This is a genomic window from Vibrio sp. 1069, assembly GCF_033340555.1.
Genome location: NZ_JAWOWP010000018.1, coordinates 1 through 57,671 on the forward strand (window position 1 = coordinate 1; position 57,671 = coordinate 57,671).

Below are 57,671 nucleotides of genomic sequence, written 5' to 3' on the forward strand. Positions count from 1 at the left end.
GAACTAGCAGTAGAAGCAGCAGCACAGCTAACTGCTGAAGGTAAGAAAGTACGCGTTGTTTCAATGCCATCAACAGACGCATTCGACAAACAAGACGCCGCTTACCGTGAAGCTGTACTGCCATCAGACGTAACAGCGCGTATCGCAATTGAAGCAGGTATTGCTGACTTCTGGTACAAGTACGTAGGCTTCGACGGTCGCATCATTGGTATGACTTCATTCGGTGAATCTGCACCAGCCGGCGAACTATTCAAAATGTTTGGTTTCACGACTGAAAACGTAGTGAACACAGCAAAAGAGCTACTCGCGTAATTGCAGTAAAAAGATAATCAGTTTTCTCTATTGCGAATGTGAAAACTGAAAAGCCCCACCAGCAATGGCGGGGCTTTCTTTTATCTGGCTCCTATTCGCATAAACGCAGCCAGGACATAAACATCACAACTTTCGTTACGACTATTTGTCTTCAAATCGAAGTGCGAGCTGATAGAAATCTTGTACTTGGTCTTTCAACTGTCGGCTATTTTGCTCAACTGAATGTGTTGCTGCCAAGTTTTGTTCTGCGGTCGAAGCGATAGAATGAATGTGCTGGTTTACATCACTAGATAGCTTTAACTGGTTATTCGCCGCTTCTGCTACATCAACCATCAGCCCACTCATGGTTTGCATCATCTGTTCAACTTCAGACAAACGTAACGCACTTTGTTCTGCTACTTGAGAACAGGCATCGGTTTGCTCTTTGTTTGCCAGAATATCTTTCTGCCAACTTTGAATCGTTGCCAACATAGTGGAGATAGAGGCTTGGATTTGTTCAGTTGCATTGGATGTTCGCCCAGAAAGCGCGCGGACCTCATCAGCTACAACAGCAAAACCACGACCTTGCTCCCCTGCTCTTGCCGCTTCAATCGCCGCGTTGAGTGCCAGTAAATTGGTTTGCTCTGCGATCCCACCAATCTCTTCCATCAAATGGTTCACCTTCTGCGCCTGATCACTCAGTTGATACGTCGTTTCCGTCGCTTTTTCAGCTTGAAGGCTTAACTTCGCTAGATTGGTGTGCGTTTGATCGATGGTCTCCTTCGCCATCAAGCATGACTTCAATGTATCATCAATCAACATATGGGCATCATTGGTACTCGAAGAAACCGAATTTGCCGACGACTCCACCTCTTGGGTAGCATCTCGCACACGATGAATATCGGTATTTTGCTGATTTAATGCAGCTGAGACTTCTGCCGTTGTTTGACTAAGCTCTTCGGCGCAATGCTGCAAAGGCAATGCGGAGTCAGTCATTCTTCCTAACACGGTTCGAATTCTTGCGGATAGCATTTTGATATGGAAATCGGCAATCGAAAATGCCGTGTTACCGGAATAGATCAAGCGACTTACGCTGTCATATTGCTTTTGTAACTTTTTAAGTTGCTGAGGTGTATCAATTAACTCTTGGCGGAATAACAGAGCCAGAACACTTGCAGGTAACGCACTTGCAAGCCAAGCCAACGGCCCTTCAACAGACAACGCATATGCGGTTGCAGGTGCGGTTAGTGCACCAAGTAGAATCGCATAGCGAATGGTTTCATTGATTTTCAACGACCAAGTTCGACCAGACTTCTCTGCAGCACGCATGCTTTTGTAGGCTTTTGTCGCAATATCAACCCACTCTCGCTTTGGTTTCACGCGCACTGATTGATACCCAACAACATGGTTGTCTTCGTAGATAGGGGTGACATAAGCATCAACCCAATAGTAACCGCCAGACTTAGTGGCATTCTTAACCATTCCACGCCAGGCTTTACCTTGTTTAAGGCGTGCCCACATATCACCGAAAGCGGCTTTAGGCATATCATTATGACGAACTATATTATGGTTCTGACCGACAAGTTCTTCGTGAGTGTATTCAGCAACGCGGCAAAAGGCTTCATTACAATATGTAATAACACCTTGTAAGTTCGTTGTTGAGACGAGTTCCTCAGACTCCCTCACGAGAGTTTCTTGAGCTTTATGAGAAATATTGGCTGACATAGACGAAACTTCTTTAGTTTTTATTGATTTTCGGCAAGATATATACAGGATTTTTATTTTTATTACAAAAAGTTAGATAAAAAGTCTTATCAAATCGACATTTTTATTGTGGGAATTCACATTATCGATAAAAACATAAAGAAGAGATTGTTGATTTGAGCTAATAAACAAACCCGACACGATCGGCCGGGTTATATATTAAGCCTCAATTAAGCGGTTTGTGATTCTGGCTTTTTATTCGTTTTTAACGCAAACATCGCGATAACGAGTAACACAAATGGAAGAACATACAAATTAAGATTCTGCCAACCTACGGTAGACTCAAGCCAACCAGATAGTAATGCGGTGATGGTGACACAACTGAACACGAAGAATTCATTAAACGCTTGAGCCTTGCTTCTGTTTTTCGCTTCATAACTTTGACTAAACAGCCCGGTTGCTGCGATAAACATAAAGTTCCACCCTATTCCTAACAGGATTAAAGCAAGACTAAAATGCCAGATAGACACTCCATGTATATTAATTCCAATACAAGCAACAAATAGCAATCCACCCGCCAAAATCATATTCTTAGCGCCAAACCGCTCTATCAGACGGCCCGTGACAAACGCAGGTGCAAACATACCCAACACGTGCCATTCGATCACTCCCGCCGCTTTATCAAAATCAAAGCCACAACCAATCATCGCTAAAGGAGTTGCTGTCATTAAAATGTTCATCACCGCGTACGCAACCATTGCCGCGATAACTGCCAGCATGAAATTAGGTCGACGAATAATCAGTCTCAGCTTATCCGCCTTAGCGTGTAGCGCCTGCGTGTGTGCAGGTGGAAAACGAATGGTTTGTAGCACAACCAACGCGGTTATATAAAGCACGACAAGCACAGCAAATGCACTAATGTATAAGCCATCATCTGACCACTGCTGCGAGTACACGGCCAGATTAGGCCCAAGGATCGCCGCTAACACCCCACCCGCCATAGATATCGAAATCGCCCTATGCCTTGCCGACTCTTCACACACTTCAATGGCAGCAAACCTGTATAGAGTACCGAAACCTATACCAACACCAAGCAAAAACGTAGACATGCAGAACAGATAGAAGTTTTGTTGACTTAATGCATACGTCGCTAGACTAGCACCCAAAATGCCAATGACATTACCAAGGCTAAAACCAAGGCGACGCCCTAACTTGCCCATAATTAGCGACGCAGGAATTGTCGCGGCCATCAGTCCCAAAAACTGCAGTGCAACTGGTAATGTGATAAAACTTGATGACGGCGCAAGTGTTTTGCCAATAAGGGCAATAACAGATATGAGTAAAATATTCCCTGTCATTAATAAGGCTTGGCAGAGGGATAGAAGCCATACATTACGATTCAATTCCAAATTCCTTTTGGTTACAACGTATACAGATAACATATAGGAAAGCAGAAACAATAGAAAGATATGAGAGTAATTCTCAACAAAAAGAGCCAGAGGCATAGTACCTCTGGCTCTTCACTATTCACTTTTCGCTTTTAAAAAGTTTTTCTGTTGAGCTTACTTGTTGCGGCGCGCTTTTACTGCATCAGAAAGCTGACGAAGTACCGTTTCCGTATCTTCCCAACCAATACATGCATCAGTAATCGACTGACCATAAGTGGCTGCTTTGCCATCCACTAAGTCTTGGCGACCTTCAACTAAATGAGACTCGATCATCACACCAAAAATGGCTTCTTCGCCAGCAGAGATTTGTTCGGATACATCATCAGACACCAGCATTTGACGCTTGAACTGCTTCGAGCTGTTAGCATGGCTAAAATCAATCATCACTTTTTTCGGCAGACCTGCGGTGTCCAGCTCATCTTTAATTTGAGCTACATGTGCTGCACTGTAGTTTGGTTCTTTACCGCCACGTAGAATAATATGGCAGTCTGGATTACCAGCGGTTTCTACGATCGCGGAATGACCGTATTTTGTTACTGAAAGGAAGTGATGGGAAGCGCTTGCAGAACGAATCGCGTCGCTCGCTATTTTAATATTCCCGTCTGTACCGTTTTTGAAACCTACAGGACAAGAAAGACCAGAAGCTAGCTCGCGGTGAACCTGAGATTCTGTCGTACGAGCACCGATAGCGCCCCAACTGATCAAATCCGCCACGTACTGAGGTGTGATCATATCTAAGAATTCACTTGCCGTTGGCAAGCCCATATCGGTTAGATCAAGAAGAAGTTTACGTCCGATACGTAGACCATCATTTAGCTTATAGGTGTCATTTAAGTAAGGGTCATTGATAAGGCCTTTCCAACCAACGGTCGTACGCGGCTTTTCAAAATAAACTCGCATAACAACCTCAAGCTGCTCGCCCAGTTCATCACGTAATACTTTTAGCTTTTTACCGTACTCAACCGCGGCAGCCGGATCGTGAATAGAACACGGGCCAACGATCACGAGTAATCGATCGTCTTTTCCTTCAAGAATATTGTGAATGGCGTTACGGCAATCAAAAGTGGTCGAAGAAGCGGTTTCAGTCGCTGGGAACTTCTCTAATACTGCAACAGGTGGCAATAACTCTTTTACTCTATTTATTCTTACATCATCAGTTTGAAACATTACTTCTACTTCCTGGTTTTATTTCCGACCCCATTTTTACCAACTGAACTCATTGCAACATTGTTCACAAAGCGAGCAGCATCAAGGGCTGTGGTCATTTTCTGTCTAGCGTTTAAGTAACTTATCGGCTTAGGCGTAGACTTGCAATCAGTTTTTGCAAATAAATGCAAATAAAAGCCACCTGTTAACTACTGCGCACAATGTAAAGTAAAGTTTACGAAAAAAGTTCAAAATAATCATCAATTTTCTTATGCACCAAAAAATCTTTACTACAATGTAAGAAATATCAGAAGTTTGTGAGGTATTTTTGGGTAGTAAATGTTGATCAAGTTCAAATATATTGTTGCTTGATATGAAATGATTAGAATATTAAACTAATTTCTTATAAACGCTGGTTTTTTCTAATTTTTTGATAAAACGAAGTAGAAGTTAATATGCAATCAATACAAGGAAATATTATGAACAAAGTAGCAATTGCAGTAGCAGCAGTGGTAGCTGGTAGTAGCGCGCTTTTAAACTCTGCTCAAGCTGAAATGTACATCGGGGGCAAAGTGGGCATGACTACACTTGACGACGCTTGCTATCTAAATAGCCCTTGTGATGATGAAGCGTTTGGTGCAGGACTACATATCGGTTATGACTTTACCGATATCATTGGGCTAGAGTACGGCGTAGACTTCTTAGGCGACTACAAAGCTAACTCGATGTCAGGGGCTAACACGGTTAATACGATTGACGGCAATCTAACGGCTTTAACACTTGCACCTAAATTCAACTGGCACTTAAACGACTCTTGGAATCTGTTTGCTAAGATCGGTGGTGCTTACATGATGTCTGATGACGAAACAGACTTTGTCCCAACAGGTTCTTTGGGTGCTGAATACTCGATCGATAGAAACTGGAGTGTTCGCGCTGAATACCAACGTTACCAAGACATGTCTGACGACGTGTGGGACGACATGGATGCTAACTTCTTTGGTATCGGTGTTAACTACAAATTCGCAGCAGCTCCAGTTGTTGCAGCAGTTGTAACGGAAGAAGTGATCGAGCCAGATCCAGAACCAGTGATGATGAGCAAGGTGCACAAAGAAGAGTACGGTACAGGTACGTTTGAATTCGATAGTGCTAAGTTAACAGAGTCCGTTTCTGAACGTCTGGACAACTTTGTTTCATTCTTGAACGAATATCCTCAAGCTCAAGTAGAGATTACTGGTTACACGGATAGCTCAGGCCCTGCGGCATACAACCAAAAACTGTCTGAGCGTCGTGCTCAATCTGTTGCTGATTACCTAACCGCAGCTGGCATTGGTTCAGATCGTTTGACAGTTAAAGGTATGGGTGAAGAAAACCCAGTTGCTGACAACAGCACTCGCGAAGGTCGTGAGAAAAACCGTCGCGTAGAAGTTGTGGTACCTTCATTTGAATACCAAGAGCTAGTTCAACCAGAATAAGCATCTATGATTCATGATCGATGATGTGGTAAAAATTAATGGGGTGCATTTGCACCCCATTTTGATCTCATATTAAGGGATATTGCCACTATGGTTTTGGGAAAAAGATCAACTCATTATCTTGCACCATAACGCAATCCATACCAGCTGCATGCGCCGCTCGCTTCCCCAACTCAGTATCCTCGAACACAAGACACTGTGACGCCTCCAAGTCGAGTTGTTCCGCGGCCACCAAAAAGGTATCTGGAAAGGGTTTATGGTTCTCTACATCACTCGCGGTTACTACAACATCTAACTTGTCTAATAAACCTGCATGACTTAATAAGCGCATGGCACTTTCTCGTTGGCTGCCAGTCCCGACTGCAATTTTCTTATGGCCTAAATATTCCTCTAACACGATGTTCGTGCAAGGAATAACGTCACCATGAAGCTCCATAGCAGCGAATGTTTCCATTTTAAATGTCGCGACAGTTTTAGGATCTAACGAAAGCTCATGCACACGATTTAGTTCCTCAACAATTTTAAAGCTCGGCATCCCTCCCAAACTGTGAAACCATTCCTGGCAAAACGGAAAATCAAAACGCTCAGCAGTTGCTTGCCAAGCTGCCAAGTGGGCTGGCATGGTATCGATTAGAGTACCATCCATATCAAATATGAATCCCTCATAGGGTCTAAAATCAATCGTGCTCATGTCTTTTCTTCTATTTGTGCATCTGTAATGTTAATTTATCAGCTCTTTCAATCGTCCTTACCGGCATTTACTTATCATGCTCAAAATTTCGAACTCCGTCACAATTCAAGAGTGGGAAATTCAATTATCCCCAATTAGAGCTCAAGGAAATGGTGGCCAGAACGTTAACAAGGTAGCGTCCGCTATACACCTGCGCTTTGATATCCGGCATTCAAGCTTACCTGACTTTTACAAAGAGCGATTACTTGCACTTTCTGATAGTCGTATAAGTAAAGATGGCGTGATCATCATCAAAGCGCAACAATTTCGGACACAAGAACAAAATAAGGAAGACGCCCTAAATCGGCTTCAAGCATTGATAAAAGCTGCCGCTTTACAGGAGAAGAAGCGTATTAAAACGAAACCAACCCGCGCTTCTCAACGCCGACGACTTGATACAAAAAACAAGCACGGAGCGAAAAAACAGCAACGTAAAAAAGTGCTGTATTAGTGAATGTCGTTTTCTCGACATGTTAGTTGAACAACGTTTGCTAGCCCTTGGAAATCTCATTGGATTTCTCTTTTTAGTTACTTATTCAGGAAACAACAATATGACTATTAGGCAAAAACTCTACTTCCTCGGAGTTATCGCCATTTTAGGCATCGTGGCCCTTTTGGGTACGTCATCCCATTTTGAAAACAAGAGCAATGATCTAAATCACGCGATCAAACTCGTTGGTGATCTAGAAATACGCTTACTCAACTTACGCAGAAATGAAAAAGATTTCCTACTACGTAGTAATGACAAATATCTAAATAAGTTTGACGCCAATGTTGACAAGTTTATAGACACAGAAAAAGAGCTTGCGAACATACTCAAGAGTAATGAATTACCTTCCAGTCAACAATTTAAGCAAGACTTGCTCGCATACCAAAGGGGCTTTCAGAATCTGGTCAGCGCTTACCAACTATACGGGCTTGATTCAAAGAGTGGGCTTCTCGCTGGTTACGAACAAGCACTATTAGAAGCAAAACAACGTTCAGACCACCAGCAGTTATTGGCATTAGTCCGTTTTGACTCTGCGGTAAAAGCAGGACTATTCAATAGTGACTTGCTTGAGGGGCAATATGCTCCGGAGCTTATCAAAACAGGTAAGCAATTGGCGGCCCAAAAGCAAGTTGTTGGGGTTGCTTATGACAAAGGCCTACTCGGTGAAACTCGCGCATTATCCCATGCCGTAGAAGAGCAATTTGAAACCTTTTCCACAGCCCTTAGCTCTGCTGCCGCACAACGTGATGAACAAATGTCGACCATCAAGCAGGTCATTACAGCTCTGATCTTAGTCGTTATTTTCGCATTGATTTGGCAAATTTCACGTTCAATCAATACGCGAGTGAATAGCTTACTTGGCACCATTCGAAGTATCAGCGAAACGAACAACATGGGACTTCGATCTGATTTGAAAGGTCAAGACGAGCTATTTGATATCAGTCATCACCTCAATGACCTATTGGATAAGCTTGAGCATCTAATTAGTAGTACCCAAGAAAAATCGGCGCAACTCACTGCAAGTACCGATAATATGCATCGTGAGTTAGAAGGCGTTATGGAGCAATTCCACACTCAAACTGACCACACTGCATCAATGGCGACGGCAGTTCAGCAAATGGTTGCCACAATAGGTGAAATCTCAGAAAGCACATCAGTTGCGGTAGAAGGCGTACATCAGGCAGCGAATAATGCCGAACAAGGTCGAGGAGTTGTTGAGGCGACGGTAACCAACATCGGTCAACTAACCACGATTTTATCAAACAGCCAGCAGTCGATTGGCTCGCTGAATCAGCATGTAGATAAAATTGGTGGTGCCGTGAACATCATCCAAGAGATTGCAGAGCAAACCAACCTACTAGCTCTCAACGCAGCAATTGAAGCCGCGCGAGCAGGCGAACAAGGCCGCGGGTTTGCAGTTGTTGCCGATGAAGTACGCGCCCTAGCTAGCCGAACTCATCAATCCACAGAGGAAATCACGCGGGTAGTTGCAGATATTCAAACTCAAATGTCTACAGTTGTTGCTGATATTGATCAATGTAACGATCAAGGGCAACAAACACTTAATGCTTCTGAAAAACTGGATTCTAGCCTGCAACAGATCATCACTGACATGCATTCAATTCAAGGTAATTCGGAGCGCATAGCTTCAGCAATTGAAGAACAAGGTATCGTGATGAACCAAGTTAGCGGTTCAATCACCGAGCTAAACGCAATATCTGAGAATAACATGCAATCCGCTCAGGAATGCTTGCATGAAGTCAACTCTGTCTCTGCTCAAGCTCATGATATGGATGAAGCTGTTGCACAATTCAAAACTGCGCTAAAATAACCCTTTTCAAAATAGAAAGCCCGAGGCAATCATTGCTTCGGGCTTTTTTTCAATTGTCACTTCGTGCTTACTGCGCACTTCGGATGTGATTATTCATCATCAAGAGGAACCAGCTTGGTGTTGCCGCCATGAACTTTCTCACGCTGTCTTTGCACCAGGGCGTAGAAGCCTGGGATCAAGAATGTACCTGCTAGAAGCACACACAATAGACCACCAATCAGCGACACGCCGAGTGAGTTTTGACTGACGTGCCCCGCACCAGCGGCAAAGATAAGCGGGAAGATACCCAGGATAAATGACCAGGATGTCATATTCACAGCGCGGAAACGTAACGTGCCTCCTTTAACCGCTGCACTATCGATATCAGCATCTTTTTCTTCTCGCTCTTGCTTGGCGAACTCCACAATCAAAATTGCGTTTTTCGCCGCCAAGGCTATGAGCAAGACAAGACCAATTTGGGCATACAAGTTAAGCGGCGTGCCAGTTAGATTCAACGCAAGGAAGGAACCTAACGTTGCTACTGGGACCACCAAAATAATAGCCAGTGGAATACTCCAACTCTCATACTGAGCCACCATAAACAAGTAAATGAAGATCAAAGCCAGCGCAAACGCATAAATGGCTTGGTTACCCGCGAGCACTTCCTGATAAGCCATACCTGTCCATTCATACGTGTACCCTTGTGGAAGAACTTCAGCAGCAACGCGTTCCATTGCGGCAATCGCATCACCACTAGAGTAACCCGGTGCTGGTTGGCCTTGAATGATAGCACTGCGGTACATGTTGTAACGCCACGCCACATCAGGCTCAAACACTTGCTCGTAGCTCACTAGCGTACTTAACGGGACCATATCACCGTTCGAAGAACGAACATGGAAACGCTCTAGATCTTCCATGCTGCTACGGTGCTGGCTATCAGCTTGCATGGTTACGCGGAAGTTCTTACCAAACATGGTGAAGTCATTCACATAAAGCGAACCTAAGTTGCCTTGCAAGGTTTGGAAAATAGACGACAGCGAAATACCTAATTGCTGCGCTTTCTCACGATCGATATCAACGTAGTAGTGCGGAACATTCGCGCGGAACGTGCTAAACGTGTAGGCAATTTCAGGCGCTTGGTTAGCCGCTTGGATCATTTCTCCCATGACCATCGACAAGTCGGTACGACTTCGCCCTAGCGTGTCTTCAAGCACAAACTCAAAACCAGACGCAGCGCCCATACCTGGAACCGCCGGTGGTCCCATCGCAAAAACAACCGCTTGAGGTAACTCTGTCGCCGCTCGCCCGTTAATACGTGCCGCGATAGCATTAGCAGAGTGCTCTCCTTGCAGCGAGTTACGAGTATCCCAATCATGCAATTTGATAAATACAGAAGCACCGTTTGATGCTGCTGCGCCTGTCATAAACGAGTAACCGTTCGCAACCGTCACACCATCCACACCAGGTTCTTCACCGATCATTTTCATTAAATCATTGGTGACTTCTTCAGTGCGTGATAAAGAGGCTGAATCTGGTAGCTGTACGTTAACCAGCAAAATGCCTTTATCTTCTTGAGGAACAAACGCTGTAGAGGTGGTTTTCGCAAAGAAAGTGACCGCTGCGATAGCAACTATAAAGAACGTCACGAGCAGTAAAGACTTCTTCACCAAGAAACCAGCGATCTGGCCATAACGCGTAGTGATGCGCTCTAAGCCTCGGTTGAAAGCCTGGAACCAGTTAGCGGTATTGCCCCCACCCTGCTTCAATACCAGAGAACAAAGTGCTGGAGACAGCGTCAATGCATTGATGGATGAAATCACAACCGAAATACAGATGGTCAAAGCGAACTGGCGATACATGATACCGGTGATACCTGGCAGCATGGCGACGGGTATGAATACCGCAAGTAGAACCAAGGTCGACGTGATGATTGGTCCCGTTACTTCTTTCATCGCTAGCAACGTCGCTTTACGCGGTGAAATGGTTGGGTCTTTCGCCATGGTAGTATCGACGTTTTCGATAACCAGAATCGCATCGTCCACCACGATACCAATCGCAAGGATCAGGCCAAACAAAGTAACCGTATTAATGGTGAAGCCCGTTGCCTGCATGATGGCAAACGTACCAATCAGAGAAACGGGGATCGCGACAACAGGAATCAACGTTGCACGCGCACTACCCAAGAACAAGTAAGTTACAGCGATCACCAATAGAATCGCTTCAATCAGTGTTTTTACTACCCCTTTGATCGATTCAGATACGAACACGGTTGTATCGTAGCTGGTCTCGTATTCCATTCCCTCTGGGAAGTTTTTGCTCAAGCCCTCAAGGAGCTCCATGACGGCCTGACCACTTTCTAACGCATTCGCATCCGATTGAAGAGACAACGCAACGATTGACGCGTCCTGGCCACGGAACTTACCGTTACCATCGTAGAACTTTTTGCCTAGTTCAACGCGAGCAACATCTTTCAGATAAACCGTAGAGCCATTGGGATTAGCTCGAAGGACTACGTTCTCAAACTCACTCACGCTTTCCAAGCGACCTTTGGTCACAAGGTTAAACTGAACTTCTTGCGGATTGTTGTATGGTGCTGCACCTACACGCCCTGCCGCAACTTGAACGTTCTGTTCAGCCAAAGCGGCGTATACGTCTGACGTGGTTAGCTTAAGGTTGGCCATTTTTTCAGGATCTAACCAAACACGCATTGCGTATTCGCCACCACCAATCACGTTAACTTCACTGATACCTTTCGCACGAGCCAACTGATCTTTTACATTCAAGTTAATGTAGTTAATCAAGAACTGATCATCGTATTTGCCATCAGGTGAATAGAAGTTAAGTACCATCAGCAAGTCAGGTGAACGCTTTTTCACCGTCACACCAACCATGCGAACTTCTTGAGGCAGTTTTGACTCAATCTGTGACACGCGGTTTTGCACGTTAACTTGCGCCATATCTGGATCGGTGCCAACATCGAACGTGACGTTTAGGCTGTAAGAGCCATCGTTCGCGCTCTTTGAAGACATGTATATCATATCCTCAACGCCGTTGACTGAGGTCTCTATGGGGTCCGCAATGGCCTGCTCGACAACTTCCGCACTCGCGCCAGTGTAGTAAGCCGAAACGCTTACTGATGGCGGGCTTATCTGTGGGTACTCAGCCACTGGCAAAATCGCCAGTGAGATCGCGCCGGCTAGCGTTAATATGATCGAAATAACCAGCGCGAATTTAGGTCTCTGAATAAAGAAACGACTTAACATAGTGCCCCCTACTGCTTATCTTCAGCAGGTGCTTGAAGGCGCACTTCTACACCATTACGCACACGTTGTAGGCCTTGTGTAATAACCGTATCTTCCTGATCGAGCCCTTCTCGAATGATAATGCCTTGTTCAACCTGAGGGCCAAGCTCGACGTTACGACGCTCTGCCACACTTCCCTCAGCCATCACCATCACAAAGTCACCTTCTAAGTCAGTCTGTACGGCACGTCGTGGGATAACAATAACGTCTTTCGTGTTCTTATCTCTCAAGTTCACTTTGATGTGTTGACCCGGAAGTAACTTCTGCTCTGGGTTTGGCACTAGCGCGCGCATAGCAATCGTACCCGTTTTGGTGTCAATACGATTACCTAAGAAATCAAGCTTACCTAGATGCTCAAAAAACTGTCCATTTTCCAGTTCAAGCTGAACTTCAACGCGGTTTGATTCAGCCGAGCCATCACCTTTTACTTGATCCATACCCATAGCTAAACGCTCACGCTCACTCACACTAAATGAGGTATGAACTGGATCTAAACTCACCAGAGTTGTCAGCACGCCAGATGATGGAGAAACCAGATCACCCGTACTAACTTTGGTATCACTAATACGTCCGCTAAAAGGTGCTCGGATTTGAGTATAGGAAAGGTTAACTTCAGCAAGTTTAAGTTGAGCATTTGCCGCTTCTAGCTCTGCTCTCGCACCAAGAAGTGCCGCAGTTAAAGCATCAAACTCAGATTGAGAGATACTACCGCGAGGCAACAAGTTTTTACCTCGAGTATGATCTAATTCGGCTTTTTTTAGCGCCGCTTTAGCTTGTGCAAGTGCGGCTTTAGCACTCGCGACTTGGGCTTCAAAAGAAGATGGCTCGATAGAGTAAAGGAGCTGCCCTTTTTCTACCATTTGCCCCTCTTCAAAGTGACGAGCTTTTAAGTAGCCAGAAATCTGCGCGGTAATATTGGTATCTTCTACTGCTTCAATGCGACCGATATAAGACTTGCTCGGTTGGTAGTCGATAACCGTGACATCCTGAGTCACTACGAGAGGCGCTTGACCTTTCGTTTGGGCATTATTAGCTTCCCCGCATCCTGCGAGGATTGCTGTAGCCGCCATTAGTGCGACAAGTGGTTTCTTTTGCATGTATTTACCGTCTTTATAGAACAGGATATTGTTGAATTCCTATCAACCTTACTCCTTGCTGCCACTGAAAACTTCACTGAAAAGCGCCCAAGGTGTTTCTAAATGTAAACATGAGAAACAAAAGGAAAATAAAGTAATTTAGTTAACAGTGGTATTCAATGAGCAATATACATACAACTCAATCATAACTATTTAATATACGCCTTAGGAGATCGCGAATTTTAGCGTGTGCTTGGAAACACTAACGGGAGTATTGTATTCGGGCGTAAAGTGAGATTCAGTGCTCAAGATAAGAACGTTTTGTGGCTAAAAAGGTAAAAAGTGACGCCTTCATACTCAAGACCCCGATTTTGACTATTTTTTTAATATAAATGGGTTATCATTCAATTAATTCAACGCCTTCGACAGAGAGGATGACTATGATTTCTAAATGGGCGAAACGCTTTTACCAGATGGCAGAACTAGTGGCGTCTTGGAGTAAGGACCCATCAACACAAGTCGGTGCCGTTATTACTAAACAGAATCGCATTGTATCTGTTGGATTTAATGGCTATCCGCATGGTGTTTCTGACAGTGTCGACACCGATGAGCGCGAGTTGAAATACCTTAAAACACTGCACGCGGAAGAGAACGCAATTTTGTTCTCAAAACGTGACTTAGACGGATGTGATATTTGGGTAACGCATTTTCCTTGCCCTAACTGCGCGGCAAAGATCATTCAAACAGGGATCTCACACGTACACTGCCCTGAGCAGTCTGAAGACTTTTTATCTCGCTGGGGAGATAAAATCCAAGTCAGTCAAGATATGTTCGATCAAGCGGGTGTGAAAGTCGACTGGTTACCACTAGAAGACATTGAAATTGAAGACAAAGACGTGCGCTAGTATTCCATCTTAATATTTAAATAGCCCAGGAAGATCTGGGCTATTTTGTTATTAAATCTGCAAGAGGTCTCGACGTAGTCTTTTAACTGTGTTTTTTCGCTGTGAGCTCAGCAATTTTGACAATAACGAGTACTGATTTTTCCATCATTTCAACAGAAATAAACTCATGAATTCCGTGGAAGTTAAAACCACCGGTGAAGATATTCGGGCACGGCAAACCCATAAAAGATAAACGAGCACCATCTGTACCACCACGAATAGGTTTTATAATCGGTTCCACATCACACGCTTCCATCGCTTGCTTTGCCAGCTCAATGATATGAGGGTAAGGCTCAACCATTTCTCTCATATTGTAATAGCTGTCTTTTATTTTTAGCTCTACAGAACCATGGCGTAAACCCGTGTTCATTTCATCGACGAGTTTCTGCATAAAGGCTTTTCGATCCTCAAGTCTTTGACGGTCAAAGTCTCTAATAATGTAACCTAGCTCGCTTCGTGCAACGCCCATTTCTGCCGATTTTAGATGGAAGAACCCTTCGTAACCTTCGGTTGTTTCCGGAGTTTGATCTTGGGGCATTTGAACTTGAAATTTCGCAGCCAAGTTCATCGCATTGACCATTTTGCCTTTTGCAGTACCTGGATGAACGCTAACACCATGAAAAATTACATCAGCGTTTGCTGCATTAAAGTTTTCGTATTCCAATTCACCTTGCGGGCCACCATCTATAGTGTATGCCCATTTCGCGCCAAATTTTTTAACATCAAACAAATCTGCACCACGACCGATTTCTTCATCCGGAGTAAAGCCGATACAAATGTCGCCGTGTGGAATGTCTGGGTTTTCCAGTAGCAGAGCTACCGCGGAAAGAATCTCTGCGATACCGGCTTTGTTATCCGCGCCAAGTAATGTAGTGCCATCGGTAGTAATAAGATTGTGGCCATGTAGGTGATGTAAATCTGGGTATTGCACGGGAGATAACACTTCATCCCCCAACCCTAATGCAATATCGCCACCCTGGTAATCTTCGATGAATTGCGGCTTTACGTTTTTGCCAGATGCATCCGGCGCGGTATCCATATGGGCAATGAAGCCGATAGGAGGAACCGCATAATCAACATTGGCTGGCAGTTTAGCCATCAAGTAGCCATTTTTATCCAAAGTCACGTCACTTAAGCCAAGTTCGAGCATCTCTTTTTTAAGTAACTCAGCAAACACAAGCTGGCCAGGTGAACTTGGGCAAAGCGTCACATGTGGATTGGATTGGGTATCAAACGTGACGTATCGAAGAAATCTTTCAACTAAATGTTTCATATTTATTCTCATTGTTTTGTACGATGAGGCCTTATCACGCATTGATAATCTGACGTTGCCTCATCAAACCTCACGCTATGTTACGCTCTTAGCTCAATAAGAATTTGCTTTGAATCATTTTTTGATAAGAAAGGCTTTTGCGCTTTGCTTTCGCTCATTGAGGTATGAATTTAATCTAAAAGTTCCTCAGCCAGTACTCGCCACTCTTTAACCTTTTCACGAAAATGACGCCATTGCTTATCGGTCATCGAACGAGAAACATCTAATGTCAGTTGATCAACCAATGCAAAGTTAGAGTCAATATTCAGAGAAAGCTGCTCACTATAATAACTCTCTGGTTCGAACAAGAGTCGCATAAATATATCTTGATAAGTCACAACATTAGATTTGTTGTCGAACAAGTATTCGAGCTCTTGATATACCGTGGCTCGATAATCTCTCCATAAAGGGCTGTTTAAAATAACTTGCTGAGAAAATGTTTGAGCTAATTGACGCTGATTTCCTGATAGATTCCCTAGCCATTCTTCCATCCACTCTTCAGTGTTATCCAGAATAATTTCACGCACTTCATCTTCTGTCTTATCGGCATATTTTGCGTTTCGCTCTTGATAATGTTCTTGTACATTACTCAAAAACTCGCGTTCTTGCTCTTTCGTTAATTGCAAACTTAACGCAAAAAGATCTGGTGCTGCTTTGCTGACCACTCTATCGTAATGCGCTCGCATTCTATCTCGATTTTGTTGTAAGTAATTTAAGGTGATATCGCTCGCTTTTAATCTCTCAAGGTCTTTTAGATGTTCGATATATAATGGTAACTCCTCTTTCTTGTGCCAGTCTGCCAACAGTAATAAGCGCTCTTCCACTAGGACTTCTTGTTCCCCTTGCAACGAGACATAGTCCTCTAAGTAATCGAGCACGAACCAATCGATATTGCTGTATAAAAACTTTTTCGCACAACCGGCAAGCAGAAATACGAAACAAAATAGAAGGCCATAACGAAGCGCCTTATTAGATACATCCTTTAATTTAGTCACTTATTCGTATTCCCTTTTCTGTTGATTAAGTTCTATACTCAACCTGTATCACTTAGTATTGCGGCAAACTTACACCAGTGTGACAAATATTGATTGCCACCTTAATAATATATAGAGTTTGAAATTAACTTTTTGATCACAGCTATCCGCAAAAAAGTGAGTTAGAGCGCAATTATCGGCTAAAAAACGTACCGAACGACGCTCCCTATAACGGCATATAATTTGCATGGATGTTTTTTGGATGGTTTATGGAGGCGAAGTATGGCAGCCGCTGAGCAACTTGATACCAGTGTAGAATATGAGATTCGATATTTTGAACAGGGGAAAATGCACTGCATGAGAGTCATTGCTGAAAGCAAAAAAGTGGCTTATCAGTACTATTTGGAGTGTGGTAAGCACAACAGTGACTTGTACTCTATTCGCCCAGACAAGTAAAAAAACCGCCTAAAAGGCGGTTTTTTTATTCGTCAGAATCCATATAAATATTTGATTTTATTTATTATTATAGATTAAAATCCAACAATGTTATTTGATGTCGCCAAAGCGCTCAAGATAAAGGACGGTTGCTGCAGTACGAGAAGGAACTTGAAGCTTTTTAAGTAAACTCTTCATATGTACTTTAACCGTAGACTCAGAGATAAAAAGACGATCGGCAATTTGCTTGTTGCGGAAACCTCTTGCCACCTCTCTTAAGATCTGCAATTCACGATCGGTCAGTGTATCAAACACGTCCTCTTGCTCTGAACGTTCACTCAAATACTTAGAAACTTCTTGGCTGTATGCCTTGTCCCCTTGGTGCGCTTGTTTTAGCAACTCAACCAACTCATCAGGCTCAGTGTCTTTCAATAAATAGCCATCGGCACCACTTCGAACTATTGCTTCTATATCTGCTGGGCTATCTGAAACGGTTAGAATGACAATTCTGGCTTCACAGCCATCTGCACGCAGTGCTTGCAAAGTATCAAGGCCAGACATGCCTTTCATATTAAGATCAAGAAGTACAAGATCCAGTTCTAGCTCATGCGCTTTCGCTACTGCATCCGCGCCATTACTTGCTTCTGCAATGACCTCAAACTCAGGCTCAAAGCTTAAAAGCTGGTGGATACCTCTTCGCATGAGTGGATGATCATCCACCAGCATTACTTTACACACTGTCACTGTTTACTTCCTTACTATGTTGGAATTCTAATTTTACGGTACAACCTTTGTTTATCGATGCTTCGATGTGCAGATCGGCATGCAGTCTAGCGGCCCGCTCTTGCATGATACTCATACCGTAATGATTTAATTTTTCGTCTTGATGTTCAAAGCCTATTCCATCGTCGCTAACGGTTACTGTGACTTTTCCATCATTATCGAGACATTGAATGTGAATATTATCTGCTTGCGCATGTTTGATTGCATTAATTGCCGCTTCTCTTATCAACTGTAGTAAATGAACCTGCTGATGTGCATCCAGTTCAGTTGATGAAAGTCTATTTTTTAGCGTAATGTCCGCAGCAGTTTGTTCACTGAGCGTTTCAACCATGTCTTGCAATGCTTGGCCAAAACTGCCCTCTTTAATCGTAAGACGAAACGTCGTCAGTAACTCGCGTAACTGCGTATACGCGGCAGATAAGCCCGTATCTAGCTCAGCAATAACTTGATTAGCCTGCGCGATCGCCTTTTCGTCAGGCAAGTTCTTTACGCTTCTCTTTAACAAAGCGACCTGAATTTTTAAGTAAGAGAGTGCTTGAGCCAATGAATCATGCAACTCCCGAGCAATAGTGGCTCGCTCTTCCATCAGCAGAATTTGTTCTGCTTGGCGCTGCGCCCGATTGTAATACACGGCGCGTGATAAAATCTGCACGAAGTTGTCAATAAGAGCCTCGTTCGGACAAGGTAACCCTGCTTTCCAATATAAATAGCCCAAGTGCTCACCATCTAGCATCAGGGCTTTACCGTGGCAATCTTCATCACAATCTTGGCAGCATTCTTCTCCTTCCATCAATATCCAGCTCGGTTCTCCCAGCTGCTCGATTTCAAGTTTGACCGCTTTAATGCCCTCAAGACTGACGATATGCTGCAAAATCGCCTGGAAATTGTCTTGATTAATACGCGACGCCGTGAGTTCTTTTGACGAGTCATACAGCACTTCTAAAGACTGGTTGGCATGCTGCAATTTACGTGTTTTCTCATCAACCGCTTGTTCTAATCCTCGGTACAACTTACCAAGGTCTGTCGCCATCCGGTTAAAGGTTCGAGTCAGTATTCCCATTTCATTATCGCTGGATACATTGAGCGATATATTGAATGAGCGATTTTTAATTTGCTCGCTAGCAAAAACTAAGGCACGCAGAGGCCGAACAACTTCGAGGCGCACAAAATGAACGACAAACATACTGACACAAAGGATGCCACCCAACCCTAACCCGCCGATCCAGGCTAAGTTAATCAGTTTTTGCTCCGAAAAGCTTTGCAGCTTAAATACAAACTCATCGATTTGTTCAACAAAACCGGCCACTAGGAGTTGATATTCTGCCGGGTTGTCTCCTCTCAGCACCGCCTTGAGTTCATGCCATCTGATAATAAGACGGTAGTAATCGTGAGTGATGTCTTCAGGCACAGACCAATGCTGAAGCGCTTTCATTGAAGGTGAATATATCGAATGTTCAAATGCGTCAATATGTGAAGAATAGTCAACAGATTTAACCTGAATATCATTCGCCAGACGGTAGCTTTGCATTCGCATCGAGCCAGCAACATTGACGGCTTCAGCATCGTTCAAACTGGACGCTAACGTAAAAATCGCAAAACCAGTCGTAGCGACTGAGAGCAGCAAAATAAGAAGCATCGCGGACGCAATCGTGCGCGTCACCGACTTTTTCACATTTTTAAACAATCTGAGTTCCTCGCCCATTAACAATCCTATTTTTACGTGCAATGAACCCATTACCTTTCAACTTTATCAATATGTGATCACCTGCGACGGAATTTATTGATCCAAAACAATATTGCATACCATTTACCCCCTAAGAGGTATTTATACAAATATGTCAAAAACTACAATTTCGTTAGTTTAAATGACAGTTTATTAATGAAAATTGTGGACTATGCTTAGTTTGGGTTCCAAGTTTCGAGGTGACTAAGTGGTAGACCTTTCCAGAAGAAGACTCTTTGCAAGAAAAGCGCACCCCGACAACGCCGTACGTTTGCCTTGGTTAACTAAACCGCAACAGTTTACGGACGATTGCACTCGCTGCGGTAAATGCATTGAGGCCTGTGAAACAAAGATTATAACCAAAAGTGATGGCGGATTCCCCTCGGTCGATTTTTCCATCGATGAATGCACATTTTGCTATCAATGTGCAAACGCCTGTCCTGAGCCCCTTTTCTTGCCAGAAACAGAACAACCTTGGCAAGCAAAAGCAAGTATCAACGATAACTGCTTAGCAAAACAAAATGTCGAATGCCGAAGTTGTGGGGATATGTGCGACCCGATGGCAATTCAGTTCAAATTAGAACTGGGGAAAGTAGCACAACCCAATTTAGACCTTGATGAGTGTAACGGCTGCGGCGCCTGTGTTTCAGTGTGCCCGACTTCATCCATCAATGTGAGCAATACAACAGCCTAAGCCGAATGTCGTCGGCCAAAGGCAATAAAAATAAATGAGAGAGCTATATGTCACTAAATGAAGTGCATATTTCAAGTTTGGTAGTACATGTGCTGCCGGAACATTTGGACGAAATCAAACAAAAGATAGAAGCACACGAAAATGCGGAAATCTATGGTGACAGTCCTGAAGGCAAGATTATCGTCGTACTTGAAACTGAGAACCAAGGTTTCATCACAGACACTATCGATGCCATTAACAATTTACCGAACGTCTTAAGCACGGTATTGGTTTATCACCAAATCGAAACTGGGCTTGAAGAAACGGATGAAGAAGACACTGGAACACAACATTCCCAAATCGAGGGTGAAGTATGAAAATGACAAGACGTGCGTTTGTGAAAGCAAACGCGGCTGCATCAGCTGCTGCTGTCGCAGGTGTGACACTACCAGCATCTGCAGCCAACCTGATTGCAAGCTCTGATCAAACCAAAATCACATGGGACAAAGCACCTTGTCGTTTCTGTGGTACAGGCTGTTCTGTTCTTGTTGGCACTCAAAACGGCAAAGTGGTAGCAACACAGGGTGACCCAGAAGCACCAGTAAACAAAGGTCTGAACTGTATCAAAGGTTACTTCCTTTCTAAGATCATGTACGGTCAAGACCGTCTAACTCAACCGATGCTACGAATGAAAGATGGCAAATTCCACAAAGATGGTGAATTTACACCTATCTCTTGGGATGACGCTTTCGACATCATGGCTGAGAAATGGAAAGCTTCCCTCGAGAAAAAAGGCCCAACAAGCGTAGGTATGTTTGGCTCAGGCCAATGGACAGTAATGGAAGGCTACGCTGCGTCAAAGTTAATGAAAGCAGGCTTCCGATCAAACAACATTGATCCAAACGCTCGTCACTGTATGGCTTCTGCCGTTGTAGGTTTCATGCGCGCATTCGGTATCGATGAGCCAATGGGTTGTTACGATGACTTCGAGAACGCAGACGCTTTCGTTCTTTGGGGCTCAAACATGGCAGAGATGCACCCGGTTCTATGGACTCGCATTACTGACCGCCGCCTAAGCCACCCTCACGTTAAAGTGAACGTGCTTTCTACTTACTACCATCGTTCATTTGAGTTGGCTGACCACGGCTACATTTTCAATCCTCAGTCTGACCTTGCAATTGCTAACTTCATCGCAAACTACATCATCGAAAACGATGCAGTAAACTGGGACTTCGTGAACAAACACACGAACTTCACTCAAGCAGACACTGACATCGGCTACGGTCTACGTGACGACGATCCGCTACAAAAAGCAGCGAAGAACCCGAACTCTGGCAAACTCACTTCTATCTCATTCGAAGAGTACAAGAAATCAGTAGCGCCATACACAGTAGAGAAAGCATCTGAAATCTCTGGTGTTGAGAAAGAGAAGCTTATCGAGCTTGCGAAGCAATACGCGGATCCAAACACGAAAGTGATGTCTCTATGGACGATGGGTATGAACCAGCATACTCGTGGTGTATGGATGAATAACTTGGTTTACAACATCCACCTACTAACCGGTAAGATCTCGACTCCGGGGAACAGCCCATTCTCACTAACGGGCCAACCATCAGCATGTGGTACCGCTCGTGAGGTTGGTACGTTTGCTCACCGCCTACCAGCGGATATGGTGGTTGCTAACCCTAAACACCGTAAGATTGCAGAAGACATCTGGAAACTGCCAGAAGGTACGATTCCACCAAAACCTGGCTTCCACGCCGTATTGCAAGACCGTATGCTGAATGACGGCGTTCTGAACTGTTACTGGGTTCAATGTAACAACAACATGCAAGCCGGTCCAAACATCAATACAGAACGTCTTCCAGGTTACCGCAACCCAGAAAACTTCATCGTTGTGTCTGACCCATACCCGACAGCAACAGCACAAGCAGCAGACCTTATTCTTCCTACCGCAATGTGGATTGAAAAAGAAGGTGCTTACGGTAACGCAGAGCGTCGTACCCAAGCTTGGTACCAACAAGTGGGCACAGTCGGTCAAGCAAAATCGGACCTTTGGCAACTAATGGAGTTCTCGAAACGCTTCAAAATGGAAGAAGTGTGGCCTGAAGAGCTTCTAGCGAAAGCGCCTCAATACCGTGGTAAAACAATGTACGACGTACTTTACCGCAATGGTAACGTCGACAAATTCCCTATCGAAGAAGCTCGTGAACTGAATGACGATGCTCACCACTTCGGTTTCTATGTTCAAAAAGGTCTGTTTGAGGAATACGCAACATTTGGCCGTGGTCACGGGCATGATTTGGCTCCATACGACCGCTACCACCAAGTACGTGGTCTACGTTGGCCTGTTGTTGATGGTAAGGAAACACAGTGGCGCTTTAAAGAAGGTTCAGACCCATACGCGAAAGAAGGTTCTGGTTGGGACTTCTACGGCAATGCTGACGGCAAAGCGAAGATCATTTCCGCGCCATACGAAGCGCCACCAGAAGTACCGAACGATGAATTTGATATGTGGTTATGTACTGGTCGTGTTCTTGAACATTGGCACACAGGCACCATGACTCGTCGTGTACCTGAATTATACAAAGCAGTACCAGACGCAGTGTGTTACATGCACCCAGAAGACGCAAAAGCACGCAATGTTCGTCGTGGTGAAGAAGTACTCATGGCAAACAAACGCGGTGAAGTACGCGTTCGTGTTGAAACTCGCGGTCGTAACCGTCCGCCAAAAGGCTTGGTATTCGTACCGTTCTTTGATGCACGTATTTTGATTAACAAGCTTATCCTAGATGCGACTGATCCACTGTCTAAACAGACAGACTTTAAGAAGTGCCCAGTCAAAATCACTAAGATTGCTTAACCTTCAGATACTGAATGCTACGGCCGTCATTATGGCGGCCTAATAAAGAATTTAAGCCATAAAGGCGGAGATGAAATGATGAAAAAATTACTTGTCGCAGTTTTATCTGTAGGTGCGTTAGTGACAGGCATTGCGCAAGCTGAGTTGGATAATCCAGGTGGTATTGGTGGTCTAGAATCTTTACGTGGAATGTCTCAATTGGAAGATACGCGTCCAGCAGACGAGTTCAAAGACTTCCCTAAAGATCAAATTGTTGAAGACAGCTATGTTTATCAACCACCGTTGATCCCACACAGCATTCGTCACTACGAAATTTCGTTAAATGCTAACAAGTGTCTTGCATGCCATAGTTGGAAAAATGCAAAAGAGTCAGGTGCGACTAAAATTAGCGTAACGCACTATGTAAACAGAGAAGATGCGGTACTGGCAGATATGTCTCCTCGTCGTTACTTCTGTTTGCAATGTCACGTTCCACAAACGGATGCAAAACCACTAGTGGAAAACGAGTTTAAGGCAGTCGATTCGCTTCAGTAATTGAAACGCGAGTACTAAGAGGTTACTTATGAAAATACTTAAAGCGTTTTGGAAGAGACTGTCGAGCCCGAGTAAAGCTGCCGCTGGTGTGGTTTTATTTCTAGGCTTCGCTGGTGGCCTTCTATTTTGGGGCGCATTCAACACAGGTATGGAAGCAACCAACACAGAAGAATTCTGTTCTGGCTGTCACGCGCCGATCGTTGCTGAAATTCAAGAAACAATTCACTACTCCAACCGCTCTGGTGTTCGTGCGATTTGTTCAGACTGTCACGTTCCTCATGAATGGACGGATAAGATCGTTCGTAAAGTACAGGCATCTAAAGAGCTATTTGCACACTTCGTAACGAAGACGATCGATACGCCAGAGAAGTTCCAAGAGCGTCGTGGACACCTCGCAGAGCGAGAGTGGGCACGTATGAAGAAGAATGACTCTCTTGAATGTCGTAACTGTCATGAGTTTGATTTCATGGATTACTCTCAGCAAGGATCACGTGCGGCAGAACAACACTCCACCGCTCTAGCTTCAGGCGAGAAAACATGTGTAGACTGTCACAAAGGTATTGCGCACAAACTACCAGACATGAGCGGCGTTGAAGGCTGGCACTAAGGAGACTTACCATGAGTACATTAGAATCTGTAATTTGGCATATCCTTGGCTACAGTGCTATGCCAGTGATTATTCTTTCCGGCTTTGTGGCGGTAGCAGCAATCTCTCTCTGGCTGCTGTCATTTGGTAAGGATAAAGAGGTGTAACGTAACGCATCTCTACTCGTCAACTAGCCTATTTGTTGACACTGAGCGCCGAGCAAATGCTCGGCGCTTTTTATTTATTGCTCAATGGTACTGCCAACAATAAATAAACAAGCAATCATACATAAAAAAAGCGACCATAAAGGCCGCTAAGATTTACTGCTATAGGGAGTTGTTTAAGATTCTTTTACTGGCAGAACCTGTTTGACGTATTGTCCTGGCGCTTCATCAATAACCGGATGGTTTTCTGAGCCAATAGGGAAAGGCTCAACTTGCTCTTTAGGGTTGAATTGGAGTAACCACTCGTTCCAGTGTGTCCACCACGATCCCTCTTTGTGTTCCGCGTTATTCAACCACTCATCAGCAGAGTCATCCAAATTATCGTTCAACCAATAACCATACTTATTTTTAGCTGGAGGGTTCACGATGCCCGCAATATGACCAGACTCACCGAGGACAAACGTTTTGTTACCACCCGTGTTCAGCGCACCACGGTAAGTTCCCTGCCATAACGCAATGTGGTCTTCTTTCGTTGACACAAAATAGCTAGGAATTTTGATCTTATTTAGATCAATCCATACTCCACCAATTTTGACGCCTTTATCTTGCACCAGCTTGTTCTCTAAATAGAGCTCGCGAAGCAAGAAATTGTGAGATGCAGCGCTGACGTTGGTGCTATCGCTATTCCAGTACAACAAGTCGAAATCAACCGGACTGTTACCCTTCAAGTAATTGTCGACGTAGTAGTTCCAGTACAAGCTGTTTTCACGCAGTAAACTAAACGTCACGCTTAAGGAACGGCCGTCCATATACCCTTTTGCGTTATTTTGCGCTTCAATTGCACTAACAATGGTGTCATTGATATACGCGCCGACTTCACCTGGTTGAGAGAAGTCGAGCAACGTGGTGAAGAAAGTAGCAGACTTAATGCGCTTCTTCATACGTTTTGCAGCGTAGTACGCAACCGTGCTTGCTAAAACAGTACCACCAATACAATAACCAGCAGCATTGATTTGCTCTTGTCCTGTTATGTCTTCAATTGCAGCGACGGCTTTCACTGCGCCTTCTGTCACGTAGTCACCAAACTCTATGTGCGCTTGTGCCTTGCCTGGATTGCGCCAAGACATCATAAATACACTGTGCCCCTGCTCTAACAACCATCGAACCATTGAGTTCTTTGCCGTTAAATCAAGGATGTAGTATTTGTTGATGAAAGGTGGGACGATGAGCAGCGGCGTCGCATTCACTTTCTCTGTTAGAGGTCGATATTGAATCAACTCAAACAATTCGTTTTGAAAAACCACATTACCCTGTGTCGTCGCAACGTCATCGCCCACGCGGAATGCATTGTTATTCGTCATACGAATTTTTAAAATGTCTGCGCTCGACTCAACGTCTTCTTTCAACTGCTCTAAGCCTGCCAGTAAGTTTTGACCGTTTTGCTCAAGTGTCAGCTTCAAAAGCTCTGGGTTAGTGGCGATGAAGTTGGAAGGAGAAAGGGCGTTAATGGCTTGGCGAGAGAAAAAAATAATACGTTCTTTCGTCTTTTCATCTAAGCCTTCCAAGGACTCGATGGTGTCCAGATAGGTCTTACTAAATAAAAGGTAGGATTGTTTGATGAAGCTATACATGGCTTCATTTTGCCACGCTTCGTTTGAGAAACGCTTATCCCCTTTTTCAGCTTCGACGATTTGTGCTTGGTTCCCTGCCAATGCAACATTCTGCCAAATTTGCAGCTGCTGTTCCCACCACTGTGCTTGCAGCTTTAAAATCGCAGCAGGCTGATTCGCAGCTTGTTCGAACAGTTTGGCAGTATCCTCAAAGTTCACTTCTTGCATGGCCTTGTTTAAAGGAGAGTTCACGACTGCCTTGTTCACTTCGAAATCATGCCACCACTGATGATTGGTTTCCTGAAGCTTCACAAGATAGTCCGAAAAGAAGTGTTGAAACATAGTCTTACTCCTATATTCGGAAAAAACAACGCCGCCCAAATCTAGGGGCGGCGAGAATCGGACAAATTACGCTGGAGTAACAGTCTTTAGATTTTCCGAAGTCATTTTCTCAACGTCTTCTTTGAACTCTTTTGCAATCGCTTGAAGCTTGTTGCTGTCATCCATCATTTGTTGAGAAAGTTTAGTAAGTACGCTTAGTTGCTGACTGTTGAAAGCAGTCAATGACGTTACGTCTTTGATTTCTGTCGCTGCTTTCATCTGGTTTAGACCCACTTCACTGTATGTGCGAATGGCGTTCAATTGAAGCTCGGTCAACACTTCTACGTTTTTTGTCACTAGCTTGTTGAACTTCAAGTAAGGTTCTAGATTTTTTTCAGTTTGATCGCTAAATGTTTTGAAGAAATCTGTGTACATGGTTTGTCTCCTAGAGAAAGAATTAAAAATGTCCGTTTAAATAATTACTTAACTGTCTTTACAACCACAGCCGTGCCCATGCCGCCGCCCACACAAAGTGAAGCAACGCCATATTGACCATTTTGCTTATGAAGCTCGTGAACCAGCGTGACTAAGATTCGGTTGCCAGAAGCACCAAGCGGGTGTCCTAGCGCGATAGCACCACCGTTAAAGTTCGCTTTATCTTGAATCGCGTTAACTGGAACTTGGTTTGTTTCCGCCAACTGATGAATCACGCCAAGTGCTTGCGCTGCAAATGCTTCGTTTAACTCGTAAACGTCGATGTCGTGTACACTGAGTTCCGCTTTTGCGAGTGCTTTATTGACGGACTCAACAGGACCTAGGCCCATGATCTTCGGATCAAGACCCGATTGCGCATAGCTTACGATCTCAGAAAGCGGCGTTAATCCATGCGCTTTAACTGCGCTTTCAGACGCCACGATAATCGCACTCGCGCCATCGTTAATGCCTGATGCATTACCCGCAGTCACAGTGCCTTCGCGGTCAAAAGCAGGACGTAGCTTGCTTAAGGCTTCCATTGTCGCGTTCGCTTTTGGGTATTCATCCGTATCAAACATCACGGTTTCACGGCGTTGCTTTACTTCCACTGGCACAATTTCGTCTTGAAATTTGCCAGCTTCGATAGCGGCTACCGCTTTCTGTTGGCTAGACAGCGCGTATTCGTCTTGCTGCTGGCGAGTTAAGCCGATTTGTTTTGCTACGTTTTCTGCCGTCACACCCATGTGATATTGGTTGTAAACATCGGTTAAACCGTCCGCTACGAGCAGATCTTTTAGCTCCAGATTGCCCATTTTGTTGCCATCACGAATGCTGCTTGGTGCAGCAAACGGAATCTGCGACATGACTTCAACACCCGCTGCAACAACGATCTCAGCATCGCCACTACGGATATGGGACACGGCATCCATGACCGTTTTCATGCCACTACCGCAAACCATGTTTACGCCATATGCAGGAACAGATTCAGGAATCCCCGCAAACAGTGCCGCTTGGCGGCCAACACCCATTCCTTGACCTGCACCAACAACGTTGCCAACAATCACTTCGTCAACCTTGTCGCCAGGTAACTTTGCCGCTTCCAACGCGCCTTTAATCGCTACTGCTGCCAGATCGCCAGCAGAAGTATTTTTCAGGCTGCCACCAAAAGCACCAATTGGAGTACGCTTCGCCGCTACGATAAATACTTTTTCCATCATCTTCTCTCCTTAGTGCATGTATAGGCCGCCGTTCACCGACAAAGTCTCTCCGGTGATGTAGGCGCCTGCATCGCTGACCAAGAAGCTCACTGATGCTGCAATTTCTTCTGGTGTCGCAAGACGTTTCATTGGAATTTGGTTCGTGATGGATTCCAGCACTTCTGGCTTCATTTGCTCAACCATTGGCGTACCCGTGTAACCCGGAGCGATAACATTAACTGTCACACCCGAGCGAGCACCTTCGTATGCTAAGGCTTTAGAGAAACCGATCACCCCAGCTTTCGCCGCCGAGTAGTTTGCTTGACCAAACTGCCCTTTAAGACCATTGACTGAAGAGATATTGATGACACGACCACCGCCTTTTTCGCACATTGCAGCAAAGAGGGGTTGCGTAACGTTGAATAAACTATTGAGGTTGGTATTGATGACATCATTCCAAGCTTGCGCAGTCATCTTTTTAAACACGCCATCACGTGTGATTCCTGCGTTGTTGACAACAACATCAATGGTTCCTTCCTCCCCAAGCAATTGCGCCAATTTCTCTGCACACTCTGTCGTGTTTGTTACATCCAACTCAAAAAGGCGAACCTGATCTTTGGTAAACCCTTTGCTGTTGAACCACTCCAGCGCACATTCGTAGTTACCTGTGAAATATGTAGCAATTACACGGTAACCATCATTAACTAATTGAGAGGAAATAGCAGAACCAATTCCGCCTTTTGATCCAGTGATCAAAGCGACTTTCTTCATTGAAGACTCCATTCTTAACGGCATTTAAAAAGCAAACTTAATACACTGATGAAATAGTTCACCAACTGACGTGTTTATTTATTCTTTTGACAACCAATCCCGTGCTGCCTTTATTTTAAGTTAACCTAGAAATATTACATTTCAAATAAAAAACTCACCCAATTGCATAAGATTGATTTAGATCTCATTACCCGTGAAATGTTATAAAATGGTTAATTTTACATAAGTCATTGTTTTAAATCACACTTCCACAAAAGCCACACCAACAGAAATAGAAACATAATTATTAAATATCATGCAGTTACATACAGAATGGTAGACGTTACATTATGTCATGATTTAAGATCTGAATTTTAAGCCTATATGATTACAACAAACTTGAGATTAGAATAATAATTCAATTATCAGTAAAAATAATTATCAAACATATCATTTAATTACTGCATTTAATGATAATTTAGTTATCAATTCGATTATTTTAATACAGTGATGATTAATACCGATAAAATATAATAAATTAAATATATTTAATCTAAAAATGATATAAGATCTTGTCTCATACTGGTGCAATACGCACTATTATGACGCATAGATTAAAATATAATTTCATTTTAAATTTATATATTCGAATAACATCAACTAGCTACTAGTGAAAGTAATCGTTCGCTTTGTAGTAGCATCCTTTTCCACTTTGCACTATCTTTGTGGCTTCTCTTTAATCACTAAATCATCAACAGATATGAATCTTGCATTGCTCAGTATGTTCATCCCTACTTTCTTTTTTGTCTCAATCACGCCTGGTATGTGCATGACTCTCGCCCTAACGTTAGGTATGAGTATCGGTTATCGTCGCACGTTATGGATGATGATAGGAGAGCTTCTCGGTGTTGCGCTGGTGTCAGTCTCTGCGGTGTTAGGTATCGCTGCGATTATGCTCAATTATCCTTGGATGTTTATCGCGTTAAAGTTCATTGGTGGCGGTTATTTACTCTATCTTGGTGTTGAAATGTGGCGATCGCGAGGGAAACTTGCGATTAATGTCGACAACTTAGAAACACCAAAGAGTGACAATATCGCACTTATCATGCAAGGCTTCGTTACCGCAATCGCAAACCCAAAAGGCTGGGCATTTATGATTTCTCTTTTACCGCCTTTTATAGACCAAAACGCAGCGCTTGCACCGCAACTGATCATACTTGTCTCCATTATTTTACTGTTTGAGTTCATTTGCATGTCTCTGTACGCTACTGGTGGTAAAGGGTTGAAACACGTATTAGGTCAGTCTAAGAATGTACGTCTAATGAACCGTATCGCAGGCACTTTAATGATGGGAGTTGGTGTCTGGTTGCTACTAAGTTAAGGCAAACTGGAAACAATGAAAAATATTCTGAATAAAATCGCTAAAGTCATGGGTGAAGTATTGGACTTTCAAGCCCGAGTTTGGGTTGTGAACGTCTATAGCGGTGAGCATAAAGGCGAGTCTTATGTCGTTAATGAAGATACTTTCTCTGTACCTCTTCAGTGGATGAAGAAGAAAGGCTACCAAGAGCCAATGTTGAATAAAGTCGAAGCAATGAAGCGCTCACAGATCTTAGAGTTCGATTTGGGACGAGTAAAACATCGTCTGATGCGCGTGAAATAAGCACAAAAAAAGCGCCACTCAAAATGAGTGGCGCAAGCACTTTTACCTTAAAAGAACGATGCTATGGCGCAGCGTCGATCTCAACAGGCAGATAATGTTTCGGCTCCAGTTTCAACCACTCTGGCAGCACGGTACCAATCGAAATCGATGACCATGTACCAGACAGAACACCAATAAACATCGCGGTTGAGAAACCAGCCAAAGGCGCTCCTCCCATAATCCATAATGCACCAACAGTGATCAATGTCGTACCAGATGTCACCATGGTGCGTGAAAACGTCGCGATAACAGCTTGATCATTGATGTCTTCTGTTTTCCAACTCTGTTTCGCAATCAACAGCTCACGGATTCGGTCTGCAATGATGATAGAGTCATTCAATGAGTAACCTAAAATTGCTAACACCGCTGCAAAAACGGTTAAGTTGAACTCCATTTGAGTAACTGCAAAAAAACCAAGCACTAAGATCACATCATGGGCCAAAGCAAACAGTGAACCACTGGCCAAACGCCACTCAAAACGGAAACACAAGTAACCGAGAATACTCAACACACAAATCAACAATGCTAAGCCACCTTGTTCAAACAAGTCTTGGCCAACTTGAGCGCCAACTATACTGTTGCTGACAACATCAACTTGGTGAGAGATTGGCTTCAACACCTCTTCTACACTTGGCAACGTTTGTCCATCTTCCGGCGCAGAGTAACGAATCACCCAACGGCCATCTTCACCAGAGCGTGTCACTGACGCAGATTCACCAAGCTTTGGTTGCAGAACGTCAAGCAGATCATGGTTAGTTAGCTGCTTATCTACCTTTACTTCTGTCACCATACCGCCAGTGAAGTCCAAACCTAGGTTCAACCCTTTAAAGCCTAGAGCGACGATCGCGATCACCGTTAAAATGATGGAAACTAGCGTAGTAAAGTAGCGAATTTTACGAATATTTTGTTTTAGCATTTCGACCATGATTAAACCCTCACATCACGACGGGCATCGCGGCCCCAAATTAAATTGATCATTGCTCTAGAGGCAAATACGCCTGTAAACATACTGGTTAACAAACCTAATCCGAGTGTTAAGGCAAAGCCTTGGATTGGGCCATTACCGATGGCGTACAAAATCACGGCGGTGATCATGGTAGTAATGTTGGCATCAAGGATGGTCGAGAATGCGCTGTCAAAGCCAAGATCAATCGCTTGAGCGAAGCTGCGGCCTTCACGCATTTTGTCCTTAATACGTTCAAAGATAATAACGTTGGTGTCTACTGCCATACCGACGGTTAACACTAAACCGGCAATACCCGGAAGCGTTAGAACCGCTCCTGGTAACAAGGCGATTAAGCCAAGCAAACAAAGCATGTTGGCACAAAGCGCCACGTTTGCTACCCAACCTAAGCGGCGGTACCAAAGTGCCATAAAGGTCAGTGTTAGTCCCATACCTAAAGCCAGTGCTGCAAAACCGTTTTCAATGTTTTCTGCCCCCAGAGAAGCACCGATTGTTCGCTCTTCCACAATAGTAACCGGCGCGGTCAGTGACCCCGCGCGAAGCAATAGCGCCAACTGCTGCGCATCGTCCATGCTACCTGCCCCAGTAATACGGAACTGGCTACCAAGCTGAGATTGAATAGTCGCGACGCTGATAACGCGCTCACTACGCTCAGTTACACCGCGATCGTTTGTTTTGTATTCACGGTAAACGGTCGCCATTGGCTTGCCGATGTGAGTTGCTGAGAAGTCACTCATTTTCTTACCACCAGCGTGATCAAGAGAAATATTGACTTCTGACATGCCCATTTTGTCGACACCAGCACGAGCGTTCACGATGTGCTCGCCCGTTAGAACTGGTCGTTTTGACAAGATCACAGTACGACCATCATTATCTTGAAGAACAAGATCTTGGCTGCTGTGTGCTTGGCTCGCATCTTTCACTTCATAAAACGCCAAGCTTGCTGTTGCACCAATAACGTTTTTCGCTTGAGCAGGATCTTGTACACCAGGGAGTTCAATTCGAATGCTCTCTTTACCTTGGCGTTGCACTAGCGCTTCTGTGATACCAAGTTCTTCAATACGACCACGCATGATCTTCAGGTTTTGTTGAAGAGTCGACGATTGAAATTCTTGGATATTTTGTTCACTCGGTTCAAGCACAAAGCCACGAGATGAACTTTTTGAAATCCAGCCCGGGTAATTTTGACGCAAAAACTTGTTCACTTCCGACAATGCTTGCTCGCTGTCACTGTTTACCGTAATTCGGTTGCCGCTTTCTGCTCGAACTTGCACACCACGAACACGTTGATCACGTAGGTTCGCTTTGATTTCATCAATCAACGCATCACGTTGTTCTTCAAACGCTTTATTCACATCAACATTCAACAAGAACTGAACGCCACCACGAAGGTCAAGACCGAGCTTAATTGGGCTAAAGCCCATCTCATTCAACCATTCTGGCGCAACCGATACGTATGAGAAAGTGATGCTGTCGTCTTTATTTAGCTCTTTGTTTAACAACGCACGAGCTTTACTTTGCGCATCTTCACCATCGAATACAATGGTTGTTTTGCCGTCTTTTTCGATGATTTTGTCTGCTGAAATATGGTTGGTTTTTAGCAGTTGATTCAGATGAACAACCGACATTTCACTGTTGTTTTGATCCGCAAACGTCAACTGGATAGAAGGCTGTTCGCCAAACCAAGTTGGTATAGCACTTAGGGTTAAAATAATGACTGTCGTAATTAATACGACATATTTCCAAGCTGAGTAGTGATTCATCAGCTTTCTGTTCTTTTGCTGCTTTGGTGTTTTTTTCATGTAAACATCATCCCTTCACGATGAAGTGAAGCTTTTAATAACAAGGCTTAACACACGACAGATGCTCCCAGAATAAATTCAGGGTATGAAATGCTCAGAACGCTCACGTCCTGTCGAATACAATCGTCGTGTTAAGAGTGCACAATGGTGCAAATAGATGGTGTTTAGGCAGAAAACTGACTATTGAGTGCGACGTACATGGCATTGGTCTCTTTCCAACCAGAAATGCGATGATCGCTTGTGAAATGATAAAATGTGGACTGGTTGTGACGCCAGTTAATGTCCATCAAGCTGTATGCGTAACCCGCATCAGCGTAAAACGGAGTAGTGAGATCGCCGACAAAATCTACGTGCTCGTCATCAAGCCCTTCCCGTAAGTAAGACGTCCAGCGCTGAGAGTTAAACAAAGCAACGGAATCGAGACTTGCATGGCCTTCAGATACTGGAGATTGAGAGCTTTCTTCTGAAACTTCAGAAAAATCGACGGAAGAGTTTGGCGATACACTTACGGCTACAAAAGGTTGTAGCTTAGAAAAGTGCGGTACGTGAGCCTTGTGATCGATTTGCGCAGCAGATACATGCACTGGTAGCAATACCATTGCAAATAGCAGCAAAATCAACTTTCTAAGGTAAATCCAAGACATAGGAACTCACTAAAAACACAAAGAGCCAAGTTAGGTCACTTGACTCGTTGATAGTATTCCTATTGATTATGGTTAACAACTAAAAAGTTATAAATCTCTGATTTCAGGTTTGCATCGTTATTGCATTTATCAAAACGTCTTTAGAGAACTAGTGTAATTGGTGGTGAGTTATCGATAAAAAATATCGCCCTTATCAACATCTAAGTAGATCTTGTTCTCTTGCTCCAAACCGCCACAATAGATGAAGTAAACGTTGCGCTTTTTGAACGTCACAGAACGAACCCAGCCTCCGAGCTCCTCAAAATCACTCGGATCACAGGTTTTATCGTCTAACAATTGCTGTGTTTTCTTACGGAAAATATCCAAGTGAACTTTTAAATCATCCGACTTCTGTAGGTATTCATCCAATATCTCTAAGCGCTCTTGCTCTTTAATAACTGGCTCTGCATCCGATAACCCTTCAGCATTCAACCATTCGGCTTTTTCTTCTCCACCCTCTTCATAGACAAGATAGCCGGAGATTCGGTACCACCCATCTACTTTTTCTAACACCGATACTTTTTCTCCCTTATAGAGCGTATCGACAACTAAAGCATTAAGGTTAGGCTTGTTGTAAACATTGACACGACGCTCAATAACGTAGTACTCGGTAACTTCCGGGGGAGCGGCTTCTAAATCCAGAATCGGTTTGGATGTTTCTTTTTGCAGTGACGATTGCTCGACTTGTGTAGCCTTTGGTGCTTCAGGTTCATCTTTCTGCATAAAGAAGAAATAGTATCCAGCCCCCGCTCCGCCGAGCAACAGCATGACAATCAATGCGACGAGAATTTTCTTCATGCCCTTTTCCTTTTCATTCTTTATTCTTATCCCACCAGCAGCACGCATGTCGTAGAAATTTGGGTATATACTCAAAAGAGCAGGTCAACTAACGCGAGCAATAATGATCAACAGACTCAATTGGATACTACTATTTCTTCTGTTCCCGATAACGGGGCACGCCAATATTCAATGTAACCCATCGTCGTGGAATGACAATCTTACCCAATTCAATCGTTTAGAGTCCAATTACAATCAGCATGTTGAGGTATTCAATACACTTTTAACCGAACATAAACAGCGTCAGTTATTGTCCGAAACCTTTTCACTGCATGAGCTCGTGCTACTTTGGCGTGCCAAGTCGAACCAAAATGTGTTCAAAGCGCAATTAAAAGCATCGATTCAATACAAAGAAGAGCTCACAACTAAAGCGAATCAACTGCTTAAATTGAGCACACAATCCCAATGGTCAGCTAATGGGTGGGAGATCCTGGCCCAAAAGTGCCGCGAGTCAAACAAAACCGTCAATCAAATAACTGCGGAATGGTATAACACCAACGCTTTGGAACTTGCTGAAGATTACAAGCGCCTCTCTTCACAATATCAAACTCTGTCACAAGTCTATGATAAAGAAGCTCGAGCGCTTCAATACGCTCAAGATGTTTCGAAGTAAAAACAGAGCCAGTTTTGAATAGACGATGTTGGTTTTTCACTCCAATATTGGACGTTATTCGTGCTTTTTTCTTTCCTTAGTCGTGAATGATATCAAATGTAAATAATGGGATTGTTCTCTTTGACAAACTTGACTAAACCATGACCAAGACAATCAATTTATAGAGACATACGTCACATTAATGCTTTACTTATGGACATTTTTTGGTTAGTTTAGCCATTAATAAAATTTAATAAAAAGTCACATTTGGCTGGAGATGATGCTACAAACATGGTTATCAATCGATTAAGTAACAGGGAATGTCCTAATGCTACCAAAGCCAAGTTTTTGTCAGTAGTTAGGCACGTAAAAGAGTTCGGTTCAATCAGTGATTTGGATCTGTGTAAAATCTTCGGAGAAACAATATGGAGTGATGGGAGGGAATACCATTCAGCCGCGTTCTCATTCAAGGTTGATAGATACACAGGTAACTGTGAAATCTCACAATACAAAAACCAATAAGGCTTAAGAATTTATAAAGCGGAGTCAGGAAACGGACTCCGCTTTTTTGATCATGGCAATCGTAAAGTCGTGCTCGGAGTACCCCTCAATCAATCGTGTATTCGGACACAGCAACCGACAATAGCGAAAGACACCTTCTTTATTGTGCGACGCTAACATTTTCATGCTGGGTAGTTTGGATTCATCCAACAAGTTAAACACACAACCTTTCTCTGTCGCTCGGAACATTTTATCAATCATTTCAATGGCATGATTTGGGTTGGTGGATTGATAGTTCAATGATCCGGAAGCAAAAACAAAATCGCAACGAGGCAATACCAACGTTGAAAAGTCGCCACATATAAACTTACTTTGCGTACGAAAATCTCGTTTTCTGGCTTCAGAGATAAATTGTTTTTGCTGATCAATGCCAATATAGCTTTGAGGAAGCCCCCCCGTAAGTTCGATAAACGCTAACAAGTCTCCGTAGCCGCACCCAATATCTAAAATACTTGAACCGTCTAACGTTAACCCTCGACACAACGCCTCAAAACGGCTGATCTGACTATACTTATCTGCCCATCCCAGAGTTCGGGCTCTGTCTTTACCAAACTGTCTATATCGCTTTCGATGATAGTGGGCAATCTTAAGTCTATCGAAAAATTTCATCTTTCTTATGCATAAATCGGCAAACTGCCATTTCCTTTCACTTGTCTAATCGCCAGGTGGGTATGAATATCTTTCACATTTTCTAATCGCTGTAACTTTCTAGTAAATGTTTCATAACCAGCGAGATCTTTACTGACCACCTCTAACAGGTAATCATAGGCCCCTGATACGACATGGCATGAGATCACTTCATCCATCTCAACAACGGCATGTTCAAACTCATCAATCGAAGAAGCTTGGTGGTTATTTAAACTCACTTCAACAAATACAGTCATCGCGATGCCTACAGTGTCTCTGGACACAATAGCTCGATAACCACTTATTACACCTTCCTGCTCCAAACGCTTAATGCGTCTTGCACAAGGTGATGCCGATAGCCCTACTTGGTCAGCAAGTTCTGCAGTTGTCAGAGTGGCATCCTTCTGCATTAGGTTGATAAGTTGCCTGTCAATTTTATCCATTTATTCTTCCGTGCCTTTAATCACTAATAATTAACATTTATACGCAATTTATCACCAACATCAAGCCTAATTACGTCAAACTTTGCCTCCCTTTGGCAAGAGTTTTATTCAACAATTAACACATCATTTACAAATGGATATGTCGATAATGATCTTGGGATACGCAGCTATATTAACGACCTTACTGCTTTGGTCTGGTTTCTTTATTTCTTTAAAAGGGGGCGCAATTTCTGCCTTGCAGCCAGCCGATATCGCGTTAGTTCGCTTTCTAATCCCAAGTATAATTTTATTACCATTTGTGATTAAGCATAAACAGTCGCTACGCGTAGTGCCTAAACGCTACCTGGTTGGTGTTGTGGTTGGAAGCGGCCTTCCCTATCTTCTGGTCGTCGGAACGGCTATGCATTTCGCTCCCGTGGCGCACGGCAGTGCATTAGTACCTGGCACTTTGCCATTGTTTGTTTCTGCTATCGCGGTACTTTGTTATCAACAGTCGCTGAGTGCTCACCGCTTAATCGGGCTTTCTACGGTGTTGTTAGGGATTTTCGTATTCCTTCTTTCTAATAGCGGCGCAGAGTACAACTGGTCTCAGTTGCAAGGGCATATCCTGTTTCTAACTGGCAGCATCATGTGGGCTGCTTTCACCATCAGCGCTCGTGTCGCTAATCTTAATGCACACGTCTGTGCAGGATTCGTTGCAATCGCGTCTTTGGCTCTACTCATCATCGCCGTTGGTTTCGGGTGGGTAGACAGTTATTTGGTGGTAACACCGTTCAGCCAGTGGCCATGGAAGGAGTTATTTGGCCACGCGATGCTACAAGGTGTTGGCGCAGGTTTAATCGCTTCTTTCACTTTCATTTATGCAATTAGGATCATCGGTGCCGAAGCCAGCGCAGCTTTTGGTTCATTAACTCCAGTCGTCGCGACACTTCTTGCCGTTCCAATTTTTGGTGAACAACCAGATTCTCTCACTTGGTTAGCGCTGATGTTGGTCACATGCGGCAGTATTGTGGCAAGCCAAATCTTTATGAAAGGTGGAATGAGCCAAACTTATCGCCCACCACTTCACAGATAGCGATGATTTTACAAAAACTTATGCCTTACTATCTTGAATAACAAAATGGCGTTTTGATAGCCTCAGCTTAACTAAAAATTAAAACGCCAATGTGATGCCAGCCACTCATACTAAAGATGAACTGCATAGGTTTCTCAAACCGGGAATGAAACTTTCTACTAATTTCGAATTTGGGCCTAAGGATCAATATACGTATTCCACCACTTATCTTGGGATGAAAGAAAATGCTTATTTGATTCTTGATATACCAATGCGTTTGCTTGAAGAGCAAGTGATGAGAAAACTCCCCAACGCCGATATCATCGTGCGTGGAGTATCAGATACGGAGTTAGGCCATGTCATTGCGTTTAAGTCCAGCGTGCTGACGACGACCGTTCGACCATCCCCCCTTTTGTTTATCCGCATTCCAGGAACATTTGCAACCAAACCAGTTCGGGAACATGAGCGTTACAAGTTGCAAATGGACTGTAACGTTATTCATGCAGGGAATGTCTACGACGGTAGCCTTATCGATTTTTCTCTAGCAGGTGTTGGTATATCAACCTTGATTGAGCCCGAATTCAACGTGGGTGAGAGTGTTACCATCGAATGCCCGTTAAGCCACTATATCGGAGAAGAAAATCGATGTGTCATTGCCAACATTAAGAAATTGGTGAAGGGATGGGTAGTTGGAATTAAGTTTGCCAGTCCCATTGCGATGACTCACGAACTAAAAACAGAGTTACTGGAGCAATCCTTTCTAACCAGTAACGTCTGAACTTACTGCTCGCTAAAGCGCGTCGCCTCAAAGCTGTTGAGTATTCTGTGAACCGTATAGGTCACAAGCAGCGTCGCAACAATAGCAAACAAAATACTGCTCACGCGATACAGCGCACTGAACATTAAGTCACCATCCGGAGTAAGATATTGGCCGAACAAAATGCCTAATGTGGTTAAGCCGCCAAATCCGGCTCCCGAACCGCTAGACTCTTTCACGTGCATATAGCTGAACATCATAGCCCCAATCCAAAGCAATGGGACGATAAACAATAAGGTATCCGACCAATCGTATAATACAAGTTGTCCGACGATACCAAAGGTCACCCCCATCAAGGTCCCCATTGCTCTTTTTCGCGCATACCCTAAAGCACCGTTCCAATGCATAGGAAACAATAAAAGCAAGGTTGTCGCCTGAGCAGACATAGAGTCACTGAGGTCAAATAGCTGGAATACAAGGAAAGACATTGTAGCGATACTCGCCCCCATAAGGGCTTCATGACGCATGCGATGACTCTGTTTAGGCTGCGACGGTTTCGCTGGTGGCTGACGAGGTTCCGCATCGGGAATCAAAAATGTCACCACATAAGCAACGATCACTGAAATAACATTCGCTTGCAGATTGCTAAATATTAGGTCATTTAAGTCAGTGGTTGGATAACTCGCAAAATGCAGCATGATGCTTAAGCTCAGTACGCTGTTCGCTCCAAATAAGAATAAGCTCCCTTTTGACATACAGGCGAATTTATACAGAAACAACCCGAATGCAATGATTGTCATCATGCCAGGGTGCCCACCAAATAACCCACCAAGAACACCAACTTCTAATCCACACACAACCGCTGAAAAAATCAGTTGTCGTGCGGCATGTAGACTCATGACTGGCACCATTCCAAGTAACAGCATCGGGGTTACAGTAAAGAATACGCCATAGTTCCAACCAAATACTTTACATAAAGTGAAACCAATGGTCGCACCAGTTGCAATGCGCAAACACTGACGGAAGTCGTTTTCCGACATGGGGTGGTCCCATAACTTCATATCGCCTCCTCGTTAATAAATATAATGAAGAAGACTCAAGAATTGGATCTGGCACCTCGCTAACCAGCCAGATAATGCGTTTTCTGGCAACAACTGCACGGTTGCTCGTGCCCCTGCTGGAAATGCGCGCTGCTGAGGTTCATCGATAGCTAAATGTAAACGTAAGCGCTGCGCGTCTCTCACCCAACGGTTTGAGTCAGTTGGTGTTGCTAAGCGACCATCCGCATCGAATTGACCCGAGCTGACCCCGGCATCCACACTCGTAATACGAGCTTCAAATACATCACCAGGCAAGCTATCAAAAGCCACTAACGCACGGCTGTTCTGATTAAAGTGTCGTAAACTCTTTTCACGAAAGTCGGCAATGATATCCACGTCATCGGAGACTAAAGCGACAAGAGGTGTACCAGCTGCCGCATAGGCCCCCGTCTCCAGCTGCAAGTTAGCGACAACGCCATCATGTTCCGCCGAGACTTGAGTGTAAGACAGATTAAGTTCCGCTTGTTTTAGCTGGTTTTGCGCCACGCGGATATTCACATTCGTCGCGCCTAAATCACCGCGGTTTACTTCCAACTCTTTTAAACGAGCACGTGCGGCCAGTAAGTTCGCTTTAGCTGCCGTTGCGCTGCTCTGTGCGTCATCGCGCTGTTGTTGCGAAGTACCATTACGGTGAAACAGGGTATTAAGACGTTTCGCTTCGCGAACTTTTTGTTCCGCCACGATTTTGCTCGCTTCAACGTCTGCTTTTGCCGCCGCAATAGAAGCATCAAGTTGTTCGTTGTTTTGAATCACACGCTCAAGGTTAAGTTGAGCCTTTTCTACGGCGAGCTGATAAGGCTGGGGATCAATCTGAAATAGTAGATCGCCTTGGCTTATTTCTTGGTTGTTGGCAACATAAAGATGTGTAATCTGCCCACTCACACGGGGGGCCACTTTAGTTACCACACGCGTTGCCATTGCCTGAGGCGTCAACGGCATGGCGAGATCTGCAACTAGAAAATAGGCAAAGACAAGGACAAACGCGACGCAAGAATATTTGATCCAACGTGCGAATTTTTGATCTGGAGTCATAGGCGTTTACTTCTCTTTTTATTCGGTTTTCTGACTTATTCGCTAAGTGAATCAAGCGCATTGTGAGCAATCTGATCAAGAATCAATGAAAGCTGCTGAAGTTCCTGGTCGTTGATGTCCGTTAGGAGCTTGCTTCGAACTTGAAGAATCCGAGCCTCCATTTGCTTTAGTAGGGTTTTCCCCTCTTCTGTGAGGCTAACAATACGTGCTCGCTTATCGTGTTCACAGCAATGGCGAGTGATCAGAGATTGCTCTTCTAATAATTTTAATGTTCGCATCAACGACGCTAACTCGATCTCAAGCGCTTCAGCCAAATGCTTCTGACTGATGTTGTCACCCATTCGATAAAGCTTCCATAACGCAGTCCAACGCGGATACGTCAGGTTTAAAGGCTCTAACTCGCGATCTGCAACCATTTTCCACAAACGAGCAACACGAGATAATTTTTCAGCCAGAGAAAGGTCTCGCAAACTGTTGATGTCTTGAATCATAAGATCTACTCAATTACTTAGCGTGCTAAGCAATATAAAATAGTTAGCACGCTAAGTAAATATCTTTTTGTGATTGAAATCACATTAGGTGTGTCAGTGAAGGGGGATAAATCTAAGTAACACAACACGATGTTTGAATTTGAAATGCAGCGATGTACACAACAAACGTCGAGACCAATAAAGTCTGAAAAGTCTGATTTGTATAAGAGTAAAAGGGTCAGATACAAAAAAGCGCAACCCACAGTCATGATGTTGTGCTTTTCAGATAATGAATAATTGGGTTATCCCGTAGTGAGCCAATTATTCATGTTCGCTCAACTAAGAACCGCTGTTTAAAATCCACAAATGCTTCATGGAGCGCATTTTCTTTAATCGGCTTGAGAAGCACGTAATTCGCACCCGATTCCATAAAGGCGTCACTGGTTTCTTTCGCGGTGTCAGCAGTACACGCATAAATTGGCGTGCCTAGTTTCAGCTTTTGTCGGATCTCTTTGGTCGTTTCAATTCCACCAAGATGCGGAAGTTGGTTGTCCATCAGTATCAAATCGTAAGTATGATCTTTTAAGAATTCCATTGCTTCTAACCCATCTTTCGCCCAATCAACCTGCATTTTGTACTTGTTACAAAACGCTTTTAGAATGAACGCGTTAGTATGGTTATCCTCTACCAACAACACTTTGAGACTCTCTGCAAATAGTTCACCTGGCTTAACTCGCAAACTCGAATCAAGAGGGGTGAGTACTCGCTCACGATCTTTCACTGGCATTGTAATGACAAAAGTCGTTCCTAAGCCTTTCTGACTGCGGACTTGAACATCACCTTCCAGCATGTCGACAAGACTCTTCACAATGGTCAGCCCTAAGCCACTGCCACCATATTCTCGAGTCGTTGTTGCTTCTTCTTGAACAAAAGGTTCGAACATTTGGTCGAGTTTGTCAGACTCGATGCCGATACCTGTATCCGAAATTTCCACGACCAGCACGCTATTGTCAGCGCCATAGAACTGCTCAAGTTCAGCATGCAAGCGCACGCTACCCGAGGGCGTAAACTTCACAGAATTACTGACTAGGTTGAATAAAATTTGGTTCAGACGAACTTGGTCAGTAAAGATTTCAACATTGGGATCTATTTTGTTTTCAATGACAAGGTTGACGCCTTTACTTTCACAAATAGGACGATAAATGTTTTCTAACGTTCGAATTGTATCAGTGAAAGAAAACGGGTGCTTTTGGATATTAAACTTACCCTGCTCAATCTTCGAAAAGTCCAAAATATCATTCAAAACAGCAAGTAAGTGCTCACCACTATGCCGAAGTACGTCAATTTGGTTATTCTGCTCTTCTGTTTCCACAGAGTCTTTTAGCAATTGAGCAACCCCTAAAATTCCATTGATTGGCGTTCGGATCTCATGGCTCATTTTAGCCAGAAAGTCGGCACGGGCTTGAGCAGATTTTTCTGCTTCTTTGCGCGCCAAGTTACTCTGTTTTTCCGCCTCAATAAGCGTGGTTATATCCTGACCTTGAACAATAATACCGCTAATATCTCCATCAACTCGAATCGGCGATAAGTTCCAGCGATATACTTTGTCTCCAATTGGCACATTAACGCCTGTCAACGTAGCTCCCTGAGCCGCCATGCGAAGGTGTGGCATCAACTTTTCTTTGAAACCTTTGAACACTGGGTGCATGGTTTCAACATCGTTTTCCATGACTAACTCTTTGCGTGCTGCCGGATTGATTTGGACAAGCACACCCGATTCAGACCACACCATAATAGGAGATAACGCAAAGTTAAACAGGTCGCGGAAAGAGCGCTTTTGTGCTTCAAGCTCTTCAAAAGTGTTTTCTAGTGTCGAACCAATATGATCGAATTCCTCAATATCTGACCCCTCAAAACGCTCAAATCCTTTTTCTTCACGAGCCGAGCGGGTATATGCCATCAGGGATCCTAACTCTTCAACTACTCGATTCTCGATCCATTCTTTAGTCATTAGCGCAATCATGACCATACCGATAACTGAGGCTAGCATTGCTAGCAGGTGTTGGATTTGCAATGTCACCACGCTCTGATTGTCTTGCACAGTAAGCAAGCACAAGTCAGTCTCGGCGGCATTTACCTCAATAGGGGTTTTGATGATCAATAATTGGTCAAGCTTGTGCTGGGACTCTCGTCGTTTGAGTACGTCAAATATTTGATAAGCCTCATCTCCTACTAATGAGCTTGCCAATGGTGTGTTGTTAGCGACCAACACAACATTGTCGACGTTGCCTTCATTTTTTAACCTTTCCATCAACCCAAAGTTATTATCTAAAACAACAACATTGTAAGAGTACCCCATCACTTCACCGGTTTTAGGTTGTAAAACGGGTACGCGACGAAGTAACAGATGGCGAGTTCCCATCGGGGTCTGTGAGGGTAGATAATACCAGTTGTTGCTAAAGGTCACCTGACTGGCAAGTCGGCTAAGTATCAGATTGTTGATGCCATAGAAATGCGCGTTGCCATCGTCCCAAATAATACCTTGATGATCGGTTAGGAAACGAAACTCTGGTGTATGGGAAGGATCACTCTGGTCAATACTCATGAAAAAGTAATTGAGTGCCTCTTCATCACGTTCTGTATAAAAATCCAATACAACATCACTTTTCGAATTGCTGTTGTGATGAATCTGAATCGCTGCAAAATGGCTATCAAAAATGTTCAGGATCAGGGCAGAGGTCTGCTGCTTGGTTCGGTCGACTTCCTGCCAAATAATCTGCTTCGAGAAGTAATAACTCTGAACAAAGATGCCTAGAATGATCGGAGCAAGTACGAGAATAATTATTTTGGTAATAAGCGTCGACAGTGAGCGACGCTTTCTTGTTTTTGATGTAGTTGTCATCAATTATCTGAGTATCTAAATGCACGTTTTCTTAATGCTTCAATTCTTTCTGGAGAGTCCGATTTGGTAACGACTTCAAAATCACCAGAGTAAACGGTGGGAACTGGCTTTCCTTCTAAATCCCACTTAATGGCCTCAGCCATTGCAATACCTGTATCATCGTTCATACGCATAACGGTAACGTCTAACTCCCCTTTAGAAAGCGCCTCTAACTCTGCTGAACCGCCGCCCCAACCATTGATCATGACATCATCACGACCTAACTCTTTAAGAGCGTCAACAGCACCTAATGCTACATCGGTAGAACACGCGTAAATGAAGTCAACGTCCGGATACTTCTCCAAACTGGCTTTTGCAGCTTCATACCCAGATTGCTTTGTTGCTTTGGTGTAGTAAGCAGATTGTAGTTCAAATTGATTATCGCGGTTCACTTGGTTGATAAAAGTGTTGCCTCTGATGTCACTAATGTAGCCCTCTGAGAAGTAGAGAACACTATAGTGGCTATGTTTAGGGAAACGCTTGCCAAACTCAACGGCCAATTCACGACTTCCTTCTGCGTGGTCGAAACCAACATAAAGAAACGGCTGATGATGTTCCCAATCCCTAACAGGTGTGGTGATATTTTGTAAAATTAACTTGGTTTTCTTTGAATCTAAGACATGCTCAACAAACTTACGATGTCTTGTGGTATCTAGAGTAAAGATCAAGTAATCGGAGTTGCTTTTCAGCGCCTCCATTAAAGACAAACTTTGCTGCTTTATATCTGCATTAGGACGAGTAAACACTTGATTTAGTTGATAGTCGATATCAAGCTTATCTAGGCGTTTTTCAAACGCATCGATGTTTCGAATCCAATAATCAGAGATCTGCTGCCCTGGATAAACAACAGAAATTTTCAGTGGACGCTTTTTGTCTTTTGCTACGGGTACAGGGGTTTCTCTTACCACTTCAGCCAACGCACTAGTTAACTGCTTCTGTTGTGGAAACTGGTCTAAAAACTCTTGATATGCCCAATACCCATTAAGAACTTGGGTGGCCTGCACATTCGGCGCAAAAGCGGCCATTGAAATCAGGGAGAATACTAACGCTTTTTTCATCTACTGCTCTTTTAGCTTTTTTATGAGCCTAATTCAGCTCTATTCATTACCTAGCCGAGTCATCCTATACTCTTGTAATCTACCTTCCTCTTAGTGCCTGTTTCAATAGTAAATTAGTTCTTGGTCTGAGTGGATGCAAATGAAAGTACATTGAGTCGCTTCCTTTGTCTCGATAACGTAGAGACATTTCGCGCTTTTCATATTCAGGCCCTTTAAACAGAACACCAGCCCATTATGCGTCAGTTTATTCCTACATGGTACTCCAAAAACAAAAAGAAACCGCCAATGTGACATAGGCGGTTTCCGCGTATCTTTGCGTAGCAAGGGCTTATCAGAGTGCCACTATCTCTAACATCATTTGTTGATGTTCGTCGACGACAATATTTGCTTTTGACATAACGAGCAGCTCTTTTTTCGCTTTAGTTAGTTGCTTAATATAGTACTCTGCTCGCATGGCAAGCGTCTTTGACTCAAAATCCGATGACCATTCCAATATCAAAGGGCCCTTTCCCTTCAAAGCTTTAGCTCCTTTTCCGGTTTGGTGCTGATTGAATCTTCGTTCAACATCATTGGTAACACCACAATACAACGCGTTGCGGTTATTTCGTATCAGGTAGACACTCCAACGCTGCGTTGTATTTTCCATCATGAAAGCAGTAACTCAACCTTAGCTTTTAATTCATCCAGCTCTTCTTTAAGCTGAGCGACTTCGAGCTCTAGCTGACTTACTCGATCGGAGCTCGAGCTTGCAGCAGACACAGGCGCTGCAAGTTCGGACGCATCAACATCACCACAGAACAAATGCATATAACGCGACTCCCGCTTACCAGCCTCACGTGGTAATTTGACCACTAATGGTCCTTTCTCTTCACTTGCTAAATGCTCAAGAACCGTTTCCACTTCTTTTACATCATGAAATGTCGCGAGACGATTAGTACGAGTACGAATTTCCCCAGGCGTTTGAGCACCGCGCAAAAGCATACAGCATACAATGCCCTTCTCCTGCTCTGTCAGCTTTAAATCACCAAATTCCGTATTACAGAAACGGTGTTGATACTTGCTGACGCGGCTGTTGAACGCACTTTCGTCACTGACGAGCCTGCGCTCAATAAGAGCATCAACGGCATCGAGTACGTCTGACTCTGAGAGTGACATCACGGGATCACGGTTGCTTTTTTGATTACACGCGTTGGTTAATGCGTTCAGGCTGAGGGGGTAAAGATCTGGGGTAGTGACTTCTTTTTCGATCAAGCAACCAATAACTCGTGCTTCAATTGCCGTTAGCTCAACTTTCATAATGCATTTCCTTATTATTTTTGCATTTGACTTTGTACCTAAATCGCTTCGAAATCATACGCCATAAATTCACACAGCAGTGCAAGAAGCGTTAGCGGTTCAGGTGTTGGTGTCAGGCTAAAGCATAGCGTAAGACCTGACACCCCTTACGAATAGGGTCAGGTATCAATGCTCCGAGAGAATCGGCACTCTCGTCAAATTGCCATCTTGGTCGACCATCATTATTTTTGAACGATTAAGCTCAACTTCGATGATTTCGAGTTGCTCGCGAGCGTTGATATACGCCGTTTTTAACTTTTCAGCCACAGAGCGAGTGACTTGCTCATTATCTTGACTATTTACTTGCTCCGCAGTGTTACCAGAGTCCATATCAAGTTCATCATTTTGCATTCAATGGTGTTGATAATATAGTGAAGGCCACGTTATGACAATGAATCGATGGATTCTACAATGTTGGCCAAAACTCGAAGAAAGCAGCACGATTATATGGACACAGCGCAATTGGTTGAGAAATGTTCAACTCTGCATTGCTATTGATCTAAAGACTGTTATGCCACTGGATGTTGTGCTTTAATCGAGGAAGATATTCATAAAATTAGGAAAGAGAACTATGAGTAGCGTATTTGAAATCGTTAACCAAGCTCGTCGTAAAAACAAACTAAAACGTGAGCTTCTTGATAACGAGAAGAAAGTTCGTGATAACCGCAAACGTGTTGATCTTCTAGAAAACCTTCTAGACTACATCAAACCAGAAATGACTCACGATGAAATCGTCGCAATCATCAAAAATATGAAAGCAGACTATGAAGATCGTGTTGATGACCACATCATTAAAAGCGCTGAGATCTCTAAAGCACGTCGCGACATCAGCCGTCGCATTCGTGAGCTGACTGAAGAAGACAAGCAAACTAGCGGCAAAAAATAAACGCGTAAGCTAGATTTTCGAACCCCGAGCAAGAATATCTTCCTCGGGGTTTATTTTTGTCTCTAAACTAACCGCCGTGTACAATCAATCTAACTCTTATTCCTAACGCATTCAGCTTTCTATGTCTTCAACTACGACAAGTACACAACCAACGCTTGCAAAACAATTATTTACGATGACCTGGCCAATGCTATTTGGCGTTCTGTCTTTAATGAGCTTTCAGCTTGTGGATAGCGCGTTTATCGGTCAGCTCGGCGTTTTACCGTTAGCCGCTCAAGGTTTCACTCTGCCTTTGCAAATGGTCATTATCGGCATTCAAGTCGGTCTAGGAATCGCAACGACAGCGGTCATTTCTAAAGCTCTTGGAGCGAATGAAAGTCGGTATGCCAAACAACTTGGCGGATTAGTATTGATGATCGGCTCAATTGGTGTCGCTATTTTTGGCGGGCTAATTTGGCTTTTGCGCTACCCCATTTTAGCTCTATTAAGCGCTCCAGAATCTGTTATGCCGATAATCGACAGTTACTGGCCTTGGTGGTTATTAAGCTCATGGACTGGTGCGGTTTTGTATTTTTATTACAGTATCTGCCGAGCTAATGGCAATACAATGTTACCTGGCACAATGATGATGATAACCAGCGGCGTGAACCTTGTACTCGATCCGCTATTTATTTTCACGTTTGACTTGGGTATTAACGGAGCGGCAATAGCAACCATCGTCGCTTTTGGGTTTGGTATTTTAGTCGTCGCTCCTCGCGTGAAGAAGAATCACTGGGCAACGACACAATGGCAAGATCTTAACGTAGCCAAAAGTGTTGCATCTATCGGTAACATTATGGGCCCCGCGATGATTAGCCAACTGCTGCCACCGTTGTCTTCCATGCTAGCAACAAAATTATTGGCAAGCTTTGGAACCGCAGCAGTCGCCGCTTGGGCGCTTGGTTCACGCTATGAGTTCTTTGCTATCGTTTCGGTCTTGGCGCTGACAATGTCTATGCCTCCAATGGTTGGACGCTTACTTGGAGCAAAGAACTATGAAGATATCCAAAGGCTCGTCAGTATTGCCGTAAAATTCATTCTAGGTTTCCAACTTTTGATTGCTGCCATTACATTTGCCGTCGCAAACCCACTCGCATTATTGATGACAAGTGATGTGCAAGTGGAGCAAGTCTTGGAAATGCATTTACTGATAGTGCCGATCAGTTTGGGTTCATTAGGGGTTTGTATGCTAATGGTTTCTCTTTGTAATGCATTAGGCAAATCTTACACCGCGCTCACCATTTCAGCGCTGCGCTTGTTTGTCTTTTTCCTACCGTGCTTGTGGGTTGGCGCTCAAATGGATGGAATCCGAGGTTTACTCTTAGGCGCTTGTATCGGCAACCTGTTAGCTGGTGTTTCCGCATACCTAACCTATCGCCAAACCATACGCAAACTCGCAGGCGCGCAAGCCAACGCACAACAATGAATAATCAGAACTAAGCCCCTGAAGTGGGGCTTTATCGTTTTGACGCCTTGTCTAAGTTGAAATGTTAGCTAGGCGAGTTTTAATTCACTAAAGAGCTCAAATAACTGGTTCGATTTATACGGCTTAGGTAAATAAGCATCCATGCCTGCCGCAAAACAGTTGTGGATGTCTTCTTCCAAAACACTCGCAGTGAGTGCGATAATCATCGTTTTTTCACGTCCTGCTTTCTTTTCCCAACGACGAATTTCTTTCGTCGCGGTCAGTCCATCCATCACGGGCATCATGCAGTCCATTAAAATTGCATCGAATTCTTCTCCCTTTGTGATGGCTTCTAACGCTTCTTGACCGTTGCTTGTTATCAAATAGTCATAACCTGCTTTATCCAGAAAGAAACTCGCTATTTTCTGGTTCATCAAGTTATCCTCCGCAATTAAGATCCTCCGATGAGAGCGCGACGCTCGATATTCAGAGCTGACAACATTATTGGTGACATTGTCACTTGATATAGTCTTTTCAACCTTAGCTAAATCATCAATGACATGCTTAAATCGATTGCCAAGGAAAGGTAATGTGAGTACGGCATGTACTTTTTCTGCATTTTCGTAGGGAGTGGATAAATGATGCTGGCAAATAATCACACGGCGAAGATCGTAATTAAATGATAGATTATCCAAGATTTCATCGGTATTAGCGTCGTTACTGTGGCACAGAAATATGACATCAAAGTCATCATTTATCGCTTGCACTTCATTCACATTATTAACACCAAAGAGATTGATTTTCGCTAAGCGACACTCTTTTAATACTTGGTCGGCGTAGTCGTAATTTGAGCAGATCAAAAGCCCTTTATTAATCACCTCCGAACGCCAGCCAAACACCGGAATTGCTTCAACCTCAATCGAGAATTCAAAGCATGTGCCCACTCCTTTTGTAGATGTTGCTACGAGCTTGCCCCCCATCATCGACACAAGCTGACAACAAATTGCCAAACCCAACCCTGTACCGCCAAATTGCCTCGACACTCCTTCATCTTCCTGAGTAAAGGGTTCAAAAATCGTGGTTAACTTATCTTGATCAATGCCTATTCCGGTATCTTCTACTTTAAACGTCAGCACTCCACGTTCTTTCTCAAGTAACTCCTCATAACTAACATCAACGCATACATGCCCACTTTCGGTAAACTTAACCGCATTCGATACCAGATTCGTAACTACCTGTTTGACACGATGATCATCGACCATCACGCGAATGGGGATATTTTCAGCTAAATTAATACCTAACTTTAGCTGTTTAGATGTTGCTTTGGATTGGAATAAAATCATCGACTGATACACGACTTCTCGGATATCCGCTTCTACTAGTGACAGCTCCAATCGTCCAGACTCGATTTTAGAGAGATCCAATATATCGTTAAGTAAAGTAAGCAGTGTTTGAGATGAGGAGTCAATGTCATCAACAACTTCTTGTTGATGCGAAGACAACTCACTTTGAGAGAGTATTTCTGTCATGCCCATGATCCCGTTAAGGGGCGTGCGTATTTCATGTGACATGTTGGCAAGAAACACAGATTTTGCACGATTAGCCGATACTGCTGACTCTTTTGCATGCAGTATTTCTTCAGTTTGTCTCTGCATTTCTTCAACCACTCGATTCACTTGCTGAGCAAAAATGGTCAGTTCATCACTTCCATCAACTTTGACTTTTGTTTGCTTCTCTTCGGAGTTGATCAACGCGTTTAAAGTATGGATGATCGCATCGAGTTTGCTGTTAACTCGGAACCAAGTACTAAATCCGAGCCAACAAAGCAGGATAACCACTAAGGCGACGCCAAAACTGATCATCGCTATATTGGCCTTTTGTTCATGAACCTGCGTGAGAAGCGACTGCTCAGTTTGTTTGGTGAACCCATCAATGAGCACTTGTAAGCGCTGCACACGAAAATCGAGTTCTTTTAAATACGCGGCGTAGTCACTTTGTGACATGTCTCCTGACATTAATTGTCCGCGAGACGCTAAGTTTCTCTGATATCTCGGCGAAGTAAACAAGCCAAGCAATTTATCCACTTGCTCGTATGACCCACCTAAGTTTAAAAACGCATCCAAATTTTGCTGCTGTCGGTCAATCGCCTGATAAAACATACTTTGACTTAGCCGACTCTCAGGGTCTTGGACTAAACGGTTCGTCAGCCAAGCTTCTTTCTGTGTCCAAAAAGAGAGCTGAGCAAGGTAGGCAATAAAATTTTGCATGCGAATGCCATCGTCACTGCCATACCATTGATGATTTTGCAACAAAGAGCGCGACATATTTTGGAGCTGTTGAAATGCCCAATCACCCAGGTCGTCCATCTCACTCAATCTACCTGACAATACCCCCAGCATGGCTTCTTTCAGTTCATCAGCATACTCAGCAGTATTAGGGTTACTCACAAACTTTTGATGCAAAGAAGAAATAACTTCACCTTGTTCTTCAATATTAATGGCTGCAGAGACTTGAAGATCAGGCTGTCGGCGTACTTTCTCTATGGAGTAAATAAAGTGGGAGGCCTTGGATATCAATTGGAAACCTTGAATATTGCTAACCGTTTGATTGAGACGGCTCACGCGCAACGCATTATCAGAAAACTGCTGAACTGCAAACACCACTATTACCACAGCGGGTAATAGTGCGAGGAGTGCTAAGCGTGTTTTTATTGATAATCTCAACATCCATCAGCCTAATGGTTGATTTCATCCGTTTATTTAATATTAGACTAGTTTCTTGCATTGAAAGGCATATACGACATTGTTACTTTCAAACAACATTCACCTACCTAGATTATGGTTATTGTGAGTGTTTTATCATCGGCTAATGAAGTGGCAATTGTGATTCAAGTCATATTTTTTGATCTTAAAGTTGGATGCAAACAATAAAGTTTCACTCACAACTAAGAGTCGCATCACTTTTCAGGAAATCATCTATTGTATGTTTACCTATTGAGTTGCCTTATCGAGTCAAATCACACAAAAATGCAAAATATCCATTTTTGTCAACAAAACTAATTTGAAAGCAAACGTTATCATCGCAAAAAAAGTAAGTTACTTTCTAAATGTCAATACGTGAAAACCACTGCTTTAGTCACATTAATCCACCACTAACGTCCCCTTAAGTAGTGTTTTACACTGGATTTAATTTTCCTAGCAGAATAAGGACTCCGACCTTAGAATCCGCACACATAACTATTACAACCCGATTACATAACCCACCACACTCTTGCACGCTGCCGAAGAGGCAACAGCAGAGAGTATGGTTAGCCCCCAAAACGTGAAAGGTCTAATACAACAATGAGTCCAGAGAAATATCTCCAAGACTGGCAAACTAGCCAAACGATTGCTGAATCTATTTCCCCTCTAATTGGTAAGCTATATCGTCAAAAAGGAATCGAAGTGGTTCTGTTTGGTAAAACGCTTATTAATGCTACTACTATAGACATTCTCAAAACTCATCGCGTTGCAAGACGTTATACCGGTAACCCACTTTCGCTTGAGCACACGATGCCTATTATTCAAGCGCTTTGTGAAATGAGCATTTCTTCATGCCGTGTCGATGTTGGCCAATTGGCAACTATGTACTGGAATGAACATGACGATACAAGCTCTCTAAACGATTTCCTTATCACTGCACTTGATGGTGCTCGCGACGCAGATTCTTCATTGAAAGCGCGTGATGTGGTTCTTTACGGGTTCGGTCGCATTGGTCGACTACTTACTCGCCTTCTCATTGAGAAAAGTGGTCCAGGTTACCCACTAAGACTACGTGCGATTGTGGTTCGTGGCGGTAAAAAAGGCGATTTGGAGAAGCGTGCTAGCTTGCTGCGTCGTGACTCAGTTCACGGTCAGTTCAACGGTAGTATTGTTATCGATGAAGAGCGTAAAGCACTGATCGTTAACGGCAACTACATCCAAATCATCTACGCAAATAACCCAAGCGAAGTGGATTACTCAGCTTTCGGTATCAATAACGCGCTAGTTGTTGATAACACAGGTGTTTGGCGTGATTCTGAAGGCCTGAGCCAACACTTAGCTTGTCAAGGCGCAGAGAAAGTACTGCTAACAGCACCAGGTAAAGGTGACATCAAAAACGTTGTATTCGGTGTAAATGAGTCGGTAATTAAAGAAGATGACACCATCATCTCTGCGGCAAGCTGTACAACAAATGCAATCACGCCAGTCCTTAAGGCTCTGAACGATAAATATGGTGTTCTTTCTGGCCATATTGAAACCGTGCACTCATACACAAACGACCAAAATTTGATTGACAACTTCCACTCTGGTGACCGTCGCGGACGTAGTGCTTCGCTAAACATGGTTCTGACTTCAACAGGTGCGGCAAAAGCAGTTGCTAAAGCATTGCCAGAGCTTGCAGGCAAGCTAACAGGCAACGCGATTCGCGTACCGACACCAAACGTTTCTATGGCAGTCGCTAATCTAAACTTAGGTGAAGACGTAGACCGTGATTCACTGAACGATTACTTGCGTGAAATGGCGTTGAACTCTGAGCTTTCGGCACAGATTGACTACACCGATTCAACAGAAATTGTATCAACTGACTTAGTTGGTTCTCGTCATGCAGGCGTCGTAGATGGTCAAGCGACTATCGCACAAGACAAGCGTTGTGTACTTTACATCTGGTACGACAACGAATTCGGTTACAGCTGCCAAGTTGTGCACTGTATGGAACAAATGATGGGTGTTCGTTACCAAACATTCCCTCGATAGGTGAACATTGCTCCACAACGTTAACCACACAGCGTAGCGGACAATATCTCATATTTGTTCTAAATAATAAGCGCCATGCGCATTACTAATATTTTTCCCCGTTTATACGCCTGATCACCCTCAGGCGTTTTTTCGTTTCATTCATTTGACACTCTCCGGACAAACTGAACGTCAGCATTCATGTTTTGTTCATGTTCACAGCATTAATCTGAGCACATAAATTACAGAGAGGTCATGATTATGAATCGGATTATTGTAACTGCACTAGCACTGATTACCGGCTTTTTTACGTTAGTATTTAGCTTGATCATTGCGATTCCGTTGACCATCGCAGCATTAATTACCGGTAAACGTATTGAAAAGCGCGTCAAGAAAATGCAGAGAGAAATGCACGAAGAGTATGAGTTTAATACAGGTAAAGCAGATGCGATTGAAGGTGAATTTGAAGAGGTTCGCCGGTAAGTAAATAAGATTTAGATGAGTTTCTCTCCCCCGACCGCTCCTGAGAAACTTCTTGCTTTCACCCTGTCCTTAAAATGGCAGGGTGCTTTTTTGAAAAGCAGCCACACGGGCTGCTTTTAGTATTTCTGTCTTGCGAGCTTGTCTATACCGTTACGACCACTCTAAGAGCCAGCAGCATGAGTACTACCCCTGACAAACGATCAATCAACACTGCCTTAGAGCGAATTCTGTCAACGACTTTAGAGCTCGATAGCACTAGGGTAATAAAGGTGTACCAAAGCCCATCCACAACAAACGGCGTGGCAACAATGATCATCTGATTACTCAAATCATTACCGAGCGCGACAAACTGACTGAATAATGCGATAAAAAACAAAGCAATTTTGGGACTTAAAATCGAGATAAAAAAGCCTTCTCGCGCAGACTGGATTACCGTTGTTTCCTCACCTGACTCCAACTTCGCAGCCACACCACCTTTTGAACGCAAAGCATTAAACCCTAAATACGCAAGATATGCCGCACCCACAAGGCTAATCGTCTTGAACAGCATCGGGCTTTGCTGCAAAACAACAGCGAGCCCAATCAAGGTAATAAACGCATATATACCAATGCCAAACGCATGAGCCCAAGCCGTAGCTAATCCATTGATACGTCCACCAGCCAACGAGTGCTTAGCGACAATAGCTAAACTGGGACCTGGTGACATAGCCCCTAATAAACACACGGTAAAAAGTGATAACCAAACTGTTAGTGTCATAAGAATCTCCCCTCTTTGAAGCTCACTCTATCAACGGAAGAGGTATAATTAGAAATCAAAGTTATTCATACTAATCATGACTTCAAGTCATGGCTAAACGGTGTACGTATTAGCGAATGGAATATTCAGAGATTTGCATTACTGAGCGAATCTCTTCTCGCACCCATTTATGCGCAGGATCCGTGTCGTATTTGGGGTGCCACATTAACCAATATTGATGAATAGGTGTTTCGAGTGGTAATGCTTTATGGGTTAAGTCCCAATGCTTAGCGAGGTTAACGGCAATATGTTCAGGAGCCACCATCAGGTGCTCACTTGCAACTAAGCGATTGATCGCAGCAGAGAAGAATGGAACCTTAAAGGTAACGTGGCGGGTGTGCCCTAGCTCTTTCAATGCTAAATCAGTGTAGGAATCTTTGTCTCCGCCGCCAGTCACTTTGATGTGTGAATATGAAATCAAGTCTTCAATACTGATCTGGTCCTGCTTTGCTAACGGATGAGAAGATTTCATCAAACAAACTGATGAATCCTCACCAATTTTAACGCTCGACACACTCTGTGGTTTTTCTGGATACATAGAAGACGCGATATGGATGCCCGTCTCATGAAGTTTATCAAGAAAGTTGGGTTGCCACAGTCGGTACGCCATATCTAACTGTGGCGCTTGTTCACCCAAGTGAGAGGCAATATCGGGCAATACGTATTGCGCCACGTAGTCACTAGAAGCAATAACAAGCTCACCTTGCCACTGCCGCGGCTCAAAAGGTTGGTCATCGAGTAAATGGTCAAACTCAGCCAGTAATGCATCAAGCTTTGATTTTAACGCTATTGCTCGTGGCGTTGGTATCAGTTGATTACCTTGACGAATAAGCAGTGGGTCACCACACAGATCGCGCAATTGTGCAAGCTGTCGACTGACGGCAGACTGCGTAATGTGCAAACGGTCTGCGGTCCGGCTGACATGACACTCCTCTAAAAGTACATGCAAGGATCTAAGTAGATTCAAATTAATGTTGTTTAACATATTCGCTCAGAAGGGTTTTCAACATGGCATCCATTCATGGTCACTTCACAAACAGGTTCCCAGTCGTGTTAAAGAATTCAGCTAAGACGGTATGAGTCATCAGGTTTCGAAGCTCTGGATATCGTTGAATTTGATCTCTGATTTCGTTCAAGCGAGCCATCGTAGGCACTTCGACAAAAACCATCATGTCCGTCTCACCGCTGATCGCATGACACCATTTTACGCCATCAATTTTGTATAACTCGTCCGCGTATGATTCGCAATAATACGTAGAGGTTGATTTATCGAACTTTAAGGCAAAATAGGCGCAAATCGAATCCCCACCCGAAGGTGCAATTTCAGCGTGATACCCTAGAATCACTTTGTCATGCTCTAGCTTACGAATACGGGCCGTTACCGCAGAACGAGAAAGGTTTACTTTATCCGCAATTTCAGTCACCGACAGCCGAGCGTTGTGCCTGAGCAGATCCACAATCTTATGATCAAACTTGTCCATACCGTTACCAAGCTTTCCTTATTTTTCTCATTCTATACCGATTCTAACTGCATAAGAAACCAACATTTTGTTGGAATTATTTAAAACAACCGTCATATTGACGGTTTAGTAAATCATTTTGTTATTAACATTTTGGATATGCTATTTGGCGGGCATGAGATGAGTGCTGTTATCCATTTCAACAGAAAATAGATAACACATTGAAATCAAATTCCCAACTTAAGTACTCAGCACATAAATAGCATCGCTTAAACACATAAAACGAAATAACCAGAAGCCACAAGCTTTTTCGTAATAAGCCTCATAACATTGGATGAATCAATTCGCATGGAAGAGCTCAAAAAAGACATTTCACTCACATCAGGTATCGCACAGTTATCCACCACATTAATGGGAACTGGGCTGTTTATGATCCCGGCTATCGCAGCAGGTATAGCTGGCCATTTTTCACTATGGGCTTGGATTTTATTGTTCATCGCGATTTGTCCTATTGCGCTGACTTTTGCTCAACTGGGTAAACGATACCCCAACGCGGGCGGAACAGCCTTTTTTGTACGCAAAGCCTTTAACGCCAAGCTGGAAAGTAGTGTCGCTTGGCTATTTGTTAGTGTCATTCCGGTAGGGGTTCCGGCCGCGATTGCACTCGCCGCAGGCTTTCTACAACAAATATTGCCAGAGCCTATTAGCAACAATCTGTTTGCACAAGTTCTCACGGTAGTACTTCTTGTGTTCGTCAACTTGATGGGCACAAAATCATCAGGTCATTTACAAACTCTTATTGCTTTGAGTGTCTTCGCACTTGTTGGCGCATTTTTATGGAAAGGCGACGTTAATAGCGCCGATCTTGTGATGCCCGCCATCACACAAGAGTCAATTTGGCCTATTACCGCAGCGTTAGGCGTGATGTTCTGGTGTTTTGTTGGCATAGAGGCTTTTGCCCATATGGGGGAAGAGTTCAAAAACCCTCAAAGAGATTTCCCTATTGCCATTGTGGTCGGTTGTTTTGTAGCAGGGGCTACCTATTGGGCATGCTCTGTCGTTATTTTAAAATTTGGCGC

General features: G+C 43.7%; 54 protein-coding genes (1 of these 54 running past the window's edge). 22 read left to right on the plus strand and 32 right to left on the minus strand.

The window, feature by feature from the left end:
• On the plus strand, positions 1-312 hold a 312-nt coding region (locus tag R7040_RS20525; protein ID WP_318081545.1), incomplete at its 5' end, for a transketolase-like TK C-terminal-containing protein.
• Positions 313-453: 141 nt separating this feature from the next.
• Here the strand turns inward: R7040_RS20525 and R7040_RS20530 are convergent.
• The 3 genes from R7040_RS20530 to aroG form a co-directional block, all read right to left on the minus strand.
• Positions 454-2,016 carry a methyl-accepting chemotaxis protein gene (locus tag R7040_RS20530; protein WP_017819900.1) on the minus strand — a complete coding sequence of 521 codons (1,563 nt, stop codon included), beginning with the start codon at positions 2,014-2,016 and terminating at the stop codon, positions 454-456.
• A gap of 209 nt (positions 2,017-2,225) precedes the next feature.
• Positions 2,226-3,398: an MFS transporter gene (locus R7040_RS20535; RefSeq protein ID WP_021035943.1), complete on the minus strand. Its 1,173-nt coding sequence runs from the start codon at positions 3,396-3,398 to the stop codon at positions 2,226-2,228.
• A gap of 159 nt (positions 3,399-3,557) precedes the next feature.
• Positions 3,558-4,610, minus strand: coding sequence for a 3-deoxy-7-phosphoheptulonate synthase AroG (gene aroG / locus R7040_RS20540; protein ID WP_017635200.1), 1,053 nt, complete (start codon positions 4,608-4,610; stop codon positions 3,558-3,560).
• 458 nt (positions 4,611-5,068) lie between these two features.
• Between aroG and R7040_RS20545 the strand changes: the two genes are divergently transcribed.
• Positions 5,069-6,061, plus strand: coding sequence for an OmpA family protein (locus R7040_RS20545; RefSeq protein WP_017819897.1), 993 nt, complete (start codon positions 5,069-5,071; stop codon positions 6,059-6,061).
• An 88-nt stretch (positions 6,062-6,149) separates the two neighbouring features.
• Here the strand turns inward: R7040_RS20545 and R7040_RS20550 are convergent, their stop codons facing one another.
• Positions 6,150-6,752: a beta-phosphoglucomutase family hydrolase gene (locus R7040_RS20550; protein WP_017819896.1), complete on the minus strand. Its 603-nt coding sequence runs from the start codon at positions 6,750-6,752 to the stop codon at positions 6,150-6,152.
• A 76-nt stretch (positions 6,753-6,828) separates the two neighbouring features.
• Here R7040_RS20550 and arfB point away from each other — a divergent pair, with 76 nt between their 5' ends.
• Positions 6,829-7,242: an alternative ribosome rescue aminoacyl-tRNA hydrolase ArfB gene (gene arfB / locus R7040_RS20555; RefSeq protein ID WP_017635196.1), complete on the plus strand. Its 414-nt coding sequence runs from the start codon at positions 6,829-6,831 to the stop codon at positions 7,240-7,242.
• Between the two features lie 100 nt (positions 7,243-7,342).
• Positions 7,343-9,112, plus strand: coding sequence for a methyl-accepting chemotaxis protein (locus R7040_RS20560; RefSeq protein ID WP_064354851.1), 1,770 nt, complete (start codon positions 7,343-7,345; stop codon positions 9,110-9,112).
• 89 nt (positions 9,113-9,201) lie between these two features.
• Here R7040_RS20560 and vmeZ read toward each other — a convergent pair whose 3' ends face one another.
• Together vmeZ and vmeY are read right to left on the minus strand one after the other, a co-directional pair.
• Positions 9,202-12,354, minus strand: a complete 3,153-nt coding sequence (gene vmeZ, locus R7040_RS20565; protein ID WP_017635194.1) for a multidrug efflux RND transporter permease subunit VmeZ — start codon at positions 12,352-12,354, stop codon at positions 9,202-9,204.
• Positions 12,355-12,362: 8 nt separating this feature from the next.
• A complete protein-coding gene (gene vmeY, locus R7040_RS20570; RefSeq protein ID WP_017635193.1) occupies positions 12,363-13,490 on the minus strand; it encodes a multidrug efflux RND transporter periplasmic adaptor subunit VmeY in 1,128 nt (375 codons plus the stop codon).
• Positions 13,491-13,909: 419 nt separating this feature from the next.
• Between vmeY and R7040_RS20575 the strand changes: the two genes are divergently transcribed.
• Entirely contained in the window at positions 13,910-14,374 is a 465-nt protein-coding gene (locus R7040_RS20575; RefSeq protein ID WP_005373515.1) for a dCMP deaminase family protein, read from the plus strand.
• A gap of 82 nt (positions 14,375-14,456) precedes the next feature.
• On the opposite strand, the gene pepT is transcribed toward R7040_RS20575, so the two are convergent.
• Positions 14,457-15,686 carry a peptidase T gene (pepT, locus tag R7040_RS20580; protein WP_017819893.1) on the minus strand — a complete coding sequence of 410 codons (1,230 nt, stop codon included), beginning with the start codon at positions 15,684-15,686 and terminating at the stop codon, positions 14,457-14,459.
• 170 nt (positions 15,687-15,856) lie between these two features.
• Positions 15,857-16,720 (minus strand): DUF6279 family lipoprotein, encoded by an 864-nt coding sequence (locus R7040_RS20585; RefSeq protein WP_064354854.1) that lies wholly within the window; start codon positions 16,718-16,720, stop codon positions 15,857-15,859.
• Between the two features lie 261 nt (positions 16,721-16,981).
• Between R7040_RS20585 and R7040_RS20590 the strand changes: the two genes are divergently transcribed.
• Positions 16,982-17,155 (plus strand): hypothetical protein, encoded by a 174-nt coding sequence (locus tag R7040_RS20590; protein WP_005373524.1) that lies wholly within the window; start codon positions 16,982-16,984, stop codon positions 17,153-17,155.
• Between the two features lie 90 nt (positions 17,156-17,245).
• On the opposite strand, the gene R7040_RS20595 is transcribed toward R7040_RS20590, so the two are convergent.
• Together R7040_RS20595 and narQ are read right to left on the minus strand one after the other, a co-directional pair.
• Complete coding sequence (locus R7040_RS20595) at positions 17,246-17,860, minus strand: response regulator (RefSeq protein ID WP_064354870.1); 615 nt, start codon at positions 17,858-17,860, stop codon at positions 17,246-17,248.
• A gap of 4 nt (positions 17,861-17,864) precedes the next feature.
• Entirely contained in the window at positions 17,865-19,601 is a 1,737-nt protein-coding gene (gene narQ, locus R7040_RS20600) for a nitrate/nitrite two-component system sensor histidine kinase NarQ (RefSeq protein WP_025767926.1), read from the minus strand.
• A gap of 247 nt (positions 19,602-19,848) precedes the next feature.
• Here narQ and napF point away from each other — a divergent pair, with 247 nt between their 5' ends.
• The 6 genes from napF to R7040_RS20630 all read left to right on the plus strand — a co-directional run bounded on the left by napF (position 19,849) and on the right by R7040_RS20630 (position 24,463).
• On the plus strand, positions 19,849-20,334 hold the full coding sequence (gene napF, locus R7040_RS20605; protein ID WP_005373529.1) for a ferredoxin-type protein NapF: 486 nt from the start codon (positions 19,849-19,851) through the stop codon (positions 20,332-20,334).
• 47 nt (positions 20,335-20,381) lie between these two features.
• Complete coding sequence (locus tag R7040_RS20610; RefSeq protein WP_005373535.1) at positions 20,382-20,690, plus strand: chaperone NapD; 309 nt, start codon at positions 20,382-20,384, stop codon at positions 20,688-20,690.
• Positions 20,687-23,176, plus strand: a complete 2,490-nt coding sequence (gene napA / locus R7040_RS20615) for a periplasmic nitrate reductase subunit alpha (RefSeq protein ID WP_005389060.1) — start codon at positions 20,687-20,689, stop codon at positions 23,174-23,176. The genes R7040_RS20610 and napA overlap by 4 nt, the downstream gene beginning before the upstream one ends.
• A 78-nt stretch (positions 23,177-23,254) precedes the next feature.
• Positions 23,255-23,710, plus strand: a complete 456-nt coding sequence (locus R7040_RS20620; protein ID WP_005389061.1) for a nitrate reductase cytochrome c-type subunit — start codon at positions 23,255-23,257, stop codon at positions 23,708-23,710.
• Positions 23,711-23,738: 28 nt separating this feature from the next.
• The gene (locus R7040_RS20625) at positions 23,739-24,317 is read left to right on the plus strand and encodes a NapC/NirT family cytochrome c (protein ID WP_005373542.1); all 579 of its coding nucleotides are present in this window, start codon (positions 23,739-23,741) and stop codon (positions 24,315-24,317) included.
• Positions 24,318-24,328: 11 nt separating this feature from the next.
• A complete protein-coding gene (locus R7040_RS20630) occupies positions 24,329-24,463 on the plus strand; it encodes a TIGR02808 family protein (protein WP_005373546.1) in 135 nt (44 codons plus the stop codon).
• A 173-nt stretch (positions 24,464-24,636) separates the two neighbouring features.
• Here R7040_RS20630 and phaC read toward each other — a convergent pair whose 3' ends face one another.
• From phaC to R7040_RS20650, 4 genes are all read right to left on the minus strand, one after another.
• Entirely contained in the window at positions 24,637-26,412 is a 1,776-nt protein-coding gene (gene phaC / locus R7040_RS20635) for a class I poly(R)-hydroxyalkanoic acid synthase (RefSeq protein ID WP_064354855.1), read from the minus strand.
• A 66-nt stretch (positions 26,413-26,478) separates the two neighbouring features.
• Complete coding sequence (locus tag R7040_RS20640; protein WP_005373550.1) at positions 26,479-26,826, minus strand: phasin family protein; 348 nt, start codon at positions 26,824-26,826, stop codon at positions 26,479-26,481.
• A gap of 44 nt (positions 26,827-26,870) precedes the next feature.
• On the minus strand, positions 26,871-28,079 hold the full coding sequence (locus tag R7040_RS20645; RefSeq protein ID WP_064354871.1) for an acetyl-CoA C-acetyltransferase: 1,209 nt from the start codon (positions 28,077-28,079) through the stop codon (positions 26,871-26,873).
• Positions 28,080-28,091: 12 nt separating this feature from the next.
• Positions 28,092-28,832, minus strand: a complete 741-nt coding sequence (locus tag R7040_RS20650) for an SDR family oxidoreductase (RefSeq protein WP_064354856.1) — start codon at positions 28,830-28,832, stop codon at positions 28,092-28,094.
• Positions 28,833-29,571: 739 nt separating this feature from the next.
• Between R7040_RS20650 and R7040_RS20655 the strand changes: the two genes are divergently transcribed.
• Together R7040_RS20655 and R7040_RS20660 are read left to right on the plus strand one after the other, a co-directional pair.
• Positions 29,572-30,192, plus strand: coding sequence for a LysE family translocator (locus tag R7040_RS20655; RefSeq protein ID WP_021035942.1), 621 nt, complete (start codon positions 29,572-29,574; stop codon positions 30,190-30,192).
• 15 nt (positions 30,193-30,207) lie between these two features.
• Positions 30,208-30,474: a hypothetical protein gene (locus R7040_RS20660; RefSeq protein WP_064354857.1), complete on the plus strand. Its 267-nt coding sequence runs from the start codon at positions 30,208-30,210 to the stop codon at positions 30,472-30,474.
• A 61-nt stretch (positions 30,475-30,535) separates the two neighbouring features.
• Here the strand turns inward: R7040_RS20660 and secF are convergent, their stop codons facing one another.
• The 4 genes from secF to R7040_RS20680 form a co-directional block, all read right to left on the minus strand.
• Positions 30,536-31,438 (minus strand): protein translocase subunit SecF, encoded by a 903-nt coding sequence (secF, locus tag R7040_RS20665; protein ID WP_054577769.1) that lies wholly within the window; start codon positions 31,436-31,438, stop codon positions 30,536-30,538.
• A gap of 2 nt (positions 31,439-31,440) precedes the next feature.
• A complete protein-coding gene (gene secD / locus R7040_RS20670; RefSeq protein ID WP_053349261.1) occupies positions 31,441-33,279 on the minus strand; it encodes a protein translocase subunit SecD in 1,839 nt (612 codons plus the stop codon).
• 164 nt (positions 33,280-33,443) lie between these two features.
• A complete protein-coding gene (locus R7040_RS20675; RefSeq protein ID WP_064354858.1) occupies positions 33,444-33,923 on the minus strand; it encodes a hypothetical protein in 480 nt (159 codons plus the stop codon).
• A 168-nt stretch (positions 33,924-34,091) separates the two neighbouring features.
• On the minus strand, positions 34,092-34,760 hold the full coding sequence (locus R7040_RS20680) for an SH3 domain-containing protein (protein ID WP_318096951.1): 669 nt from the start codon (positions 34,758-34,760) through the stop codon (positions 34,092-34,094).
• A 103-nt stretch (positions 34,761-34,863) separates the two neighbouring features.
• On the opposite strand from R7040_RS20680, the gene R7040_RS20685 reads away from it, so the two are divergent.
• Positions 34,864-35,412 carry a hypothetical protein gene (locus R7040_RS20685; protein WP_064354859.1) on the plus strand — a complete coding sequence of 183 codons (549 nt, stop codon included), beginning with the start codon at positions 34,864-34,866 and terminating at the stop codon, positions 35,410-35,412.
• A 525-nt stretch (positions 35,413-35,937) separates the two neighbouring features.
• On the opposite strand, the gene R7040_RS20695 is transcribed toward R7040_RS20685, so the two are convergent.
• Positions 35,938-36,561: a class I SAM-dependent methyltransferase gene (locus tag R7040_RS20695; RefSeq protein ID WP_017819884.1), complete on the minus strand. Its 624-nt coding sequence runs from the start codon at positions 36,559-36,561 to the stop codon at positions 35,938-35,940.
• 5 nt (positions 36,562-36,566) lie between these two features.
• On the minus strand, positions 36,567-37,022 hold the full coding sequence (locus R7040_RS20700) for an Lrp/AsnC family transcriptional regulator (RefSeq protein WP_005373581.1): 456 nt from the start codon (positions 37,020-37,022) through the stop codon (positions 36,567-36,569).
• Positions 37,023-37,170: 148 nt separating this feature from the next.
• Here R7040_RS20700 and R7040_RS20705 point away from each other — a divergent pair, with 148 nt between their 5' ends.
• Positions 37,171-38,097 carry a DMT family transporter gene (locus tag R7040_RS20705; protein WP_064354860.1) on the plus strand — a complete coding sequence of 309 codons (927 nt, stop codon included), beginning with the start codon at positions 37,171-37,173 and terminating at the stop codon, positions 38,095-38,097.
• A 94-nt stretch (positions 38,098-38,191) separates the two neighbouring features.
• Positions 38,192-38,854, plus strand: coding sequence for a flagellar brake protein (locus R7040_RS20710; protein ID WP_054576118.1), 663 nt, complete (start codon positions 38,192-38,194; stop codon positions 38,852-38,854).
• 2 nt (positions 38,855-38,856) lie between these two features.
• On the opposite strand, the gene R7040_RS20715 is transcribed toward R7040_RS20710, so the two are convergent.
• The 8 genes from R7040_RS20715 to R7040_RS20750 all read right to left on the minus strand — a co-directional run bounded on the left by R7040_RS20715 (position 38,857) and on the right by R7040_RS20750 (position 47,099).
• On the minus strand, positions 38,857-39,894 hold the full coding sequence (locus R7040_RS20715; RefSeq protein WP_017635179.1) for a DUF2955 domain-containing protein: 1,038 nt from the start codon (positions 39,892-39,894) through the stop codon (positions 38,857-38,859).
• A gap of 12 nt (positions 39,895-39,906) precedes the next feature.
• Positions 39,907-40,965, minus strand: a complete 1,059-nt coding sequence (locus tag R7040_RS20720) for an HlyD family secretion protein (protein ID WP_005373588.1) — start codon at positions 40,963-40,965, stop codon at positions 39,907-39,909.
• 35 nt (positions 40,966-41,000) lie between these two features.
• Entirely contained in the window at positions 41,001-41,456 is a 456-nt protein-coding gene (slyA, locus tag R7040_RS20725) for a transcriptional regulator SlyA (RefSeq protein WP_005373589.1), read from the minus strand.
• A 304-nt stretch (positions 41,457-41,760) separates the two neighbouring features.
• A complete protein-coding gene (luxQ, locus tag R7040_RS20730) occupies positions 41,761-44,337 on the minus strand; it encodes a quorum-sensing autoinducer 2 sensor kinase/phosphatase LuxQ (protein WP_005373590.1) in 2,577 nt (858 codons plus the stop codon).
• Positions 44,337-45,434 carry an autoinducer 2-binding periplasmic protein LuxP gene (locus tag R7040_RS20735; RefSeq protein WP_005385634.1) on the minus strand — a complete coding sequence of 366 codons (1,098 nt, stop codon included), beginning with the start codon at positions 45,432-45,434 and terminating at the stop codon, positions 44,337-44,339. Before R7040_RS20735 ends, luxQ begins: the two co-directional genes overlap by 1 nt.
• Before the next feature lie 331 nt (positions 45,435-45,765).
• Positions 45,766-46,083, minus strand: coding sequence for a GIY-YIG nuclease family protein (locus R7040_RS20740; protein ID WP_053349265.1), 318 nt, complete (start codon positions 46,081-46,083; stop codon positions 45,766-45,768).
• Entirely contained in the window at positions 46,080-46,730 is a 651-nt protein-coding gene (locus R7040_RS20745) for a YceH family protein (protein ID WP_054577764.1), read from the minus strand. The genes R7040_RS20740 and R7040_RS20745 overlap by 4 nt, the downstream gene beginning before the upstream one ends.
• Positions 46,731-46,895: 165 nt before the next feature.
• On the minus strand, positions 46,896-47,099 hold the full coding sequence (locus tag R7040_RS20750; protein ID WP_031777159.1) for a hypothetical protein: 204 nt from the start codon (positions 47,097-47,099) through the stop codon (positions 46,896-46,898).
• Positions 47,100-47,340: 241 nt separating this feature from the next.
• Between R7040_RS20750 and R7040_RS20755 the strand changes: the two genes are divergently transcribed.
• Together R7040_RS20755 and R7040_RS20760 are read left to right on the plus strand one after the other, a co-directional pair.
• Positions 47,341-47,655: a DUF496 family protein gene (locus R7040_RS20755; protein ID WP_005373603.1), complete on the plus strand. Its 315-nt coding sequence runs from the start codon at positions 47,341-47,343 to the stop codon at positions 47,653-47,655.
• 121 nt (positions 47,656-47,776) lie between these two features.
• Positions 47,777-49,120, plus strand: coding sequence for an MATE family efflux transporter (locus R7040_RS20760; protein WP_025767935.1), 1,344 nt, complete (start codon positions 47,777-47,779; stop codon positions 49,118-49,120).
• Between the two features lie 68 nt (positions 49,121-49,188).
• On the opposite strand, the gene R7040_RS20765 is transcribed toward R7040_RS20760, so the two are convergent.
• On the minus strand, positions 49,189-51,825 hold the full coding sequence (locus R7040_RS20765) for an ATP-binding protein (RefSeq protein ID WP_053349268.1): 2,637 nt from the start codon (positions 51,823-51,825) through the stop codon (positions 49,189-49,191).
• A 615-nt stretch (positions 51,826-52,440) separates the two neighbouring features.
• Between R7040_RS20765 and R7040_RS20770 the strand changes: the two genes are divergently transcribed.
• Both R7040_RS20770 and R7040_RS20775 read left to right on the plus strand, forming a co-directional pair.
• The gene (locus R7040_RS20770) at positions 52,441-53,874 is read left to right on the plus strand and encodes a glyceraldehyde-3-phosphate dehydrogenase (protein WP_005373606.1); all 1,434 of its coding nucleotides are present in this window, start codon (positions 52,441-52,443) and stop codon (positions 53,872-53,874) included.
• A 240-nt stretch (positions 53,875-54,114) separates the two neighbouring features.
• A complete protein-coding gene (locus R7040_RS20775) occupies positions 54,115-54,336 on the plus strand; it encodes a hypothetical protein (protein ID WP_005373607.1) in 222 nt (73 codons plus the stop codon).
• Positions 54,337-54,478: 142 nt separating this feature from the next.
• On the opposite strand, the gene R7040_RS20780 is transcribed toward R7040_RS20775, so the two are convergent.
• The 3 genes from R7040_RS20780 to R7040_RS20790 form a co-directional block, all read right to left on the minus strand.
• Positions 54,479-55,093 carry a LysE family translocator gene (locus R7040_RS20780; protein ID WP_005373611.1) on the minus strand — a complete coding sequence of 205 codons (615 nt, stop codon included), beginning with the start codon at positions 55,091-55,093 and terminating at the stop codon, positions 54,479-54,481.
• A 109-nt stretch (positions 55,094-55,202) separates the two neighbouring features.
• On the minus strand, positions 55,203-56,117 hold the full coding sequence (locus R7040_RS20785) for a LysR family transcriptional regulator (protein ID WP_017819875.1): 915 nt from the start codon (positions 56,115-56,117) through the stop codon (positions 55,203-55,205).
• A 40-nt stretch (positions 56,118-56,157) separates the two neighbouring features.
• Positions 56,158-56,613: an Lrp/AsnC family transcriptional regulator gene (locus tag R7040_RS20790; protein ID WP_005373615.1), complete on the minus strand. Its 456-nt coding sequence runs from the start codon at positions 56,611-56,613 to the stop codon at positions 56,158-56,160.
• 327 nt (positions 56,614-56,940) lie between these two features.
• Here R7040_RS20790 and yjeH point away from each other — a divergent pair, with 327 nt between their 5' ends.
• Positions 56,941-57,671, plus strand: the 5' portion of a protein-coding gene (yjeH, locus tag R7040_RS20795) for an L-methionine/branched-chain amino acid transporter (protein WP_017635168.1). Its footprint extends 532 nt past the window's final position; 731 of the gene's 1,263 nt are visible here — the first part of the coding sequence; it begins with the start codon at positions 56,941-56,943; the stop codon falls past the right edge of the window.

Coding starts and splice junctions, on each gene's coding strand:
- R7040_RS20645 (WP_064354871.1), bottom strand. CDS start 28,079: ATGGAAAAAGTATTTATCGTAGCGGCGAAGCGTACTCCAATTGGTGCT.
- R7040_RS20650 (WP_064354856.1), bottom strand. CDS start 28,832: ATGAAGAAAGTCGCTTTGATCACTGGATCAAAAGGCGGAATTGGTTCT.
- R7040_RS20720 (WP_005373588.1), bottom strand. CDS start 40,965: ATGACTCCAGATCAAAAATTCGCACGTTGGATCAAATATTCTTGCGTC.
- secF (WP_054577769.1), bottom strand. CDS start 31,438: ATGGTCGAAATGCTAAAACAAAATATTCGTAAAATTCGCTACTTTACT.
- R7040_RS20625 (WP_005373542.1), top strand. CDS start 23,739: ATGAAAATACTTAAAGCGTTTTGGAAGAGACTGTCGAGCCCGAGTAAA.
- R7040_RS20575 (WP_005373515.1), top strand. CDS start 13,910: ATGATTTCTAAATGGGCGAAACGCTTTTACCAGATGGCAGAACTAGTG.
- R7040_RS20640 (WP_005373550.1), bottom strand. CDS start 26,826: ATGTACACAGATTTCTTCAAAACATTTAGCGATCAAACTGAAAAAAAT.
- aroG (WP_017635200.1), bottom strand. CDS start 4,610: ATGTTTCAAACTGATGATGTAAGAATAAATAGAGTAAAAGAGTTATTG.
- R7040_RS20610 (WP_005373535.1), top strand. CDS start 20,382: ATGTCACTAAATGAAGTGCATATTTCAAGTTTGGTAGTACATGTGCTG.
- R7040_RS20790 (WP_005373615.1), bottom strand. CDS start 56,613: ATGGACAAGTTTGATCATAAGATTGTGGATCTGCTCAGGCACAACGCT.
- vmeZ (WP_017635194.1), bottom strand. CDS start 12,354: ATGTTAAGTCGTTTCTTTATTCAGAGACCTAAATTCGCGCTGGTTATT.
- R7040_RS20660 (WP_064354857.1), top strand. CDS start 30,208: ATGAAAAATATTCTGAATAAAATCGCTAAAGTCATGGGTGAAGTATTG.
- R7040_RS20680 (WP_318096951.1), bottom strand. CDS start 34,760: ATGAAGAAAATTCTCGTCGCATTGATTGTCATGCTGTTGCTCGGCGGA.
- phaC (WP_064354855.1), bottom strand. CDS start 26,412: ATGTTTCAACACTTCTTTTCGGACTATCTTGTGAAGCTTCAGGAAACC.
- luxQ (WP_005373590.1), bottom strand. CDS start 44,337: ATGACAACTACATCAAAAACAAGAAAGCGTCGCTCACTGTCGACGCTT.
- R7040_RS20710 (WP_054576118.1), top strand. CDS start 38,192: ATGCCAGCCACTCATACTAAAGATGAACTGCATAGGTTTCTCAAACCG.
- R7040_RS20630 (WP_005373546.1), top strand. CDS start 24,329: ATGAGTACATTAGAATCTGTAATTTGGCATATCCTTGGCTACAGTGCT.
- R7040_RS20770 (WP_005373606.1), top strand. CDS start 52,441: ATGAGTCCAGAGAAATATCTCCAAGACTGGCAAACTAGCCAAACGATT.
- R7040_RS20745 (WP_054577764.1), bottom strand. CDS start 46,730: ATGAAAGTTGAGCTAACGGCAATTGAAGCACGAGTTATTGGTTGCTTG.
- R7040_RS20590 (WP_005373524.1), top strand. CDS start 16,982: ATGGCAGCCGCTGAGCAACTTGATACCAGTGTAGAATATGAGATTCGA.
- R7040_RS20530 (WP_017819900.1), bottom strand. CDS start 2,016: ATGTCAGCCAATATTTCTCATAAAGCTCAAGAAACTCTCGTGAGGGAG.
- R7040_RS20755 (WP_005373603.1), top strand. CDS start 47,341: ATGAGTAGCGTATTTGAAATCGTTAACCAAGCTCGTCGTAAAAACAAA.
- secD (WP_053349261.1), bottom strand. CDS start 33,279: ATGAAAAAAACACCAAAGCAGCAAAAGAACAGAAAGCTGATGAATCAC.
- R7040_RS20700 (WP_005373581.1), bottom strand. CDS start 37,022: ATGGATAAAATTGACAGGCAACTTATCAACCTAATGCAGAAGGATGCC.
- R7040_RS20785 (WP_017819875.1), bottom strand. CDS start 56,117: ATGTTAAACAACATTAATTTGAATCTACTTAGATCCTTGCATGTACTT.
- R7040_RS20545 (WP_017819897.1), top strand. CDS start 5,069: ATGAACAAAGTAGCAATTGCAGTAGCAGCAGTGGTAGCTGGTAGTAGC.
- R7040_RS20760 (WP_025767935.1), top strand. CDS start 47,777: ATGTCTTCAACTACGACAAGTACACAACCAACGCTTGCAAAACAATTA.
- arfB (WP_017635196.1), top strand. CDS start 6,829: ATGCTCAAAATTTCGAACTCCGTCACAATTCAAGAGTGGGAAATTCAA.
- R7040_RS20685 (WP_064354859.1), top strand. CDS start 34,864: ATGATCAACAGACTCAATTGGATACTACTATTTCTTCTGTTCCCGATA.
- pepT (WP_017819893.1), bottom strand. CDS start 15,686: ATGAAACATTTAGTTGAAAGATTTCTTCGATACGTCACGTTTGATACC.
- R7040_RS20775 (WP_005373607.1), top strand. CDS start 54,115: ATGAATCGGATTATTGTAACTGCACTAGCACTGATTACCGGCTTTTTT.
- R7040_RS20620 (WP_005389061.1), top strand. CDS start 23,255: ATGAAAAAATTACTTGTCGCAGTTTTATCTGTAGGTGCGTTAGTGACA.
- R7040_RS20715 (WP_017635179.1), bottom strand. CDS start 39,894: ATGAAGTTATGGGACCACCCCATGTCGGAAAACGACTTCCGTCAGTGT.
- R7040_RS20595 (WP_064354870.1), bottom strand. CDS start 17,860: ATGCTGGTGGATGATCATCCACTCATGCGAAGAGGTATCCACCAGCTT.
- vmeY (WP_017635193.1), bottom strand. CDS start 13,490: ATGCAAAAGAAACCACTTGTCGCACTAATGGCGGCTACAGCAATCCTC.
- napA (WP_005389060.1), top strand. CDS start 20,687: ATGAAAATGACAAGACGTGCGTTTGTGAAAGCAAACGCGGCTGCATCA.
- R7040_RS20750 (WP_031777159.1), bottom strand. CDS start 47,099: ATGGACTCTGGTAACACTGCGGAGCAAGTAAATAGTCAAGATAATGAG.
- R7040_RS20740 (WP_053349265.1), bottom strand. CDS start 46,083: ATGATGGAAAATACAACGCAGCGTTGGAGTGTCTACCTGATACGAAAT.
- R7040_RS20735 (WP_005385634.1), bottom strand. CDS start 45,434: ATGAAAAAAGCGTTAGTATTCTCCCTGATTTCAATGGCCGCTTTTGCG.
- R7040_RS20560 (WP_064354851.1), top strand. CDS start 7,343: ATGACTATTAGGCAAAAACTCTACTTCCTCGGAGTTATCGCCATTTTA.
- R7040_RS20675 (WP_064354858.1), bottom strand. CDS start 33,923: ATGTCTTGGATTTACCTTAGAAAGTTGATTTTGCTGCTATTTGCAATG.
- slyA (WP_005373589.1), bottom strand. CDS start 41,456: ATGATTCAAGACATCAACAGTTTGCGAGACCTTTCTCTGGCTGAAAAA.
- R7040_RS20705 (WP_064354860.1), top strand. CDS start 37,171: ATGATCTTGGGATACGCAGCTATATTAACGACCTTACTGCTTTGGTCT.
- R7040_RS20655 (WP_021035942.1), top strand. CDS start 29,572: ATGAATCTTGCATTGCTCAGTATGTTCATCCCTACTTTCTTTTTTGTC.
- R7040_RS20550 (WP_017819896.1), bottom strand. CDS start 6,752: ATGAGCACGATTGATTTTAGACCCTATGAGGGATTCATATTTGATATG.
- R7040_RS20695 (WP_017819884.1), bottom strand. CDS start 36,561: ATGAAATTTTTCGATAGACTTAAGATTGCCCACTATCATCGAAAGCGA.
- R7040_RS20780 (WP_005373611.1), bottom strand. CDS start 55,093: ATGACACTAACAGTTTGGTTATCACTTTTTACCGTGTGTTTATTAGGG.
- R7040_RS20765 (WP_053349268.1), bottom strand. CDS start 51,825: ATGTTGAGATTATCAATAAAAACACGCTTAGCACTCCTCGCACTATTA.